This is a genomic window from Pseudoalteromonas sp. SG41-2, assembly GCF_014164535.1.
Taxonomy (GTDB): domain Bacteria; phylum Pseudomonadota; class Gammaproteobacteria; order Enterobacterales; family Alteromonadaceae; genus Pseudoalteromonas; species Pseudoalteromonas rhizosphaerae.
On record NZ_JACJFK010000018.1, the window covers coordinates 57672 to 104325 of the forward strand.

The window sequence follows — 46654 nt, forward strand, 5'->3', positions numbered from 1 at the left end:
ACGCAAATTCCTGATGTTGCTGAGCTTGGTCTACCGTCGACATTGACTGATGTGATCATGGCTAAACGTGGTTTAGTGCTGTTTGTCGGTGGTACTGGCACCGGTAAATCAACGTCGTTGGCTGCATTATTAGGTTACCGTAATCGTAATCAACGTGGGCATATCTTGACCATTGAAGACCCGATTGAGTTTGTCCATGAACATCGCAAAAGTATTATTACTCAGCGTGAAGTTGGCTTAGATACGGAAAGTTTTGAGGCGGCGTTAAAAAGCTCATTACGCCAAGCCCCCGATGTCATTTTAATTGGTGAAATACGCTCGCAAGAGACCATGGAATACGCACTTAGTTTTGCTGAAACCGGTCATTTATGTGTTGCTACATTACATGCCAATAACGCTAACCAAGCAATTGACCGTATTATGCATTTAGTGCCTAAAGAAAAGCACGATAAGCTAAAATATGATCTATCCTTAAACTTACGAGCTATCATAGCACAACAACTAGTGCCTACAGCCGATGGCAATGGTCGAGTAGCTGCTATCGAAATTTTATTGAATACCCCGATTATCGGCGAGCTTATCAAAAAAGGCGACATTGGCGGCATTAAAGAAGCCATGGCTAAAGCGAAAGATATGGGTATGCAAACCTTTGATCAAGCGTTATTTGAGCTCTATAAACAGCAACGTATCAACTATGCAGATGCTTTGCATCACGCTGACTCACCTAACGATTTACGTTTGATGATTAAGCTTCGAAATAATGAACAGCAAGGGGCTGGTTTTTTACAAGGCGCAACCATTGATGGGTTGGACCCTAAAAATCAGTAGGGTAAATAATTAACTCATTGATATTGCATTACCTAAAAGGTGAGTATTAGTCAGTAATATTCACCTTGTAGCATAATAAAAAGTAAATGCGTGTAGGATTTTAGTTAAACGGATTGTTAACTCGTTAGTTAGCCGTAAGCTTGTTCAAAGAAGCTTTCCAAAATAATAACAGCCGACATATTATCCACATTCCCTTTACCTAAGCTACGGTAACCACCTTGCTCAAATAATCGTGCTTTAGCATCTGCTGTGGTTAAACGTTCGTCTTGAGTCTCTACAGGCAGTCCATAGTGATTATGTAAGCGGTTGGCAAACTTTTTAGCTTTAAAGGTGACTTCTTGATTTGTGCCATCCATATTAAGCGGTAATCCAACCACCAGTAAATCAGGTTGCCACTCATCGACATGCTTTTTAATAAAATCCCAATTTGGAATACCATCTTTGGCTTTGATAGCGCTTAGGCTCGATGCGGTTCCTGTTAGTTCTTGGCCGATAGCAACACCAATGCTGGTGGTGCCAAAATCAAAGCCCATCACGGTGCGTTCACCTTTGGGCTTTAGTTGTTTTTTAGTCATGCTATCTCTGTGCTTTAAAATTGTGGTTGACCACGCTTATGCGTGGCCAGCTTCCGAACTTAATTGGCTAATATCAAAACCGAGCGTCGCGACTGCTTTTTCCCAGCGTTGCTCTATCGGTGTGTTAAAAATAATCTCAGGATCGGCTTTTATAATTAGCCATGAATTTTCGAGTAGCTCTTGTTCGAGCTGGCCTTGCTCCCAACCCGCATAGCCCAGTGTAATAATAAACTGTTCTGGTGCTTGGGCTGTGGTTAAACTTGCTAACACATCTTTGGATGTGGTTATCATGATTTCGCTGCTAAGTTCTTGGCTTGCGCTATAACCTGCTTTTGGAGAATGCAGTACAAAACCACGATCGGTTTTTACAGGTCCTCCAGCAAATACTGCAACACTTGCTGCGTGGGTGGATTTGTCGTTATCAATCTCTATTTTGTCGAGCAAGTCGCCGACAGTAATATTGATCGGCTGGTTGATCACCAGCCCCATAGCCCCGTCTTCATTGTGCTCACAAATATACGCGACAGCACGTTTAAAAAAAGGGTCTTGCATTGATGGCATTGCGATTAAAAAATGATTTTCTAATGATTGCATAACGATACCCCTTTATTGTTAGTAAATTTAAGTATGGCTCAGTTTTCTTTCTATGGCATCAAATAAGCGCCCAGTAATTGAAATATCATAGGCAGCTTCGATTTCTTTTACGCAGGTAGGCGCTGTAACATTAATTTCTGTTAGCTTATCACCAATGATATCAAGACCTACAAAAATAAGCCCTTTCGCTTTTAATGTTGGTGCAACGGCTTCGGCAATTCTACGATCTGAATCACTGATTGGGCGTGCTTCACCACGACCGCCAACAGCTAAATTACCACGTGTTTCACCATTTTGTGGAATGCGGGCTAGGCAATATGGGATCACTTCGCCATCGACCACCAATACGCGTTTATCACCTTGTTTGATCTCTGGGATATAGTTTTGTGCCATGGCAAAACGGCTACCGTGTTCGGTGAGTGTTTCGCAAATAACCCCAATGTTGGCATCATTTTCAGTCACACGGAAAATAGAGGCGCCACCCATACCATCTAAAGGTTTTAGAATGATGTCTTTATGTTCAGCCAAAAATGCGCGGATCTGGTGCTTACAACGGGTTACTAAAGTGTCAGGTGTATGCTCACTAAACCATGCGGTGAATAACTTTTCGTTCGCATCACGCAGGCTTTGTGGCTTATTAATAATAAGCGTGCCTTCAAGTTCGGCGCGTTCTAAAATATAGGTTGCGTAAATGTACTCAGTATCAAACGGTGGATCTTTACGCATTAAAATAACATCTAAATCAGCAAGTGCGATACTGGCTTTTTCTTCCAGCTCATACCAATGGTTTGTATCGTCGAACACGGTTGCTTTTGCGGCTGTGGCATACGCTTTGCCTTTACGCAATGAAAGATCATTCATTTCCATGTAGTAAATTTCATAGCCACGGCTTTGGGCTTGCATCATCATTGCAAAACCGGTGTCTTTTTTGATATTGAATCCGCTGATCGGATCTGAAATTATACCTAACTTAATTGCCATGTTCGTTGCCTTACTGAATCTGTTGCTATTGATATGAGGGTGGTTTTGCTAATTTCAATTAGCTAAATCGCCAAATTGTAGCTGTAGTGCACTTAAGACTGTCAAAGCGGCAGTTTCAGTGCGCAGCACGCGTGGGCCGATACGGATATCAACAAAATTTTGTTGTTTGGTCTGGGCAATTTCATCATCAGTGAAGCCACCTTCAGGACCAACTAAAAATCGCACGCCAGCGCTAGGTACTTTGATTGTTTTAATACTGTGATCTGCACGAGGATGTAGGGTAAGCTTAATTTCATCACTGCTTTGTGCAAGCCATTGGCTGATGTCTATCGGTGGATGAATCGTGGTGATCCGGTTACGACCAGATTGCTCTGCTGCAGCAATCGCTATTTTTTGCCATTGCTGGTGTTTTTTTGCAAGTCGCTCGGCGCTTAATTTAACGCCACAACGTTGACTGAAAATAGGGGTGATTTCAGTGATCCCTAATTCAACAGACTTTTGAATGGTAAAGTCCATTTTGTCACCACGAGAAATCCCTTGGCCTAGGTGAATGCTCAGCGGTGATTCAACATCTTTTTCATTAAATTCAAGCGGCATTGCAACGACTGATTTTTTTCCTACTTCAATGAGTTCGCAAAGATATTCGCCACCTTGGCCATTAAACAACGAAATATGCTCACCGACTTTCATCCGTAATACGCGACCTATGTGGCCTGCTGCATCATCTTCTAACTGAAGTGCAGTGGCAATTACAATAGGACTTGCTTGATAAATATGAGGAACTCTCATGATGACCTTCAACAAAAATAGCTAATATCGTTATGGTATGTAAGTCATCTCTTTGGTGCAAATACTTATTGTGAGTCAGTGATAATTAGTTAAGTTTTATTTTAACTAATTATTAAGCTTTTCACATAATGCGTCTAAATTTTGCGGTGTTTCGGCTATTTCGGTTTGACATGATAAGTGATTATTTTGTGCTAAGTCTGTGACTGGTTCAAACAGGTATCCATCATCAATCTCTTTAATTAAAAACCGTACAGAATGTAATGAATTGAATATAAATCGTTGTTTATCATCAGCTAATAAATAATCCGTTTGATTGTATAGTACACCGGCAATATCATGGTGTTCATGTAAATAACTCGCCAGTTCTGACACGCTAATTTCATTACTAAAGTCGCAGTAGCAATAATCTTTGATCAACTGGTCAAACATTAATTTAACCAAGTGACGGGTATTTGCACCAGCAACAACAAGGGTACTTGGACTGGTGCCGTGTGGCTGAGCAAAATAATGTTCAGTGAATTGCCGGCTGAATTCACTGTCGTTATCGATCAGTAGATAGTTATTTACTTCAAACGGCATAAGGCCCCACGTATTACGTCATTTTCAATATTAAATTGAAAACATACTTATTAGTAAATAGCCTATAGCGCTGAAAACAGCAAATTCAATGCAAGCTATTCCAATATTATCCTGATGATCAATTTCAAGCTCAGTATCAATGTTTGGCAAAGAGATGAACTTGATTATAGTCGTTAATAGATACAGTAATAACCACATAGTGCCGCAATGTAAAGCTAATGTGAATAAATTCTCAACCATTTTACCACTGTGAAAAGTGGCACTGGCAAGACCCGCATAGATAGCTAATGCAAGGCCAATGGATTTACCGGCATAACGAATGCCAATAGAGGTGTTTTCTAAATTAAAGTTACTTTGTAATGACGCCCCTTGATTGGCGCGAGCAAAGCGATATTCACGGAATTTACTGTCTAAGGCAAAAATAGTTTGCAGTAAAAAGAAGCTGACAAAAGCAATTAGTAAGCTGCTAAACCCTTGGGTATGAGACCAGCTGTATAGCCCTAATGTAATAATACAGTTAGCGATCAACATGCCTGAATCTACCAACGCGGCACAGACATTTTGTTTTAGTATGGCGGCTTCTTCATTAAAGCGGTGCAAAATCCACTTGCGGTGGATCAAGTGGCCTACTTTAATAAAAGTAAACAACAGTACTATCAGTATAATCATCTTAAGCGGGTTTGATTGGGCTGCACTGATACTAATTTCATCAAATAAAAATGCTACAGTCGCGATCACTACACTGATTTCTGACGCAAAACTAATTCCTAGAGCAAAATTGTCATGTTGAGCAAGTTCTTCTTTTAATGCTTGTTTAGCCTTGAGTTGACTTACTACCCGCAAACAAATAACAGCTAAACAAATAACCATAAAACAGATAGCAATCGCGAGTAAACTAGTGTTAGATAAAGATAAATATGACATTGAGAACCTAGGGTGGTTATTATTATGTTAACTATTCTAGTACGGTTACGACTGATATAAAAGAGAGTATTTGATGACACCAGGCGAACAACTCCCAACAGCACTGCATGGCTTAGGCAGCGAACGTTTTTTTCAGCTATATCCAGAGCTTCCTGCTAATGAATTAATTATTAATTTGTTAGGTTTGAGTGACTTTGCCTGGCGTTGCCTGCAATCTCAGCCGCAGTTAATTGAGATGTTGCTCAGTGATACTCAAATGAGTTTGCGAGATAGTCCTAACCCATTTCAAGACTTAAATCTTACCGAGGTTGATGAAGCGCAGTGCCATAAAATTTTACGCCGTTACCGGGAACGCTATTGGCTAAAAGTAGCGTGTTTAGATTTATGTTACAGCAATGATATAGCCGATAGTATTGGCTATATCTCGGCTTTAGCCGATCAGCTAATTGATAGTGCCAATAACTGGGCATTTGCCCAGGTTGCTCAGATTAATGGGCAACCATTCGATGAGCAACAACTGCCACTGGCGATGTTGGTATTAGGAATGGGTAAGTTAGGTGGCCAAGAACTTAACTATTCGTCAGATATCGATTTAATTTTTTCTTATCCGCGTAGTGTAAAAACTCAAGGTGGGCGGCGCTCTTTAGAAGCGCAAGTGTTTTACACTAAAGTGGCACAAAAGCTGATTGCCGCACTTAATCAAACAACGGTTGATGGACAAGTATTTAGGGTCGATATGCGGCTGCGACCTTTTGGTGAAAGTGGCCCCTTGGTGATGAGTTTTAATGCCATGGAAGATTACTACCAAGATCAAGGCCGTGAATGGGAACGCTACGCCATGCTCAAAGGGCGTTTAATTGGCCCGCAAACGCGCTACAGTGATGAATTCTATCAGTTATTAAAACCGTTTGTGTATCGTCGTTATATTGACTTTTCAGTGATCGAATCGTTGCGTAAAATGAAACAAATGATAGCTCAAGAAGTACGTCGTAAACGCTTGACTAACAATATAAAACTAGGTGCAGGAGGGATCCGTGAAGTGGAGTTTGTGGTGCAAGCACTGCAAATGGTAAGGGGCGGGCGAGAAGCTAATTTGCAAACACAATCCTTGCAAAAAGCACTGGCGGAGCTAGAAAACATTCAAGTTATTGGCGCAGATGAAGCAAAATTATTACGCCACAATTATTTGTTTTTAAGGCGAGTTGAGCAATATTTACAGATTTTTGCAGATCAACAAACGCAAACATTGCCAGATGATGGCCTGAACCAACAACGGCTAAATTACCTGTTAGAGCAGAGTGACTTCAGCGCATCTTTAGCGCAAATAAATGACATTATGGCTGGCATACACAGTGAATTTGAACAAGTTATTGGTTATGAAAGTGAGCCAGTCGATCCTTGCGAAAGTGCTTTTATAAGTGCTTGGGAACACACCGATATTAGTGTTTTAACCGACCCAAATGATGCATGGCAAATACCATTAGAAGATTTTAAAGCCCGCTTAACGAAAACTAAAATTGGTCATCGTGGCCGTGATATTCTCGATAAACTCATGCCATTAATGCTAAAGCAACTATCAGACAGTCAAGCAAGTGGTGACGTATTTAGTATGATCTGCCAAGTATTAAGCAAGGTTATTTCACGAACAGCCTATTTAGAGTTGCTGTTTGAAAACCAAGGCGCGTTAAAACAGCTTGTTTCGTTGTGTTGTCATAGTAAATGGATTGGTGAGCATATTTCGCGTTACCCGATTTTACTTGATGAGCTTATCGATCCTGCGGTGCTGTATAAGCCTACACCACTGACTGCATATAAAGACGAAATACGACAGTATTTTTTACGTATTGATAGCGCAGACTTAGAACAGCAAATGGAAGCACTGCGTCAGTTTAAACAAACCCATCAACTACGTATTGCTGCCGCTGATGCAACCGGTGTGTTAGATGTAATGAAAGTAAGCGATCATTTAACAGCATTAGCCGAAGCGATAGTTGAGCAAGCGGTGAACCTTGCTTGGCAGCAAATGGCGCAGCGTTTTGGTATTCCGCCTAATACTGATGAAGAGCACAAGGGCTTTGCCGTAATAGCTTATGGTAAAACCGGTGGTTTTGAAGTGGGTTATGATTCTGATCTCGATTTAGTCTTTGTACATAATAGTGATGGCTCAGAGCAAACTAATGGCACTAAAGCGATTGATTCACGGCAGTTTTATTTAAAATTAGCACAGCGACTAATGCATTTATTTAATACTCGAACGGCGTCGGGTATTTTATATGAACTAGATACGCGGTTACGCCCAGAAGGTGCCTCAGGGTTAATGGCAATCAATCTTGAGAGCTTTAACCACTATCAGCAAACGCAAGCTTGGACATGGGAACATCAAGCGCTAGTGCGTTCTCGGATGATTTTTGGGCAACCCGAATTACAGCAGCGCTTTGCGCAAATTCGCTTAGGCATTTTGTGCCAGCAGCGCGACCCGCAAAAGCTTAAAGACGATGTGATCACCATGCGTGAAAAAATGCGCACACATTTAGCGAAAGGCAACGATATTGAGTTTGATTTAAAACAAGATACTGGCGGCATTGCTGATATTGAGTTTCTGACTCAATATTTAGTGCTTGATAACGCTTATAGCTTGGAGCAACTAACTACTTACTCAGACAACGTAAGGATTTTAACCGATGCAGCAAGGCTTGGTTGTATTAGTGATGAGATCAAGCAAGGGCTTATTACAGCCTATATTGATTATCGCTCGCGTTATCATGTGTTGAGTCTAGATCAGCAGGGACGTTGTGTAACAAAAGCTGAATTTGCGAAAGACATCGCATTTGTTACACAAGCATGGCAGCAGATATTTGAGTTAAGCGCTTAACTTCTTAGGCGCTTACAGTTTTCGCGCACATATTCAGAGGGCAGCTCGGTGATCACGGCTGCTCGCTGTTTAAAACAAAAGAAGGTATAAACTTCGTTTTCAAAGTCATCATTTATCGCCCGGCCAACTTGATAAAGCGTTGAATTAAAATTGCTATCCACTCGAAAGTGTTCTTTGATCACATAGTCTTTACTTAAATACCAATACAGAACGATATCTTCATCGCGTGCGTAATCAGTTAATACTTTTTTTAAAGTCGAGCCATTTTCAAAGCGTCTCGGCATTAACTCACCAGTCCAATTTGGTGAGGATGGTTCAACAACTTTAGCGCGCTCGGTCAGCGCCGCATCTATATTTATATCCGGATTAGCTAATTTAAGTACGTATTTATCGCGTTCATTGCTTTTATTTACCTGGTTGCGTAACGATGAATAAAAACGTGATAAACCTTGCGCAGCCGCATTTTTAGTATCTTTCATGTCCATGACTGGGCCATGACCTAATAAAAAATAAATCGCTGCGGCAATTAAAATAGCAGCTAGTGATAAATGCTTAACCCAAAACCACATGGCTCATACTCTTGTATTTATATTTACTAATAAAAGCATATTACAGCGGCGTTGTCACTTGTAATAAGAGGGGGCGTTCTCATCCGGCCTAGTTTTAAAGCGTCGATGAACCCACATATATTGTTCTGGTGCGGCATTAATAGCTTCTTCAATGCGTTGATTTACACGAGTCACATCGGCGAGGTTATCGCCAGATGGAAAGTCTTCAAGCATAGGGCGTACTTCTAAATGATATTTTCCCTGTTCGTCACGTCGACTTATAAGACTGACGGTTTCACAGTGCTTACTGGCTGCAAATAGCAAAGTCCCAGTGGTAGTTGCGGTATCTTGAACTGCAAAAAAAGGTGCAAATTCACAGCGTTGGCGGCCATAATCTTGATCGGGTAAGTAATAACATAATTTTTTATTTTTTAAGGCTTTGAGTAGGCCTTTAACATCGCGTTTGCCAACCACAAATTCATTTGAGCGTAAACGACCATTGGTAATAAAATATTCCATTAGCGGATTATTATGGGGGCGGTAAAAACCAATACCTTGATAGTGTAATCCCATGACACGGCTTGCCATTTCAAGATGCAGTATGTGTGGGACTATCATTAGAATCCCTTTACCAGATTGTTGTATTTGCTCAAAGTATTCAAGCCCTTTAACCGAGCCGCAAACTTTTTTTACACGCCAATCAGGCCACCACCATGACATGGCTGTTTCAATCATACCTATACCGGTATTTTCTAAGTTAGAAAGTACTAATGCTTGTTGTTCGGCTGCGGGCATATCTGGAAAGCAGCGTTTAATATTGACTTCAGCAATATGGCGACGACTTTTCATAAAACGATGGACTAAGCGACCTAGCAGTCGGCCCAATGCAAGTTGTAATTTCTGCGGTAGCCAAGAAATTATATACAAAATAAATACGCCAAACCAAGTAAACCAATAACGAGGGCCCAAGAAAGACCATTTAAATGGGGAGTTGTTGACCACAGAAGTATCTCATATGCAAAAGAAGCTAGTTTAACTGGATGAATAAAAAAATACAAAAAAGCCAGCAAGTTGCTGGCTTTTAAATGAGTAATGTTAAGCTTATCTTTATTGGATTTCTTTTAAACCTTGGTTGATGGCTTGTAAATCATTACTTGTTAACGTGCCCGCTGCTTGTTTTAAGCGTAGCGTTGATACAACGTAGCGATAGCGTACATCAGCGAGGTTACGTTTGGCGTTAAATAAGTTTTGTGTACTGACCAGTACGTCAACAATAGTACGAGTACCCACTTCAAAACCAGCTTCAGTGGCTTTTAATGCACTTTCAGCAGAAACTACTGCTTGTTCAAGGGCTTTAAAGGTCGCAATATCTGATACTACTTGATTATAAGAGGTGATCACCGAGCGGGTTACGCCACGTAGACTAGCTTCAAGATCTTCACTTGCAGCAACATAAAAAGCACGTGCCTGCTCAGTCGCTGCAGTAGTAGCACCGCCTGAATATATTGGCACACTAAAGTTAATGCCAATATTTGTACTATCACCACGTGGACGGGCAGTGTTGCTATTGCTATCAGTTAGTGTATCACCGTAGCTGGCATCTAAAGTCAGCTTAGGGTAATGACCCGCTTGTGCTAAATCAATTTGATCTTTAGCGATATCAACCGTTACTTTAGAGACCTGCAGAGTTAAATTATTTTGTTCTGCAAGCTTAATATAATCGGGTGATTTTTTTGCTGGTTGAACTGTAGAGAAAGTCTCAGTGTTTAACATATCCAGCTTAGCGTGATATTTACCGGTGATTTCGCGAAGCTGCTCACGGGCAGTTTCAACGCCGTTTCTGGCAACGATTTCGCGGGCAACCGAGTTATCGAATTGTGCTTGCGCTTCATGCACATCGGTAATTGCCGTTAAGCCTACTGCATAACGCTGTTTGGTTTGCTCAAGTTGACGTTCAATAGCGCGTTTTTCAGATTGTACAAATTCTAAGTTATCAATCGAACTTAATACGTTGAAATAGCCATCAGCAACACGAACAATGAGATCTTGCTTGGCAAAGTCATATTGAGCAGCTGCTTGCAACGCTTGTTTGTCTGCAATACCGAGTGAATTCCATGCACCTAAATCAAACAGTGTCTGGCTTAGTTTAAGACCACGGCTGAATGTATCTGAATCGCTATCGACCTTGGTGTAACCTGCCGCATCAGTACCATTAAATGATGTGCTATCGGTTTTATCATACCCCATAGAAAAACCGATTTGTGGCAATAATGCGCTCATTGCACGGTCACTGTTATAAGCTTGTGCGTTTGCTTGGGCTTTTGCTTTTAAAACAGTAGGATCGTTAGCTGTGGCGATTTCATAAACTTGTAATAAGTCTTCAGCATTTGACGCTGTGGCAGTTAATGCGCAAGATATACCAATCAGCGCAGCAAGAATGTTTTTTTTCATTATTCGTTCAGTCCTTAGACAATTTACGTTCTAAAAGCATGGTAACCTGTTTTACTTAAGAACAAAAAAAAATTTGCGTAAAACAGCGTAAACAAGTGTAACAGAATATATACCCAAACCACCTCAATATGTCAGTTTCAGTTGGAATTAAAAGCGATTTAGGCAAGGCATTGATTGTAAGTTATAGTGGTTCTATTATTAAAATCAATAACGCAGTATAAATCGCTTTTAAACCAACCCCCTGGGCGTTTCACAGGAACTTACTCTCATCGTTGTTACTTCTTAAAAGGGACTGCCATTGTTGCAAAGTAACGCCTTGATATTAAGCCCCTGTGAAACGCTGGATTCTGCATCTTGAGGTGGTTTGGGTATAATCCCCGGACATGATAGTAAGTATCTAGGTTTAAATTCAAGTAATAGCATGTGTAATAGGAAACTTCATGGCTGATGAAAAGCTCACAAAATTTACCAAACAAGACGTTAAAATTGCTCCTATAGAAGTACTTTATAGCGGCTTTTTTAATATTAACTTATATCAGTTTGAACATGCATTATTTGCGGGGGGTCAATCAGAGACTATCCGTCGTGAGATACTCGAACGCGGTGACGCGGTTGCAGTTTTACCGTATGATCCCATAGCAGACAGTATTTTATTGATAGAACAAATACGTATTGGCGCGATAAGAACTAAACAGTCACCTTGGTTATTAGAATGTATAGCAGGCATGACCGATGGCAGTACTAATTATGAAGATGTCGCTAGGCGCGAAGCATTTGAAGAAGCGGGCTTAGTACTGAGCGAATTGGAGTTTATGCTATCGTACCTGTCAAGCCCAGGAGGGACTACTGAGCGGTTACATCTTTATCTTGCAAAAACGGATTTAAGCCAGCTGCAAAGTGACGTGTATGGACTTGCAACTGAAGGTGAAGATATTAAAACGCATATTCTCAGTTTTGATGATGCAATGGCGCGTTTAGCAACCGGTGAGATAGATAATGCTGCCTCGGTAATTTCATTGCAGTGGTTAGCGCTTAATCGCGAACGTATAATTAATCAGCGCAGCTAAAATAGTAATAGACTACCCTTAACCTCTAACTTTATGGCGGTAATGTGACAGCACTTGCAGTGAAACAACGATATATTCAGAGTCTTCCTAAATACTTGACGTTATGTGAGCATAACTACTTACGTGCTTTAAAATTGCTGCCCAATGAGCGCAAAGAAGGCAATACACGTCAAGTACAATTGGGTAATAACCAGTTTGTAATTAAGGTGGATGGCTGTGCTAAATACACGATGGATATTTCAATAACCCAATTAACCGGTATGTTAAAAGGGTTTAATCCGCTGTTTTTAACTGTGCGTTTATATCACGATGCAAAAGTTGCTGAAATAATTCACCATGATTACCATCAAAGGATCAAACCTTCATATGGTTACCCTAATCCGCAAATGCATCAAAAAGATGAAAAATATCAACTTAATGCGTTTTTGTATGATTGGTTAGTGGCGTGTGTTGAAAGTGGTCGAGCGGTACTTAACTGGGATATAAATGATGGCCTGGTTTGATGAGTCGGCGCAGTTCAATAATACTCAGCTGCGCTTAGCGCATATTACCGATTGTCACTTATTTGCAGACCCACAAGGGGAGTATTTTGCGGTCAATACCGCTGAGCACTTTTCTCGCGCGCTTGCTGATATGGCACACCAGTCATTAGACGCTGTGATCTTTGGTGGCGATTTAACCCAAGATCACAGTTTTGCATCATATTTGTTGTTTGCTCAGCTGATTGCCGACTCAGCGCTTACTTGCCCTGTTTTTTGGCTGCCTGGTAATCATGATGATATCAGTGCGATGCAGCGTATTTCTGGTGGTCAAATCAATAGTGCAAAACGGTTAATTGCCGATGGCTTTGAAGTGTTGTTAATTAGCTCTAAAGGGCCAACACCAGCAGGTTGGGTAAGCGAAGCCGATTTAAATGAACTCGCTGATTTATTAGCGACTTCACAGTCGCCGAGCGTGGCTTTTTGCCACCATAATCCATTACCTATTAATGGTTACCTAGACAAGCATATGCTCGAAAATGGCCCGCAACTACTTAATGTATTGCATAATAGCGCGCTAGTAAGGCAGTTATTTCATGGTCATGTTCACAATGACTATCAATTTAAATTCAGAAGTATTGAGATTTTTGCCACGCCAGCAAGCTCAGTGCAGTTTACTAAACACACCGATGACTGGCAGCAACACAATGCGGGGCCTGGTTATCGATTGTTGACAATATCAAAGCCAACAAACAGTGCAAATCTATTAATTAACTCGGAACTGATGTGGCCCAACGAGTAATTTATATTCATGGTTTTAATAGCAGCGAACATTCATTTAAAGCTGTCCGCTTTGGTGAGTATATGGCACACTATGACGTTGATTATTGTGTGCCACGGCTAAGCCATGAACCGTTTCATGCGATAATTCAAATTGAACAATTATTAACGCCAAATACTGTATTACTTGGCAGTTCTTTAGGTGGTTTTTACGCCACTTATTTATCGCAAAAATATCAGTTACCAGCAGTGGTTATAAACCCTGCGGTTAAGCCTTATTTATTGTTGAGTTCTTTGTTAGGGCCGAACTATAATCCCTATCAGGATAGCCATTACGAGCTCAACAATAGTCATATTAACGCGTTAAAATCACTGTCGATACCCAGCTTAGAGCGCCCATCATTACTGTATTTATTACAGCAAACGGGTGATGAAGTACTGGATTATCAGCAGGCCGTTAAATATTATTCACAATGCAAGCAACAGATAGAATTTGGTGGTGATCATAGCTTTGTTGGCTTTGAAGACTCCATTGCTAGTATTGTAGATTTTCTTAAAATCACGTAAACATAGCTAAGCGCATAAAAGATAAAAACTATGAGTCAGCAAAATTATAACGCCGAAGCCATTGAAGTATTAAATGGGTTAGAACCTGTTAAACGCCGTCCTGGTATGTACACCGACACCACCCGTCCTAATCACTTAGGACAAGAGGTTATTGATAACAGTGTCGATGAAGCCATGGCCGGACATGCCACTAGAATTGATGTCATTTTGCATGAAGATAATTCGCTAGAAGTTAGCGATGATGGCCGTGGTATGCCTATCGATATTCACCCAGAAGAAGGTATTCCTGGGGTCGAATTGATTTTTACCAAGCTGCATGCTGGTGGCAAGTTCTCTAATAAAAACTACCAATTTTCAGGTGGTTTGCACGGGGTAGGGATCTCCGTGGTTAATGCATTATCAACGCGCGTTGAAGTGGTTGTGCGCCGCGATGCACAACAATACATGATGGCGTTTGAAAGCGGTGATAAAGTTGAAGATCTTCATGTTATAGGCACCGTAGGTAAACGTAATACAGGTACAACTGTACGTTTTTGGCCTGATGTAAGCTACTTTGACTCAGCTAATTTCTCGTTGACTAAATTACATCATTTATTAAAAGCTAAAGCCGTACTTTGCCCTGGCTTACGTATTAAGTTTGTTAATAAACAAACCAAAGAAACCCAAGAGTGGTATTACGAAACAGGCCTTAAAGACTACTTAAACGAAGCTGTTAAAGGTTACGAAGTACTGCCAAAAGACCCATTTACCGGTGAGTTTTCAAGTTCAACGGAAGGTGCTGATTGGGCGGTTGTTTGGTTACCTGAAGGCGGTGAATCGATAGCTGAAAGTTACGTTAACTTAATACCAACTGCGCAAGGCGGTACTCACGTAAATGGTTTGCGACAAGGTTTACTTGAGGCTATGCGTGAGTTTTGTGAATTTAGAAACTTACTGCCGCGTGGCGTTAAGCTCACCCCCGATGACATTTGGGAACGGTGTAGCTACGTTTTATCAGTGAAAATGCAAGATCCACAATTTGCCGGTCAAACCAAAGAGAAATTATCTTCTCGTTCGTGCTCGGCATTTGTATCTGGGGTGGTAAAAGATGCATTCAGTTTATGGTTAAATGAGCACACCGATACTGCTGAGTTACTGTCAGAGTTATGTATTTCTAATGCACAGAAACGTCTTCGCGCAGCCAAAAAAGTGGTGCGTAAGCGTGTTACCGCAGGTCCCGCATTACCGGGCAAATTAACCGACTGTAGCGCTGCAGATAACGACCGTACAGAGCTATTTTTAGTAGAAGGTGACTCAGCTGGTGGCTCAGCTAAACAAGCACGTGATCGTGAGTTTCAGGCAATAATGCCACTACGTGGTAAAATTTTGAATACGTGGGAAATTGAGTCTGGGCAAATTTTAGCGTCACAAGAGGTGCATGATATTTCTGTGGCGCTGGGTATCGACCCTGACTCAACTGATATCTCTTCGTTGCGCTATAATAAAATTTGTATCTTAGCGGATGCTGACTCCGATGGACTGCATATTGCGACTTTGTTGTGTGCACTATTTGTTCGTCATTTCCCAACGTTGGTGAAAACGGGTCACGTATATGTAGCTATGCCACCGTTGTTTAGAATCGACATTGGTAAAGATGTTTATTATGCCCTTGATGAAGATGAAAAATCCGGCATCCTAGCGCGTATTGAAGCAGAGAAAAAACGCGGTAAAGTAAACGTTCAGCGTTTCAAAGGCTTGGGTGAAATGAACCCACTGCAACTACGCGAAACGACCATGGATCCTAATACTCGCCGCTTAGTCCAGCTAACCTTAGAGGATGAAGTGGAAACCATGGAAATGATGGATATGTTGCTGGCGAAAAAGCGCTCATCAGATCGTCGTCAATGGTTAGAAGACCACGGTAATCGTGCTCAAGTGTGATTTTTCAAGGGTGTAATGCCATGCAAGTACAGCAAGGGAGTTGTTTTAAACATTTAAACAGTTTAGTTTTATTAACGATTCTTGTTACTTGTTTGTACTTGTACTGCGCACCTTTAAAAGCACAGCAAAAAACCGCTTTTGATGAGCAATGGTTAACAACACAACTGCATACCGCCCACGAAAAAAGCATTCAGGATCCAGGCCAAGCCATTGAGTTTTTAGCGCTATTATTAGTAGAGCATACGAGTCGCTTAACAGTGTTACAACGCACAAGGTTACAACTCAATTTAGCTGAAAATTACTTGTTAAATGGTGAAATAACTAAATCCATTGAATTGGAACAGCAAATAGCGAAGCAGCTAAACTCACTAAGTAGTGATGCGCTGATAAGCTACTACTTAGTAAAATCGGATATTTACAATTTTACTGGGCAAACTGAAAAATCATTAGCAGTTTTAATGACAGCTAAAGAGCTAGTTGAACAACTTGATAATGATAAGCTAAAAAGTGATGTATATGGCGCTTTAGCTAATTTTTATGTGTATAACCATGATGATATTCGGGCATTAGATTACTTCTATAAAAGTTATGTAATTATTAAGCGTAGTGGAAGTTTACTTGATTTAGCCTACATAGAATCAACAATGGCAAAATCGTACGAATATTTGTTTGATTACAACAAAGCAATTGAAGTGCAAACTAAGGCATTAGATTATTTTTTAAAACATGACTTAGCGTTTGACAGTTTAGTGTCGTATTTTCATTTAGCTAAAGTTTATTTAAAGATGGGGCGCAGCCAAGAGGCGATTGCAAGTAGTCAGAAATTACTGACGTTGAGCAAAAAGTTAGCCAATGAAAAATTAGTGTACTACGGTTATATTATCTTAGCGGAAGCATATTTATTAGAACAAGATATGGCTCAAGCTAGCCATTATTTGTCATTGAGTAATCAATATTTTGACAGGCTTGAAGATGTAGTTACCATTGCTAACCACTTCTATACTCAAGCAGGTATTGAGTTAGCACTGAATTTGCCTGAGCAAGCCACGATAACCTTAACTAAAGCGCAGCAGTTGTCGAAGCAAATTCCGATAGAAAACAGTATCACATCACTATTGAAGTTAACCCGCTTGCTTACTCAGCTTGCGGTGCAGCAACAAGATTATCAGCAGGCGTACTTACATCAGCAAGATCTTATCGCTTTAAATGCTCAACATTATAATAAAGTGCGCGAGTTATCCCGTTCTCGCTATCAAGTTCAGTTTGATACTAAACAAGTAGAAATTGAACGACAGCTGCTTGAAAAAGATAAAGAACTTAGCGAATTTGCATTACAAGAAATTAAGCAACAGCAAGCATTACAAAAAACCATTATGCTAAGCGTACTATTATTATTTTTATTGCTGTTAATCTTTTCATGGCGACAATATCGTTTAATGCGCAAATTTAGTGTGCTAGCCAATACGGACGTTTTAACTGGTGTGGCTAATCGACGTAAAATAATAGAGTTTGCTCAGTTACAGTGGCAACAGTTAAAAAAAGATGATCACAATTTTTGTTTGATTGCTTTTGATTTAGACCACTTTAAAAACATTAATGATGATTTTGGCCACCCGGCAGGGGATTTAGTGTTACAAGCGATCACGAATACATCTCTGCGAGCGATCAGAGAGAATGATATTCTAGGGCGCATTGGTGGCGAAGAGTTTTTAGTGGTACTCAACAATACCACTTTAGCTGAAGCCACTGAAATTGCTTATCGAATTAAAACTGAGATTGAAAAAGAACGTATAATCAGTGATGGAAATGAGATCAAAGTCACTGCAAGTTTTGGTGTGGCGCAAAAGCAAGCGCAACTAGGCTCATTTAAAGATTTATTTAAAAAAGCAGACAAAGCGTTATATGCCGCAAAAGATCATGGCCGTAATAGGGTAGAAATCGATGAATAAATTACTAGTTTCTGTATTAACATTAGGCTTGCTAAGTACTCCCTTAGCAGCAAAAGAAATCCTTAAAGAACTCAGTGTTCCTGATGGCTTTACTGTAAACATATTTGCCAGTGATGTGGAAAATGCACGGCAATTAGCAGTATCTAAAAAAGGTATTGTGTATGTTGGCTCGCGAAACGCGGGAAATGTGTATGCACTGATTGATCACAATAGTGATGGGGTTGCTGATAAACAAATTTTGGTGGCCAGTGGTTTAACTATGCCTTCAGGTTTAGCGATCAAAGATGGCGACTTATATGTTGCTGAAGTACAACGTATTATTCGCTTCAAAAATATTGATACACAATTGAAAGCACCTAAATATGAAGTGGTTTACGACGCATTACCGACAGAGCGTCATCACGGTTGGAAGTTTTTACGCTTCTCACCAACCGGCGAGCTGATCATTCCTGTGGGTGTACCTTGTAATATTTGCGCTGAAGATGAGCGCTATGGGCGAATATTTTCATTGGATGTAAACACCAAACAAATGACCACGTTAGCACAAGGTGTGCGTAACTCTGTTGGCTTTGACTTTCATCCTAGCACCCAAGCTATGTGGTTTAGTGATAATGGCAGAGACATGATGGGTGATGATCTTCCACCGGATGAACTAAACCGCTTAACAACCGAAGGTGAACATTTTGGTTTTCCCTATGTGCATGCAGGTGCCATCTTAGATCCTGAATTTGGTAAAGGTAAAAATATTGCCGATTACAGTGCCCCAGCTTTAGCCTTGGGTGCGCATGTAGCCCCATTAGGGATTCATTTTTATCAAGGTAAACAATTTCCTGCTAATTATAAGCAACAATTATTTGTTGCTGAACACGGCTCTTGGAACCGTAGTAAAAAATCTGGATATAAAGTGGCAGTTGCCACTATTGAGCAAGGACGTGTGATAAAATACACGCCGTTTATTACGGGCTTTATGAAAAACGAAGAAACATTGGGTCGTCCGGTTGCTTTTGCAGAACTTGCCGATGGCAGCTTATTGATCTCCGATGATTATGCCAATGTGATCTACCGTGTAAGCTATAAAAAAAATTAGGTAGGCTTTGATGAGTGATACAGATACCTTGCTATTGCAAGGAATTGAGCAACAAACAATGGGGCGTTTTACCGAAGACGCCTATTTGAATTATTCCATGTATGTGATCATGGATAGGGCATTGCCACATATTGGCGATGGTCTAAAACCAGTACAACGTCGTATTATTTACGCCATGAGCGAACTGGGTTTATCGGCAACGGCTAAATATAAAAAGTCAGCCCGTACCGTTGGTGATGTACTCGGTAAGTACCATCCTCATGGTGATAGCGCTTGTTATGAAGCCATGGTGTTAATGGCACAACCGTTTTCTTATCGTTACCCATTAGTTGATGGGCAAGGAAACTGGGGTGCTGCAGATGATCCAAAGTCATTTGCGGCAATGCGTTATACCGAAGCGCGTTTATCTAAGTTCTCAGAAGTACTGTTAAAAGAACTTGGCCAAGGGACTGTCGATTGGACGCCAAACTTTGATGGCACAATGGACGAGCCACAAGTATTACCATCACGCTTACCACATATTTTACTCAATGGTATTACGGGTATTGCAGTAGGTATGGCAACTGACATTCCGCCACATAACGTACGCGAAGTAGCCAGTGCCTGTTGTTTGCTATTGGATAACCCTAAAGCTGAACTAGATCAATTGCTTGAGCATGTACAAGCTCCCGATTACCCAACTGAAGCTGAAATAATTACTTCAAAAGCGGATATTCGTAAAATTTATCAAACCGGCCGTGGTTCGATAAAAATGCGCGCTATTTATACAGAGGAGCACGGCGATATTGTCATTACTGCACTGCCACATCAATGTTCTGGTGGTAAAGTACTTGAGCAAATCGCAGCGCAAATGAATGCCAAAAAGCTGCCTATGGTGGCTGATTTACGTGACGAATCAGATCATGAAAATCCAACCCGGATTGTCATCATTCCGCGTTCTAATCGTATTAAAGTGGAGCCGTTAATGGCTCATTTATTTGCCACTACAGACTTGGAAAAAAATTACCGCGTTAATATCAATATGCTTGGCCTTGATGGCCGTCCGCAGGTAAAAGATTTACGAACCATTTTAACTGAGTGGCTGGTGTTCCGCCGTGAAACAGTGCGCCGTCGCCTGCAATACCGTTTAGATAAAGTATTGGCTCGTTTACATATTTTAGAAGGTTTATTGGCAGCCTTCTTAAATATTGACGAAGTGATCGAAATTATTCGTGCCGAAGACAAGCCAAAGCCGGTATTAATGGAACGCTTTGGTATTACAGACATCCAAGCCGAAGCAATCCTTGAATTAAAACTACGTCATTTAGCGAAACTTGAAGAGTTTAAAATTCGTGGGGAGCAAGATGAGCTTGCCAAAGAGCGCGATAAATTACAGCTGACTTTAGGCTCTGAACGTCGTATGTCGACGTTACTAAAAAAAGAGATTCAAGAAGCAGCAGAGCTGTATGGTGACGATCGCCGTTCACCGATTGTCGAACGTCTTGAAGCGAAAGCATTAAGCGAAAAAGATTTAATCCCATCAGAATCAGTAACCGTTGTGTTGTCTGAAAAAGGTTGGGCGCGTGTTGGTAAAGGCCATGATTTAGATGTTGAAGGGCTCAGTTATCGAGCTGGCGATGCATATAAAGCCTCTGCCCGTGGTAAGAGTAATCAACCTGCGGTGTTCTTAGATTCTGCTGGGCGTGCATTTGCCACTGATGCGCATGGGTTACCGTCGGCACGAAGCCAAGGTGAACCAATGACAGGGCGGTTTAACCTCACTGCAGGTGCTAATTTTGAGCATGTAGTGATGGGCGAAGACAAACAAGTACTGTTAATGGCATCAGATGCAGGTTATGGTTTTATTACTGATTTTGTAGATCTAGTAAGTAAAAACAAAAACGGTAAAGCCTTGGTTAGTGTGCCTAAAGGTGGGCAATTATTAGCGCCAATTAGGGTTAATGATGTTGCTAACGATTACTGTATGGCGATATCGAATGAAGGCCGGATGTTGTTATTCCCATTACGTGATTTACCAAAACTAGGTAAAGGTAAGGGTAACAAGATAATCTCTATCCCAAGTGCCAAAGTACAAGCGCGTGAAGAGTTTGTTAAAGTGCTGGCAGTGGTGCCTGAAGGTACCAGTGTTACCCTGCATGCAGGTAAGCGTAAGCTGACTCTTAAACCCAGTGATTTAGAGCATTATCATGGTGAGCGTGGTCGTCGAGGTAATAAATTACCGCGTGGTTTACAGCGTGTCGATGAAGCGGTTGTAGAGTTGACGGCGATTGATGATGACATTGAGCCGACAGAAACTGAGTAAGTATTTTTTTTATATCTATGAATAAAACGGCCTGCTATTGCAGGTCGTTTGTGTTTAAAGCAGAAAAGTAATTTAAGCTTACATGTGTTCGCTAAAAACTCGTTTAGCGGTAAAAATAACGCTATAATGCTGGCGTTATTATTTTTGGAGCGTTTTCTTTGTTAGCTATTATTCGTATTGTTATTATGGCATTGTTTATTTTATTAAGCTGTGTATTTGGTTTACTCCTTTGTTTAGTAAAACCTTTTCATATAAATAATGTACATATTATTTCAAGTTGGTTTGGCACAGTGGCTAAAATGCTTGGTGTAAACGTGGTTATTACACGCCATCCTGACGCGCAAAGTTGTGGCCCTGCAGTGTATGTTGCAAACCATCAAAATAATTACGATATTTTCACTTTACCGGCGGCGGTACCAAAAAACTGTGTCAGTTTAGGTAAAAAAAGTCTTAAGTGGATCCCATTTTTTGGACAGCTATATTGGCTTTCGGGCAATATTCTAATTGATCGGGGTAATCGCTCTAAAGCGGCTGGTACGATCACTAAATCGGCCGATAAAATCAAACAAAAAGGCCTGTCAGTGTGGATTTTCCCAGAGGGAACCCGCAGTTACGGACGTGGCTTATTACCATTTAAAACAGGTGCATTCCACACGGCTTTAAATGCGGATGTACCTGTAGTACCCGTATGTATGAGCACAACATATAAAACCATTAAGCTAAATCGCTGGGACAATGGTATAATCTACATAGACATGTTAGCGCCAGAACCACTTGATAAAACGATTGGAGCACGTGAACACGCAAAGCGTATTCATAGCAAAATGGCTGCTAGAATAACTGAATTAGATGCTCAAGTGAGAGAAAAGTAATGGAAAATTGGCGTGAAATTAGTGAAGACATTGTAACTTCGTTATTAGAAGATGGTTCTGATCCTGAGATCTTATACGAAGTAGAACATCACTTTGTTTGCGAAGACTTTGTCAAGCTTGAGCAAGCTGCACTCGCTGCGTTTAAACTAGGCTATGACGTTGAAGAGCCTGCAGAGCTTGAGCTTGAAGACGGCAGTAAGATTTGGGGCTTTGACATCGTTGTTGAAGCTGAGTTAGATGTTGACGTAATAATGGAAGATGTTGATAAACTAGCACAACTTGCGATCGACACCGACGTAGAATACGACGGCTGGGGCACTTACTTCCAAGAGTAATGTGTTAGCCACTAGGTCCTAATCACTAGGACCTAGTGTAATCCATAACTATTATTGACTCGCCAACTCGCCAACTCGCCAATTCATCATTTCCTAGTGCTTATTTCGTATTCGTTACTTTTGTTATAGACATTTGTAGTGGATCGTTGATAATCAGTAATTATTATTTTTTGAAATGAATTAATCACTTTATATGCTTATTACCCTTCCAATTTCTGAACTCGTACCAGGAATGTTTGTTGACAGTGTTAGCAAGCAGTTTGAGGGGGTTGATAGTATAAAAATCAAAACTCGCGGCCTAGTTCGCGATAAATCGATCATTAAGCGCTTGGTATCCGAAGGAGTTCAAGAGCTGCTGATAGATTTTACGCAAAGTGATGTGAGTGTTCCTGCCAAATATCAGCTCAAACCTGAAGTCGCTGCTGCAACGGCCAATAACCCTAATAAATTAAAGATAAAAAAGGTTATTTCAGTTGAGCAAGAGTTTGCTAAAGCGAGTGTGAGCTATGAGCAACATAATCGTAATTTACAAAGTTTATATGGCGACGTTACCTCAGGCTTAAAGATGAATATCGCACTGCTTGATGGTATAGCTAAAGATATTGTGGCATCGGTATTTCGTAATCATAATGCAATGACTATTTTAACCCGCATTAAAGATAAGCATATGTACAACTGGCGACATATGACTAACTGCGCTATTTTTGTCACTGTATTTGCCAAGTACTTAGGTTACAAAGAAAGTGTTGTGCAAGAGCTTGCCATGGGTGCCTTGCTGCACGATTTGGGACAAGCTAAATTACCACAAGGGATTTTTTCTAAACCTGAAAAAGTAAATAAACTTGAGATGCAAGCGATTAAAAAGCATGTAGCGCAAAGTTTAGGCTTGGTAAAAGGCGAAAAAGGCATTACCCCATTAATGCTTGATATGATAGTTAATCACCATGAGCGCTTAGATGGCAGTGGCTATCCTCGAGGTCTTCTGGGTGAAAAACTTAGTCGACCAGCACGAATTATGGCGATAGTTGATGTGTATGACGCCATGACAGCGGACAGGCCCCATCAATTAGGTGATGAACCGGTCAACGCACTGCGCTATTTACTTGCTAATAAACACATGTTTGATGGCGAGCTAGTACAGCGGTTTATTAAGTGTTTAGGTGTACATCCAGTCGGCACGATTGTTAAATTAACTAATGAACGGTTGGCATTAGTAACCGAAGGTAATCATCAGAACCCCATTCAACCTAAAGTTAAAGTTTTCTATAATGCTAAGCATAGTCATCATATTACGGCAAAAGATGTTGATTTAACTTCACCAGATCATGACTTAAAGATTTTAGCGAGTATCAAACCATTAGATTATCAGCTTAATTTGGCTCGTTTGTTAAAAGAGCATCTGTTGGTTTAAGCGGTTTTTTGGTTATTGCTTTGTTACAGTGTTTTTTAGTTGATTGCTTAGCCGATAATAGCGCACCACTGAAGCAACTCACCATTAATAATAGCCACAATAAAGTCCCATTCTCTGAATGTAACGCACTGCAGCAGCACACTAGTGCGACTAAAGCACAAACAATAGCACCTAACCAATAATGGTTAACAGGGTTATCGCATTCACCAGCTCTAGTGCAGGCACAAAAATTAGCTTTGCAAAAGCAATATACACTTACCCCACAAAAAGCCAACGCAGCAATAATTAATCCTATTTCCACCGCTTCATCTCCTTTGCTAGTCCTGTTTGGCAGTCTAATAGTGCATATTAAACAAGTCAATCTAAATGATAATTAATTGCAAATTGGTTTTTCGCAGCAGCTTATCCGATGAGTTTTAAAAAACTGTTGCTTTGCTGTTAAAAAATGGTTTTTATGGGGTTTTTTAACGCTTTGTTACAGTTTTTTATTTAAAAGTAAGGTACTGTGCAAAGGTTTTGAAGTAACTTACTCCTAATAATTAGAGACAACACATGGGAACCCAAGCATTTTGTTTGGTTAAGGAAACACAATGAAATTTACAAAAACTTTAATTGCAGCATCACTTGCTGTTATGTCTGCAGATACGTTTGCAGCGGCTTTCCAGCTTGCAGAGCAAAATGCCTCTGGCTTAGGGCGTGCATATGCTGGTGAAGCAGCAGTGGCTGATGATGCCTCTGTAGTTGCGCGTAATCCAGCTCTTATGTCTGTATTTAAAGAGCAGCAGCTAAGTATTGCAGGTATTGCTGTCATTCCAGATGTCAGCCTTCGTGGCACTGAAGCTAGTAATCAATCAGTTAACCCTGGTCAACTAAACGACAGCAGTATTGCGCCAGCCGCTTTTGTTCCTGCAGGTTATTTTGTAATGCCTATCGATGACAAGTTTGCTGTTGGTTTTGGTGCGTTTTCAAATTTTGGTTTATCAACTGAATTTGAAGCAGATTACCCTGCAGGCCAGCTTGCAGGTGAAACAGAGATTGTTACTGTAAATATGAACGTAAGTGGTTCATACAAAATCAATGAGCAATTTAGTGTTGGCCTTGGCTTAAACTATGTTTATGCAGATGCGAAAATCATTCGTAACTTTGGTGCCAATCCATTAGGTTTACCAGCACAAACTCAAGCAGTACATTTAGAAGGCGATGATACTGGCTTTGGTTGGAACTTAGGAGCTAGCTATCAGATTGATGAAAATAGTCGCTTTGGTTTTAACTATCGTAGCGAGACAGATATCACATTTGATGGCGAGTTTTCTAACCAATTACCTGCACAAATCGGTGGCCTAGCTGGCGTAAGTGTACCTGGAAGTGTTGAAATCACTCTCCCTGCGATTGCTGAGTTCTCTGGTACACACCAGTTAGATGAGAAAACAGGCTTACACTACAGTGTATTATGGACTGGTTGGGATAGTTTCCAAAAGCTAGAAGCTTATGTTCCAGGCAAAGATACACCTGTATTCTCTAAAGATGAGCACTTCTCAAACTCAATGCGTTACTCAATCGGTGGCGATTATCAGTTTAACGATGCTGTACTATTACGTGCTGGTATTGCTTATGATGAATCACCAGCCGATCAAAAACACCTGTCAATTTCTATCCCTGATACTGACCGTTTTTGGTACTCGTTTGGTGTTAACTACACCATGAGCGAACAAGCAAACCTAGATATTGGTATGAGTATTCTCCGTGGTAAAACACAAAACTTTACTGAATCTGATGGCTTAGGTCAGCAGTGGGGCTTTGAATCAAAAGGCCATGCATACTTATTTGGTGCGCAGTATAACTACACGTTTTAATTTGTAGGCGCGGGTTTATCCCGCGCAAATAAAAAGCCGCGTTATTTATTAACGCGGCTTTTTTTGTGTCTAGCTGTGCGGGGTTCCCCGCATCTAGTTACAAGTTTTCGATCTTGGCTTTTTGCTCAAGTAGTTTTGCTTTCGCATCTGAGAACTCTGCAAGTTTCTCATTTTCTTTAGCAAGGACTGCTTCAGGTGCATTGTTAACAAACTTTTCGTTTGCTAGTTTATTTTGCACTTGAGCTAGGCCTTTTTCGGCTTTTTCAAGCTGCTTAGCAATACGTGCAAGTTCGGCGTCAACATCGATTAGACCTGCCATTGGGATCATGATCTCAAGGTTACCAACATAAGATGTTGCACATGCAGGTGCGTCATCTTTGTTATCAAGCAGCGTAAATTCTTCAATTTTAGCAAGTGATGCTAAGAAAGATTTATTTTCTTCAATACGACGTACATCATCCGCAGATGCATTTGCTAGTAATACTGATAACGGCTTGCTTGGGCTAATATCCATTTCACCACGAATGTTACGAATGGCTAAAATGAATTGCTTAACCCACTCTAAATCATCCATTGCTTTTGCATCAACGTTAGCTTCATTGTAAACAGGGAAGGCTTGTACCATGATACTAGTGTTCGCTGTTTCAAGACCTGCCAGTGGCGCAACACGTTGCCAAATCGTTTCGGTAATGTATGGCATCATTGGGTGCATTAAGCGCAGTAGGCTTTCAAGCACAGTGATCAGTGTATGACGCGTACCACGTTGTTGTGCTTCATTGCCTTTGAATAATACAGGCTTTGTCAGCTCTAAGTACCAATCGCAAAATTGGTTCCAAGTGAACTCATAAAGCGTATTTGCTGCAAGGTCAAAACGGTAGTTATCTAAGTGCTCAGTATAGGTTTTAACAGTTGCTTCAAATTGGCCTAAGATCCAACGATCAGCAAGTGAATACTCTTTAACTGCATCATTTGTAAAGCCACAATCTTGCTCTTCGGTGTTCATTAGTACATAACGGCTGGCGTTCCACAACTTATTACAGAAGTTGCGGTAACCTTCAAGGCGGTTCATATCCCAGTTGATGTCACGACCAGTCGATGCCATTGCCGCTAAAGTAAAGCGCAGTGCATCTGTACCGTGGGCTTCAATGCCGTTATCAAAGGTTTTACGAGTATCTTTTTCGATTTTCTTAGCGACTTTTTCTTGCATCAGGTTACTGGTGCGTTTTGTTACTAAGCTTTCAAGGTCGATACCGTCAATCATATCGATTGGATCAAGTACGTTACCTTTAGATTTTGACATTTTATCGCCATTTTCATCGCGAATAAGACCCGTAACGTAAACCGTTTTAAAGGGCACTTGTGGATTGCCGTTATCATCTTTGATGAAATGCATGGTCATCATGATCATGCGCGCTACCCAGAAGAAGATAATATCAAAACCAGTTACCAATACGTCAGACGGGTGGAAAGTTTTCAAATCATCTGTGTTCGCAGGCCAGCCTTGGGTTGAAAAAGTCCAAAGTGCTGATGAGAACCAGGTATCGAGTACATCTTCGTCTTGGCTAAGTGTTACGCTATCAGCAATGTTGTTTTCACGACGTACTTCTGCTTCATCACGGCCAACAAAAACGTTGCCTTCGCTGTCGTACCAAGCTGGAATGCGGTGACCCCACCACAACTGGCGCGAAATACACCAATCTTGTACGTCGTTCATCCACGAGAAATACATGTTCTCGTATTGCTTAGGTACAAATTGAATATCGCCATTTTTTACTGCGTCTTTTGCAGGCTCAGCCAGTGGTGCAACACGTACATACCATTGGTCAGTAAGTAGCGGTTCAATAACCACACCAGAGCGGTCGCCGTAAGGTACGGTTAGAGCGTGATCTTCAATTTTTTCAAGTAAGCCTAATTGTTCAAATTCAGCCACAATTGCTTTACGTGCATCGAAGCGGTCAAGACCATGCAGGCGCTCAGGAATTGGTGCATCAAACTCAAGCTCTTTACCATCAAAGGTGTAGGTTTCGCCTTGGCTTAGAATTGCGGCATCTTTATCGAAGATATTGATCAACGGCATTTGATGACGCTTACCAACTTCGTTATCGTTAAAGTCGTGTGCTGGCGTGATTTTTACACAACCAGTGCCTTTGTCTTTATCGGCATGTTCATCAGCAACAATTTTAATTCGACGATTAACAATCGGCAGTAAAATCTCTTTACCGATCAAGTCTTGATAGCGTTCGTCATCTGGGTTTACTGCAACGCCTGAGTCACCAAGCATGGTCTCTGGGCGAGTCGTTGCCACTACAATGTAGTTTTTACCGTCTTGGGTTGTAACACCATCAGCCAATGGGTAACGTAGGTGCCACATGTGGCCTTGTTTGTCTTTGTTTTCAACTTCAAGATCAGAGATAGCCGTGTGTAGCTTTGGATCCCAGTTTACTAGGCGCTTACCACGATAAATTAAATCTTCTTTGTGTAAGCGTACAAACACTTCTTTAACTGCTTCTGATAAGCCGTCATCCATAGTGAAACGTTCACGATCCCAGTCAACCGATGCGCCAAGGCGACGAAGTTGTTTTGTGATAGTCCCGCCAGATTGTTCTTTCCACTGCCAAATTTTGTCGATGAAAGCTTCACGGCCTAAGTCGTGGCGTGTTTTACCTTCTTCAGCAGAGAGTTTACGTTCAACCAGCATTTGCGTAGCAATACCTGCGTGGTCAGTACCTACTTGCCATAATGTGTTATTACCTTGCATACGTTTAAAACGCGTTAAGGTATCCATAATGGTGTCTTGGAAAGCGTGGCCCATGTGTAAGCTACCAGTGACATTGGGTGGCGGGATCATAATTGAATATGCATCGCCTTTACCTGATGGTTTGAAGTAGCCTTTTTGTTCCCAGTCTTGGTATAACGACTGTTCAATATCTTGCGGATTGTAGGTTTTATCCATTACACAGAACCTTAAATAAGTACTTAAATGAGTTAGTTAGCTATTTATACAAAAGGTATGTTAGCTATTAATATCTTGCGTGGTGATATTAGCACCGAGTTGGCGTAGCTTTTTAAAGCGCTCACGGGCAGCTTGTTTAGCAGTGGCTTCAACGGGCACAAAATCAAAAACTTGGTTAAACCGACGAATAAAGTCCGGCAATTGTGCAGCCAAGTTAATTAAAACTTTACGATTACCGACTGGCGGGGTAGTACCTATTTCAACGGGCGCACCACCTTTTGGACCTTCACCTTGGAGATTGTGAGGCACAAAACTGTCGGGGTCGAATGACCAAATAGTTTCATCAATGGCATGGGCAATTTCAAGATCATCAACGTAAATAAAGATACGATGACCAAGACGATACTGTTCAGCAGCAATATCAGCCGCTAAGCTAAAGTGATCATCAGCCTTGGCTAATGACTCATCTTGTTGCTTTAGAACGAAAAACTGGGCGTTCATGCTCATTGTATCGGGGCTTCCCACAGTATTGAAAATAATACTTAAATCAAAGCAGGGATTTTGCCATATAACGCGTTTTGCTTCAATTAATACGCTAATTTATACGTTAATAAGTGGGGAATAAATAAGGCGCTAAAAAGCGCCTTATTTAAATTTACAATGTATTGTTAAACGCGGGGTTTAATCTTGGCTGGTTTCGCTTACACCGGCACGGTTGAGTAAATATTGCGTAAGCATTGGCACCGGTCGACCTGTTGCGCCTTTGTTTTTACCACTGCGCCAAGCAGTGCCTGCGATATCTAAATGGGCCCAGTTATACTTTTTAGTAAACTTAGATAAGAAGCATGCTGCTGTTATCGTTCCCGCAGAGCGGCCGCCTAAGTTAGTAAAATCAGCAAATGGACTTTCTAGTTGATCTTGATAATCATCCCACAGTGGTAACTGCCACGCACGGTCGCCACTTTGCTCAGATGCTTTTAACAAGTCATGTGCCAGTGGGTTGTGGTTAGATAATAACCCCGTTGCATGAGCGCCAAGGGCAACAATACAAGCGCCAGTTAAAGTAGCGACATCAATCACGGTTTCAGGTTCAAAGCGCTCGACATAAGTGAGTGCATCACATAATACTAGGCGGCCTTCAGCGTCGGTATTTAGTACTTCAACTGTTTGCCCTGACATAGTGGTCAAAATATCACCCGGACGATAAGCATTCGAGCTTGGCATGTTTTCACAACCTGCGAGTACACCAATTACGTTAATCGGTAATTGCATTTGCACCAAAGCACGCATTGCGCCAATAACACCGGCTGCACCGCCCATGTCGTATTTCATTTCATCCATGGCTTCGCCTGGTTTGAGTGAAATACCACCTGAGTCAAAGGTTAAACCTTTACCAACTAGCACGATTGGGGCTTGATCTTTCGCGCCGCCTTGGTAGTTAATTACCGACATAATAGATTCGTTATCACTACCACGACCAACTGCTAAGTATGAATTCATACCTAACTCTGCCATTTTATCTTCGCCAATTATATCAACCGTAACGTTGTCAAAGTTAGCTGCAAGTTCTTGCGCTTGTTCACCTAAATATGCAGGATTACATATGTTTGGTGGCATGTTCGCTACGTCTTTACATAACTTACTACCTGCAGCAATCGCTAGGCCATGTTCAATGGCGCTTTCACCAATGGTAAGTTCGCGGCGAGTTGGTACGTTAAACACAATTTTACGCAGCGGGCGACGCGGGTCACTTTTTTTGCTTTTTAATTGGTTAAATGTGTACAAGCAGTCTTGGGTGGTTTCGACCGCTTGGCGGACTTTCCAGTAGGTGTCGCGACTTTTAACATGTTGCTCAGTTAAAAAGCATACCGCTTCCATCGACCCAGTTTCATTTAAGGTATTGATAGTTTTTGAAATAATTTGTTTGTATTGTTTGTCGTCTAGCTCGCGCTCTTTACCACAGCCGACCAATAGTATGCGTTCACTTAACACATTGGGTACATGATGCAATAACAGCACTTGTCCCGGCTTGCCTTCAAGGTCGCCGCGACGCAATAAATTAGAGATATAACCATCACTGATTTTATCGAGTTGTTCACCAATGGGGGATAAACGACGTGGCTCATAAACGCCAACTACAATACATGCGCTACGTTGCTTTTCAGGACTACCACTTTTTACGCTAAATTCCATTGTCACTCCTAATTTTGAGTCATTTAACCCTTAAATAAGGGTAATAAAATAAAAATCCAGATACTAGCTTAATATTAGCTTATAAACGCTGACTCATTATGTGTATTTGAACTTTATACTTTTGTAGCCATCAATACCACTAATGCGACAATATATCGAGTTGCTAGGTATGATATTTAATGTTGATGACATATAATAAAACCCTAAGTTTACTCAAATTTTCTTACTCTTGAAGTAAAACATCATGTTTAACAGGGGCGATCATTGCTAATTTTCCGTTATTTGACCACTGAAGTTTTAAAGTCTCAGGTCGCCGTATTTTTAACTTTGATGACAATTTTTTTGTCGCAAAAGTTTGTTGTTATTCTTGGCGATGCCTCTGAAGGCGGCATTCCTGCTAAGTTAGTGCTGTCAATGATTGCACTAAAGTTACCGCAATTGGCATCATTAATATTACCGCTAAGTATCTTTTTAGGGATTATTCTCGCCTATAGTCGCATTTATGCCGACAGTGAAATGACCGTTCTCAAAGCCTGTGGTGTTAGTGAATGGTACGTAGTGCGTGTAACCTTAGTTTCTAGTGTGGTATTGGCGCTATTGGCAGGAGTACTGACTTTATATATAGCCCCATGGGCGAGTGAGCAAGAATATCAATTGAAAGAACAAGCCAAAGCGGATGCCGGGTTATCAGCGCTGCGGGCTGGGCGCTTTCAACAAACAGGTAACGAAAAAGCGGTGGTGTTTATTCATAACATCGAAAAAGGCGGCAAAGAACTACACAAAGTATTTGTAGCGCAACTACCAGACAGCGAAAAAGATAATCTCGCACGGTTAGTATATGCGCAGCGGGGTGTAGTGATCGAGCAAGAAAGCGGTGAGCAGCAATTGGTACTCAGTGACGGTAAGCGTTACGAAACCGACGGCAAAACCCCTGCGCTAAATTTAACCGAATTTGATGGCTATAGCGTACAAATTCGTGAGCAAGAAATAGAACATCAACGCCGTAAACTTGAAGCTGTGCCGACCATAGATCTGTTTGCGATGAAAACGACAGACGCGATTGCTCAGTGGCAGTGGCGTCTTGCTATACCGCTTTCTATTCCACTACTTACTTTATTAGCAGTACCATTGAGTGTCGTTAATCCGCGCCAAGGTAAGTTTGCTAAATTAGTGCCTGCCATCAGCTTGTATTTAGGTTATTTCATCTTATTGAATGCTGCAAAGTTTGCGATTGAGGATGGTAAAATTCCGCCTTCAATTGGCCTGTGGTGGATCCATTTAAGCGCTTTATTTATTGGCGGCTTTTTGATTATCAAAGGGCGACCGCTCGGCGCATGGTTAAAAGCAGTATTAACTAAGCGGGAGTTAGGCGCATGATGAAAACGCTTGATTGGTATTTAGGCCGCAGTGTTTTACAAACCACCGGTTTTGCTTTGATGGTCTTAGTTGGGATCAGTACCCTGATTAAATTTATTGAGCAGCTTAAATCAGTCGGTCGCGGAAGCTACGATATTGGAACTGCTTTGCTATATACCTTATATAGCATGCCAGATGATCTTGTGGTGTTCTTCCCAATGGCCGCTTTAATTGGTGGCTTAACGGGGCTTGGGGCACTTGCATCAAATAGTGAACTGGTGGTGATGCAAGCCGCCGGTATGTCGCGTTTGCAAATTATTCTCTCAGTAATGAAAACCGCAATATTTATGGCGCTTTGTATGATGGCATTAGGCGAGTGGGGCGCACCAGCGACACAACTTAAAGCGAAAGAAATGCGTAATCAAGCAATACATGGTGGTGATGTATTTAACGCTCAGCAAGGTGTATGGGCCAAAGATGGCAATAACTTTATTAATATAGAAGATGTTGACCAAAACGGCGTATTACATGGCGTGAACATGTATCATTTTGATAGTTCACTACAACTTACACAAATTACCAAAGCCCGCGAAGCGGTAGGCCGTAAAGACGGTTGGTTACTTCGAGATGTAAATAAAGTGCAACTCAGTGAAGAGTTGATCAGCACACAGCAGCAAAAAGAAGAGTTTTACGAATCACAACTTACAGCTGAAAAGCTGGGTGTCGTATCGGTAAAACCAGAGTCTCTGTCATTTACAGGGTTGTGGTCATATTTAGGTTATTTGAAACAAAATGAGCAAGATACTAGCACCTACGAGCTTGCTTTATGGCGTAAGATTATGCAGCCAGTATCGATAGCGGTGATGTTATTAGTGGCGCTGTCGTTTATATTTGGCCCACTGCGTACGGTGACGATGGGCGCGCGGATTGTAATGGGCGTAGTAACCGGTATTGCATTTCACCTAACCAATGAAATATTTGGTCCTGTGGTGATGGTGTATCAAATCCCTGCGATAATCGGGGCGACTTTACCAAGCATAATATTTATAGGTTTTGCGACTTACTTGCTTAATAAGCGAAATTGATAACGGGGAGCTAGCAGCCTAGCTCCTTATTGCTAATCTAAAGAACGATAAATTCGTTTGTTTTCTTCTTTTGTTAGCGCAACAACCTCGGTTTTAGACAGGTAATCTTGCAGCGCTCGTTTGTTTTTAAAATCAACTAATACCACTAAATTACCTAAGCCAAGTAATGCGGTTACGCTGCGAATAACGGCTTGTGGCCAACTAATTAGCTTACCATCGCGAGTTTGTACTTTTAAACGCCATGCGCGCATACCAATCGTTTGGCCACTCTTAGTCCAAAAATAGACAAAAAATATAATATTTACACCAACGAATAATGCACTGCGAATACCGTACAGCAATGGAGAGTCCTGAATTAAGGCGGCCGGATCTTCTGTCTGCATAATTAGATCTAAGCCAATTAACCCCTGAATGGCTGCAAAGTAAAGTATGGCAGTAAGCATAGATAGCGAAATCACAACTAAAGAGTCGTAAATTAAAGAGGCAAAGCGACGCCAAAAGCTCGCACGCGGAAATTCAGCAGACATAAACAAACTCACAAAGTTAATATGCGCGCTAGTTTAGCAAATAGCGAGACAAATACTAGCCGCACAGTTAGTAGCTTTTATGAGTGAATGTTAATGGTTGCTCAATTGTTAAGCGGTTGATCGTGGTTTTGTAAAAAACGCTTGCTGCTCCTCTTATTGTTTGTATAATGCATGGCATAGAGACAAAGACAGCTTGATAAGTCCTAGCTCTAAAGTGGTTTTTCTTTATCTTCTCATGTTAGAAGGTTAAAGAAAAATGATGCCAGCGTGATGAAATTGGTATACATGGGGGATTCAAAATCCCCTGCCGCAAGGCGTGCCGGTTCAAGTCCGGCCGCTGGTACCACTTTTAATAACCCTGACCACATTGGTCGGGGTTTTTTTATGCCTGAAATAAAGTGGTCAGTTGTTAGTTTATAGCCATATGATGTGGCAAACGATTAATACCGTATAATCTGCATTAATCGTTTGATTTTTAGTTAATTACTTCTGTATATACAGACGCTATCGCATAGTTTTAAGAATTGAATACTTTGTGTTACTGATTGGGCTATTTTTCCATCTGAGTATTTGTCTTGGTTGCTATGAGACCTTAAAAACCAATAGCCGGCTTTTTCCTTTTTGAAAAGTTTGTAGTTGATCACATCAACTTCTTCAGAATTATCGATACAACTGCTTATTGTTTCATCTTGACTACAAGGAGTTACGAAGCTCATGCTATTGTCTTCTTCAAACTGCCAACGGCCATTAGGGCCAAAAATACCACCGCTATAAACAATGGCTGTACCGTTATCGTGAGGCTCTATAACGGCATGTTTGTTGTTATTTAACAAGTTTAAATCGTTAACATAGAAGGTTTTCATATAATCTTCTTGAGTCGCATTATAGGTAGTATCTGCTTGGGCTAGATTAGCGTAAGAGTAGCTTGATTGTTTTTTGCTGGAGTAAAAATCGTCTACAGTAGCAATGCGATTATCGTAGAGTTTTACATAGCGTACATTTCTAGTTTCAATACCTATGGTGAATTCTAAAGTATCGCCCAAGTTGCTGAACGTAATATCATAAGTAGACTCTTCACCAGTAAGTGCGTCTTTCACTGAGTAATGTCCTGAAGTTTCTGAATCAACCGTGATAGGTGCATTGATTATTTTAAAGGAACTTCCATCAGCTAATTGCACACTTGAATACAATGGAGATAAGCCGAATAACACATCACCCGCTGAAAATTCAGGAACTGGCGCCTCTGCAACACCTCTAAATACTTTATAGGTTTTGCGATCAACAAGCTCTTTTTCAAGCTCAGGCCAATTAGCCGTATCTTGAGATGTTTGAGGGATAAAATGATAGGTGACTTCAAAAACAGCAAAATCATCTAAGCTTGCAATGAGTTCGGCTTGTTTTAATTGAACAGAAAAACTGATTTGTTGATATGAGCCATCAGTATTTTGAAACGTTTTTGTATAGTCTTGCCCAAATATACTATTACCTTTCTCTTCAGGCTCAATAAATTGATATATACCGTCAGTTAGAATTACATTCTCGTGAAATCCAGCCAACTGAGTGTAACCTTCTGCTTTAATCGCTACATTGGCAAAGAAAGTATATTTGACGCCTTCTTCATTACCTAGTTGGCTTAGTCTAAGTGTTTGCTCTTGGCGTTGATCGCTATAAGTATCAAAACTAAGCGCTTTTTTCTCGCCTTTAATCAGGGTAAGCCAAGTGAATTCGGTTTCACTTATGTACTTTTTAGCTAGGATAGAATTAGCTTTCTTAGCTAAAATCTCGAGAGGTATAAACTTTGAACGCATGCAATTTGCAATGCATTCAAACTCTTGAGTATGCAGTTCAACATCATCTGGGTTATTCCAGTTAAACATAAAGTTGTCACTGTCAATTTTTGCAAAACCTGTTTGGTCAGCTGAAAAATGAAATAGTGAGCTAGAGTCAGCTGTAGTCCACGTGCCGATTAATTCTTTATCTGCAAGTGTAATTGCTTCGCCAGGAAAGTTAACGGCATCATAGTGAACGTCAATACTTAGGTTAAACTGGTTCGACTCTTTACCATCACTAATTGATAGGTCGACTTGATGTTCAGCTATGTCAAAAAAAGTAGGCGAAGCACTGAGCGTTAGTGTATTTTCACTTAGTTCATAGCTTAGCCAATCAGGTTTGTTTATTACAGAGACAGTTACTGTGTCGTTGTCTTTATCGCTTACAGTAAGTGCATGTTCTAAACTAGATCCCGCAGCGAGTTCAAAACTGAACTCACCCGCTATAGTAGGTTTGTTATTTGCTGCTTTTTGTTGTTCTTCAGAGCTACTTCCCCCACCACAGGCAGAAAGTAGTAAGGTTAAAAGGCAGACAGCTGTTGTTTTTAGTTTCATCACTAATTTTCCTTAATATTTTATGCGATTATATCAGATGGTTAACTTGAATGGACCAAACGTAGGTAAAGTTAAGAAGGAAATGCTTTAAGTCATTAAGCGCTTTGTTGAAGATTCTTCTATTGAAGTTTTGCTACTAAAGCTAGTTATATGAATGCCTAGTTAAATGAATACAAAGGCTTAAACAAATGATAAAAAAGTTAGGCAATCCTAATTAAATCATAGCAAAGCAAGTCGACACTGTTTTTCAACGTTTTTATAAACGTGAAGCGGACCAAATTGGTCGGTTTTTTATGCCTGAAATAAAGTGCTAAGCCATAAGCTTTGGCGAGAGCTTGAAGAAGGGTAGTAATGACGCTGCTTGGTGAATTATTAAATGACATTCAACTGGATTGAATGCCATTTAATAGAAAAACTATTTTTAATCAGCTTAGTCGATTAGACTCACTTTGCATTGGTAGGTATTATCACCCACTGAAAAACTGCCTTTGCCATTCCATTGGTTATCAACGCCAAAGCTTGCCGTAAAAGGTGACTGGTAACTACCAATTGCAGGTGGTGGAAAAGACACCACTGCTTGACCTGTTAGCGCGCCAACTTTAGTTACATCATTATAGCCAGTTGCATGCATATGGCCCGATGCGCTAGCGGTGAAATGAGGTGAATGCTGCGTTCCTTCTTGGATGCTGCCATTCGCTCGACCATTTAATGAACCTGTTTTTGGATCTACAGCAAACTGAATTTCCATAGAGCCACCACCAACAACACCAGATTGAAATTGTAATTTAACGAGATATAAGCTTTCATCAGACATTTTCTTGTTCCTTTTGTAGATTGCATTCGCACTGTTATATGGATACTAAGTAACCGAGTGAAATTGTAGAATGACCACCACAAAAGACATATTACAGCGTATTACATGAAGTTGAGTTTGAGGGCGTACAGGTTTTTTTATCGTTGTTTTTTAGAATAGGGGCTGCTTTTACAAAGTATTCGCTGATTAAACTAAATGTTCTTTTTAGTATTTCTTTTCGAAGCTAGCTACACTGGCAATAGTATTGTTGCGACTGCACCTTGGTGTTTTTCTTTATTCGCTAAGCTCAAACTACCATGATGCTGCTCTATCACGTTGCGACAAAAGCTTAGACCAATCCCTTGACCTTGTTGTTTAGTGGTGTAAAACGGCACGAATATGTTATCGGGGTTGGCAAGGCCTTGGCCGTTATCATCAATGGTGATGCAGCTTACTTTTCCTTGCTTATGCACACCTAATGTTACTTTAACGGGCGGGGTGCTTGCTTCGATGGCATTTTTTATTAGATTGATCATGACTTGATGAATAAACGTGCGGTCGGCCTTAAAAGTTGCGGCGTCTGTTACGCAGCTAAATGCAACGTCAGGGTATATTGCGCACACTTGTTTTAAAAATGTGTCGGTGTCTATTGCTACTATATTAAGTGCCAGTGGTTTATTTATATCGCCATAGCGCGTGACAAATTCATTAAGATAATTACAGCGCTCACTTATAACATTAAGTGCTTGTATTTGTCGTGGCTCGGTGAGCTTCACGGCGAGATTTTCAGCCATTGCAGTAACTGGTGTGAGTGAGTTGCGAATTTCGTGACCGAGTACGCGAATAATTTGCTGCCATGCTTGCAGTTGGCTTTCGCGAAGGGCTGAGGTGATGTCGATCATAACAATAAGTTGATGACAGCTGCCTTGCTCTATAAATTCACTGTGGCGTATTTGCCATTGCTGGGCTGTAATAACATCGCTAAATTGCCAATGTGCGTCTTGCTTTGTAAGCCCTAATTGTTCAGCGCTTGCATAGCGTAAGGTTTGCCATTGAGTCTGTTTAAATTCGCTAAACGCATTATTGGCATAACTGAGCTTATTATATTGATCGAGCACCATGATCGGCACATTAAAATGCTCAATTAATTGGTACACCAAAAAAATATGCTGATCGTATCGCGACTTCTTTTTAAATAACTCTTCACTTAACTCAATCAAGCTTTGTTGTAATTGGTGAATACTCCCCGCCTGATAGCTGGGCTTAACGAGCTGGTTATAATCTTCGTTTAAAATGGCATCTAGGTGGGCGTAATTGCGGTTAAAGCTGTTGATCACTTTTTTATAGGTACGAATAAACAGCTTAAGATAAATAGCTAAAAATAGGATTGAGATAACGGCAGAAGTAACAACAGATAAAGCAAAATATTGGCCAATAAAATAGCACCCCAACGCTGCTAAAGTGCTACTAAAAAATGCAAAGCCAATTAAACTGCGTTCCAGCGATGAGTGATAAAGACAACTAAGTGTCATACTGCTTTTCATACGGTAATCCTGTATTTTTCAAGGCGACGATACATAGAAGATTTACCTAAACCTAATAATTTAGCGGCGTTAGGAATATGGCCTTGGGTCTGCTTGAGGGCTAAATCAATTAATTGGCGCTCTGCGTGCTCTAGTGTCATTAGTGGTAATGTGTTATTGATTTGACTGCTGTGCAGGTTTAAGTCATCGGCGGTCAATGTGTCGGTTGTTGCTAACAATATTGCCCGTTCAATCACATGGCTTAGCTCGCGTACATTGCCCGGCCAAGTATAGTGGTTTAATTCCTGTTTAGCGCATTCACTCAATGTAAGTATGGTGCTTGAGTATTTTTTAGCATGTAAATTTATAAAGTGCTCGCACAAAGGCACTATATCTTCAATGCGTTCGCGTAGTGGCGGTATTACAAACTCCAAAGTGTTTATCCGATAGTATAAATCTTCTCTAAACTGGCCTTGTTTTATCAGTGTGGCAATATCGCCATTGGTGGCACTGATCAAGCGTACATTGGTTTTTTTAGTGTGACTCGCGCCAACCATCTCAAACTCTTGGCTTTCGAGTACCCGTAATAATTTTGCTTGTTGTGGTAGTGGTATATTGGCTATTTCGTCTAAAAATAAACTGCCGTTATCGGCCAGTTCAAAGCGGCCAATGCGCTCATTTTTAGCATCAGTAAACGCACCTTTTTTATGACCAAACATTTCGCTTTCAAATAACGATTCAACAATAGCCCCCATATTCACTGCAATAAACGGTTGTGTATGGCGCGTTGACTGCTGATGAAGCCATTGTGCTAATTGGCTCTTACCCGTACCATTTTCACCGGTTAGTAAAATGTTAGCATCGGTTTTAGCCACCTTAGCTAACTGACTTATCAGTTGTTGCATAGCGTGTGACTGATACACAAATGCAGGCGAGGCACGATCGTTAAGCTGTTGCAGCAACTTTTGATTTTGTTTGTTTAACTTTTTAAGTGTGAGTTGCTGATCGAGCAATTTTAATAAGCGCTGGTTTTGCCATGGCTTTTCAATAAAGTCACACGCACCGTGTTGCATAGCGCGAACCGCTAGATCTACGCTCGACCACGCAGTCATTGCGATGACAGGGATATCTAACTGTTGTTTATGTAAGTGCTGTAAAAACGCCAAACCTTCGTCACCTGATGTGGTGTCGCGGGTAAAATTCATATCGAGCAAAATAAGGTCAATCGCTTGGCTATCTTTAACTACTGCTTGCGCGCTAAAAGGTGAGTCGCATTCGAGCACTTGGTAGCCGTTATCTTCTAAAATAAAGCGCGCGCTTAGGCGGATTTCGGGGCTATCTTCAATGATCAAAATAGTGGCAGGCATAAACTTCCAAATAGGTGAATAAGCACAGGTTGATTGTAGCGTATAGCGATTTCTATGCCAGTGATTTTATTTTTGTATTTCAGCTTGTTAGCTATTTAAAGGTGATTTCAGTAGGTGTTCCAGTCCGATTACGGACTGCTTGCGTCCGATTTTGGGTTAGCCTGTCTGTCGAAGTGAAAGCCTTTAACTAGGGCCAGTCTCAAATTGATACTGAGGAGTCCGGTATCGCCGCTCAATAAGAATTTTTAAATAGTACATACTTGTAATTGTTTGTATTTATTGATTTTTAATGTTGGCACGTGTTTCGCTATAGCTTAGATATACAAAGCATAATGCGGTGCAATATGGACATAGTAAAAACAAAAGTAGTCAAGCAGTTATCGCTTTGGCATAAGCTAATTTTATTACTGGCTGTTATTTTAATTGTGGCAGTGATTTATCAGCGCAGCAGTCAAGTAGGTGTGTCAGTATCGCGCAGTAATATTATTATTAGTGATGTACGCCAAGGCGCGCTTGCGATTACGGTTACAGGTTATGGTGAACTTAAATCTGCGCAGCAGCAATTGCTTACGGCAAAAACGTTGGCCACTGTGCAGGCTATTTTATTAAAACCAGGCGCAATAGTGACCAGTGACTCAGTGATTGTGCAGTTAGCCAATCCAGCGCTTGAGCAACAGCTCGAAAATGCGCAGCAAGAACTTAATAAACTCAATGCTAACTTACGCCAGTTAAGATTAAACAATACTCGCGAGTTATTAAACGAGCGCTCTCATGTGGCGCAAAGCCATGCCGCTTACGAAAATGCCAAACTAAAATTAAAAGCTGAAACCAGTTTGGTTGAACAGGGCATAGTCTCAACGCTTAATTATCAGCGTAGCGTGTTAGACGAGCAACAACTTCGCCAGCAATTAGCAATAGCTAAGCAACGTTCAGAGCAACTAAAAGCCGTGCACATAGAATCTGAAAACATTCAGCTTGAGCAAATTAAACAGCAACAAGGGTTAGTAGTTATGGCACAAACACAATTGGCCAATCTATCTGTAGTAGCGGGAATGGATGGGGTATTACAGCGTTTACCGATTGAGCTTGGGCAAAGCGTAAATGCAGGGCAAGAAGTTGCGCTTATCGGCTCGGTTGATTCGTTAATTGCAATTATTCAAGTACCACAAAATCAAGTAGATGATATTCGGTTAGGGCAGCTCGCAGAAGTAGATACACGCCGCGGTGTTGTTATGGCAAAGGTGTCACGCATCAGCCCTGTGGTGAGTAATAATACAGTAGAGGTAGAGTTATCGTTGCCTAAAGAGCTCCCTGAAAATGTTCGGCCGCAATTAACCGTCGATGCCAATATTAAGGTCGCACAGCTAAAAGATGTTACTTATATCGAGCGCCCAGCAAACGTAAAACCGCACAGTGTAAGAGATCTGTATCAGGTAAACTCACAGCAGCAAAGCGCACACTTGGTTGATATCAAATTTGGTCGCGAGGCTGGGCGCTTTATCGAAATACTAAGCGGCGCACAGTTAGATCAGCAATTGATTATTTCAGATTTAACCAACCTTACTCGCAGCAATAGCGAAATTCTAATTAACTAATGAACAGGATAAAAATAATGACAGAGCAAAAAATAACGAACACCCAAGCCGATGTCGTATTAGCAATGAAAGGAATTAGTAAGGTATTTGAAACCCAAGAGTTACAAACCTATGCACTGCGTAGTATTGATTTGTGTATTTATCGCGGTGAATACTTGTCGATATCGGGGCCATCTGGCTGTGGTAAATCAACATTACTTTCATTATTGGGTTTACTTGATATGCCAACCAGCGGTGAATATTTAATTGACGGTAAAGACGTCTCTGCACTTTCGCTGAATCAGGCTGCTGAAACTCGCAATGCAAAAATAGGATTTATTTTTCAATCATTTAATTTAATTGATGAGTTAAGTGTGTTCGACAACGTGGCATTACCACTGCGTTATCACCACTATAAACCAAACAAGCAAATAATTGCTGAAAAAGTAAAAGCGTGCCTTGAAAAAGTAGGGCTTGGGCATCGTATGAGTCATAAACCTAACCAATTATCTGGTGGACAGCAGCAACGCGTGGCGATAGCCCGAGCGCTGGTGACTGAACCGGCAATATTATTAGTTGATGAGCCAACGGGTAATTTAGACTCAAAATCGGGAGATCAAGTTATGCATGTATTAAGTGAGCTACATGCAGCCGGCACCACTATTTGCATGGTGACACATGACCCGCGTTACTGTGATATGGCTACAAGGCAACTAAAGCTATTGGATGGTGAGATGCTAGGGGCTGTGGGTATAAAAGATCAGCTAAGTGCTTAAATAACCTGTTTAGTGAGAGTAAAATGGAATATCCAAAAATAATAAAACGTCAATGGCTATTAAGGGATAACTTAACGGAGTGCCATAATGACTTATAATTTAAAAAATGCATTACTTAATATAACTAATCATAAAGTTTACAGTTTAAGTGTTGTAGCGACGTTAAGTATTGTTTTAGCTGCATTAATTACTGTATTAACACTTGCCTATATTATGCTGTTAAAACCATTGCCATACCCTGAGCAAATGCGGTTAGTAAAAGCTGAATATGCTCAAATAGACCAAACCGGGGCGCTTAATACCCGCGCTTTTAATTACCCTGCACTGATTGATTTATATAAAAATCATAAATTATTTGAGCAAGCTGCGTTGGTGTATTACGGTGAACAACGCCTTGATGATGTAGCGGGCTTACCCATAGTAAACACCTCATTTGTTACCCCTCAGTGGTTTGAAATGTTTGCAATTAAGCTACATTTAGGACGAGGTTTTACGCAAACTGAAGCTCTTGATAGTTTTAACCCCGTTGCCGTTATAAGTTATCGAACATGGCAAAATGACTTTGCCAGTAAAGAAAACATAATAGGTCAAACACTTAGTGTGGGCGCTCAGCAATTCAAAATTATAGGTGTGGCTGCAGCCAACTTTAAATCGCCTGCACTTATCAAAACAGGGCAGGTCACTGACGTATGGTTGCCGTGGGATTATAATTTAACCTCTGCAGAGGCTAAACCATTTTGGTGGAACCGTTACTCGCGCAGCCATTTTGTGGCTAAATTACCAAGCGATGTAAGCATTGAGCAGGCGAGTAAAAGGTTATCGCAGTATGTGGATGATGTATGGCAACAGCATATTACGACCGAAGCATTCTTTGCAGGTTGGCATATCGAACTTGAGCTAAACACCTTGCAAACAGTAATATTAAAAGAGACACCGCAGAATATTTATTGGCTCATTTTAGCTGTAACGGGGTTGGTTATTATTGCCTGTGTAAACATTAGTAACGTGTTTATTGTAAGAACTGCAGCGCGTAAACACACATTAGCACTGAGTGCGGCGCTGGGCGCAACACGGTTTACTTTGTTTAAACAGTTTTGGCTGGAGGTTGCCTTACTAATAGCCTTAGCAAGTATAATAGGCCTTGCGTTAGCGGCGATTTTTTTAGCAACCTTAAGCGATTTTGCCATGGCAATATTACCGCGCGCCAATGAGCTTTCTATTAATGCAGTATCATTCCTTATCACACTGGTTAGCGGCTTAATATTAACGACGCTGTTCGCTTTTTTATGTACGCGAATAGTAAATTACCAACAACTGATAAGTAGTTTAAAGTCAGCAGGAAAAGGGACGACAGTGCAGGTGGGCAAGCGCGTATGGCAAGGCTTGGTCGCTTTTCAAGTAGCTGTAGCGTGTACATTATTGTTTATTAACTTTTTAGTTTTTAGCGTTAATAAAAGTAATATTGACGAGGCTTTCACACTGCCACTTGAGCAATTAACGAGTTTAAAGGTTAATGTAGCAAGCCATGTGGCGGCTGATAGAGACAAAGCAAATCAGCTATTAGAGCAAGTAGCTAACGAGCTTGCTTTACTGCCAGAGGTTAGGCAAGTAAGTCGTTCATCATCACCTATAAACGATAATTTAATTACTTGGTCATTGGTTGAGGTAGCAAGCAATCAAAACGTATTACCTTATGGTAAATCAGTTGATGAGCAGTATTTTTCATTACTTAAACAACCCGTATTACAAGGACGTGGTTTTACAAACGAGGATACTAAAAGTAATGCGAATGTTATTATTATTAATGATGTACTAGCAGAAAAATTATCAAATGATGGTAATGCATTGGGTATGCATTTGAGTTTTGATATAACTTCAGGGCGCGAAAATGATTTAGTAATAATAGGCATAGTTAAAACAATGCTTATACCGGGGAAAACGTCGCTTGAGCCTAAAGCTTATTTGACTCGTGCTGGTTATAATTCATTTATTATCGAGTTTAAAAATGCTCAGCACTTAACAAAAAATACGCTTAACACCTTATTACAATCTATTGATTCAGGCTTATCAGTTCATCAATTAGCGCCATTAAATGCACAGCGCGATACAGCACTGTTTCGTCAATATGTAGTATCGGCGACAACGCTGATGATCATTGCTGCCACTATTGCCTTAACCAGTATTGGTTTGATAGGTATTATGCGCTACTCAGTGTTATTAAGGCGTGCTGAAATTGGTATTCATTTGTGTGTTGGCGCAAAGCCACTGGCATTGTTTTTGTTAGTATTTAAGCAAAATGGCAGCGCAATCGTAACGGGTATAATACTCAGTATTGCGTTATTGCTGGCTTTACAACAACCACTACAACTGATTGCGGATGGAGTACCGCAAATTATGCAGCTTGGTATGTTATTCATGACTTTATTGTTTGTAATTAGCCTTGGCGCACTGGCGTGTTATTTACCTTTAAGTGCCCAGCTAAAGCGCCCTGCAATTTACGGTGTACAAGGATCACAACAGTAAAGTGTGTAGTTTAGGAGGGACTGATTGAGTAAAAGGCTTAAATCAGCTCCTTCAACTAGCTCTTTTAAAAACACTTTATAAAATTTGGCACGTTGATAAGTTAATAATAATTATAAAGATGGTACGGGCTGAATGTTATTATCTGCAGTCTATACAACTAAAAATGCTACAACAGGGATTTCAGTCAATGATTGCAAAGTTAGATAATGCAAATGAGGCAGTCGCAAAGCAAATTTACACCACCTTTCAACGCTCTTATAAAATAGAAGCTGAATTAATAGGTACGCAGAATTTTCCGCCTTTATCGCGCACTGTTAATGACATACACAATTCGCAAACGCTTTTTTATGGATTTTATGACGATACTCAGCTTGCAGGGGTTATTGAACTGGTAATTATCAATGAGCGATTAGAAATTAATAGCTTAACGGTTGACCCAAAGCATTTTAGAAAAGGCATCGCCGATAAGTTAATCCGCTATGCGTTAACTAACTTTATTGAAACAGCATCAACAGCGATAGTTGAAACCGCAGTAGTTAACGAGCCCGCTATTAAGTTATATAAAAAGCATGACTTTGTTGAGTTTAAAAGATGGACGCCCGAACACGGTATTGAAAAGCTGGCCATGCTTCGAACTGGCATTGTTTGATTCAAAAGCCACAGTGTAAAAAACGTTGTAAATTCAATTTCTTTTCAATTATTAGTTTAACTAGCAAATACTTATCGAAAGGTAACCAACGGTTGTTATTTTGTTATGCCAATCACTTAAGTTTTACTGTTTACGCTTAACCAACCATATTTAAACATGATTTTTGAAATACAAATTTTATGTTTTAGATCACTAAATACTTAGTAACGATAGGTTACTGTATGTGGAGTATTTAATACGTACAAGGGTAGAGGTTACCTCTTCAAGCTCTCAAAACATAAGAGGTAGGTTGAGACGTTTCATTTTTCGAGAGGCATTATGAATTTAAAAAACACGACAACTCATTACAATACGCTCTCCATTGCTTTGCATTGGCTTATGTTCATATTGATAGTCGCTGTTTACGCAAGTATTGAACTGCGCGAATTATTCGACAAAGGGACTACAACCCGAGATGCCTTTAAAATGTGGCATTTTATGCTTGGTTTATCGGTTTTAGCTTTAGTAAGCGTTAGGCTAATTGCTCGCGTAGTGGGTGGCTCGGCTCCTGATATAAAACCAGAACCAGCTAAGTGGCAAAATAACCTGGCCAAACTAGTGCATGTTATTTTGTATGGTTTCATGTTTGCTATGCCTATTGCTGGATGGTTAATTTTGAGCACGGCAGGCAAACCAATTCCGTTTTTTGGTCTAGAGCTGCCGCCATTGGCCAGTAAAGATTTAGACTTGGCTAAAACCATCAAAGAGCTGCATGAAACCGCAGGGGAAGTTGGTTATTACTTGATTGGATTACATGCCGCCGCCGCCTTATTCCACCATTATGTTTTATCTGATAATACGGTTGCAAGAATGCGTTTGCCGAAAAAATAACAGCGAATAAAAATTTTAAAAAAGGGAGATTCAGTCTCCCTTTTTTAATTTTGCTACTTTCTGTTTGACTTAACGCTATTGCCACTTTGACGAAGTTCGGCTAAAAGTGATCACAGGAAATTGAAATTGACTAAATATAATAGCTAATTAAGTGCTCAAACTGTTGTTTGCGCACATATTCAAGGATATGTGCCAGGGCAAGATCACGAACTTTACCTTGACTTAAAAGTATGATCTTATACTCCTTTTTAAGGAGCCCCCATGCCTGATATTCAACTATTTAAATATTTCGAATCAATTGACGACCCTCGCCAGCAG

The 46654-nt window shown here is 40.7% G+C and carries 39 protein-coding genes and 1 tRNA gene (1 of these 40 running past the window's edge); 22 read left to right on the forward strand and 18 right to left on the reverse strand.

The features are described from left to right. Nucleotides 1-828, forward strand: the 3' portion of a protein-coding gene (locus H5186_RS15000; protein ID WP_182718458.1) for a PilT/PilU family type 4a pilus ATPase. The gene continues 303 nt to the left of window position 1, outside the view; the window shows 828 of its 1131 coding nt (coding positions 304-1131); its start codon lies beyond the left edge, outside the window; its stop codon occupies nt 826-828. 128 nt (nt 829-956) lie between these two features. Here the strand turns inward: H5186_RS15000 and ruvX are convergent, their stop codons facing one another. The 6 genes from ruvX to H5186_RS15030 all read right to left on the reverse strand — a co-directional run bounded on the left by ruvX (nt 957) and on the right by H5186_RS15030 (nt 5270). Beyond that, nucleotides 957-1403, reverse strand: a complete 447-nt coding sequence (ruvX, locus tag H5186_RS15005; RefSeq protein ID WP_145234938.1) for a Holliday junction resolvase RuvX — start codon at nt 1401-1403, stop codon at nt 957-959. A gap of 36 nt (nt 1404-1439) precedes the next feature. Continuing rightward, complete coding sequence (locus H5186_RS15010; protein ID WP_145234940.1) at nt 1440-1997, reverse strand: YqgE/AlgH family protein; 558 nt, start codon at nt 1995-1997, stop codon at nt 1440-1442. Nucleotides 1998-2024: 27 nt separating this feature from the next. After that, nucleotides 2025-2978: a glutathione synthase gene (gene gshB / locus H5186_RS15015; RefSeq protein ID WP_145234942.1), complete on the reverse strand. Its 954-nt coding sequence runs from the start codon at nt 2976-2978 to the stop codon at nt 2025-2027. 54 nt (nt 2979-3032) lie between these two features. Continuing rightward, a complete protein-coding gene (gene rsmE / locus H5186_RS15020) occupies nt 3033-3767 on the reverse strand; it encodes a 16S rRNA (uracil(1498)-N(3))-methyltransferase (RefSeq protein ID WP_182718457.1) in 735 nt (244 codons plus the stop codon). 105 nt (nt 3768-3872) lie between these two features. Then, on the reverse strand, nt 3873-4346 hold the full coding sequence (locus H5186_RS15025) for a hypothetical protein (protein WP_145234946.1): 474 nt from the start codon (nt 4344-4346) through the stop codon (nt 3873-3875). Between the two features lie 30 nt (nt 4347-4376). Further along, nucleotides 4377-5270: a hypothetical protein gene (locus H5186_RS15030; RefSeq protein WP_149981269.1), complete on the reverse strand. Its 894-nt coding sequence runs from the start codon at nt 5268-5270 to the stop codon at nt 4377-4379. A 73-nt stretch (nt 5271-5343) separates the two neighbouring features. Here H5186_RS15030 and glnE point away from each other — a divergent pair, with 73 nt between their 5' ends. Then, the gene (gene glnE / locus H5186_RS15035) at nt 5344-8142 is read left to right on the forward strand and encodes a bifunctional [glutamate--ammonia ligase]-adenylyl-L-tyrosine phosphorylase/[glutamate--ammonia-ligase] adenylyltransferase (protein WP_182739969.1); all 2799 of its coding nucleotides are present in this window, start codon (nt 5344-5346) and stop codon (nt 8140-8142) included. Here glnE and H5186_RS15040 read toward each other — a convergent pair. From H5186_RS15040 to tolC, 3 genes are all read right to left on the reverse strand, one after another. Beyond that, complete coding sequence (locus H5186_RS15040; protein WP_145234952.1) at nt 8139-8711, reverse strand: TcpQ domain-containing protein; 573 nt, start codon at nt 8709-8711, stop codon at nt 8139-8141. The genes glnE and H5186_RS15040 overlap by 4 nt on opposite strands. A gap of 54 nt (nt 8712-8765) precedes the next feature. Then, complete coding sequence (lpxL, locus tag H5186_RS15045; RefSeq protein ID WP_182718454.1) at nt 8766-9692, reverse strand: LpxL/LpxP family Kdo(2)-lipid IV(A) lauroyl/palmitoleoyl acyltransferase; 927 nt, start codon at nt 9690-9692, stop codon at nt 8766-8768. 105 nt (nt 9693-9797) lie between these two features. Next, the gene (gene tolC, locus H5186_RS15050) at nt 9798-11141 is read right to left on the reverse strand and encodes an outer membrane channel protein TolC (RefSeq protein ID WP_149981266.1); all 1344 of its coding nucleotides are present in this window, start codon (nt 11139-11141) and stop codon (nt 9798-9800) included. A gap of 440 nt (nt 11142-11581) precedes the next feature. On the opposite strand from tolC, the gene H5186_RS15055 reads away from it, so the two are divergent. The 11 genes from H5186_RS15055 to H5186_RS15105 all read left to right on the forward strand — a co-directional run bounded on the left by H5186_RS15055 (nt 11582) and on the right by H5186_RS15105 (nt 23910). Further along, nucleotides 11582-12208 carry an NUDIX domain-containing protein gene (locus H5186_RS15055; RefSeq protein ID WP_149981265.1) on the forward strand — a complete coding sequence of 209 codons (627 nt, stop codon included), beginning with the start codon at nt 11582-11584 and terminating at the stop codon, nt 12206-12208. A gap of 44 nt (nt 12209-12252) precedes the next feature. Continuing rightward, on the forward strand, nt 12253-12711 hold the full coding sequence (locus tag H5186_RS15060; RefSeq protein ID WP_145234962.1) for a DUF1249 domain-containing protein: 459 nt from the start codon (nt 12253-12255) through the stop codon (nt 12709-12711). Next, nucleotides 12698-13489: a metallophosphoesterase gene (locus H5186_RS15065; protein WP_182718489.1), complete on the forward strand. Its 792-nt coding sequence runs from the start codon at nt 12698-12700 to the stop codon at nt 13487-13489. Before H5186_RS15060 ends, H5186_RS15065 begins: the two co-directional genes overlap by 14 nt. Then, nucleotides 13474-14034, forward strand: coding sequence for a YqiA/YcfP family alpha/beta fold hydrolase (locus tag H5186_RS15070; RefSeq protein WP_145234964.1), 561 nt, complete (start codon nt 13474-13476; stop codon nt 14032-14034). The genes H5186_RS15065 and H5186_RS15070 overlap by 16 nt, the downstream gene beginning before the upstream one ends. A gap of 30 nt (nt 14035-14064) precedes the next feature. Next, nucleotides 14065-15954 carry a DNA topoisomerase IV subunit B gene (parE, locus tag H5186_RS15075; protein WP_182718451.1) on the forward strand — a complete coding sequence of 630 codons (1890 nt, stop codon included), beginning with the start codon at nt 14065-14067 and terminating at the stop codon, nt 15952-15954. A 20-nt stretch (nt 15955-15974) separates the two neighbouring features. After that, nucleotides 15975-17903 carry a GGDEF domain-containing protein gene (locus H5186_RS15080; protein ID WP_182794629.1) on the forward strand — a complete coding sequence of 643 codons (1929 nt, stop codon included), beginning with the start codon at nt 15975-15977 and terminating at the stop codon, nt 17901-17903. Further along, on the forward strand, nt 17896-18990 hold the full coding sequence (locus H5186_RS15085) for a sorbosone dehydrogenase family protein (RefSeq protein WP_149981262.1): 1095 nt from the start codon (nt 17896-17898) through the stop codon (nt 18988-18990). Before H5186_RS15080 ends, H5186_RS15085 begins: the two co-directional genes overlap by 8 nt. Before the next feature lie 10 nt (nt 18991-19000). Continuing rightward, nucleotides 19001-21292 (forward strand): DNA topoisomerase IV subunit A, encoded by a 2292-nt coding sequence (parC, locus tag H5186_RS15090; protein WP_182794630.1) that lies wholly within the window; start codon nt 19001-19003, stop codon nt 21290-21292. Between the two features lie 158 nt (nt 21293-21450). Continuing rightward, complete coding sequence (locus tag H5186_RS15095) at nt 21451-22164, forward strand: 1-acylglycerol-3-phosphate O-acyltransferase (protein WP_149981260.1); 714 nt, start codon at nt 21451-21453, stop codon at nt 22162-22164. Next, on the forward strand, nt 22164-22499 hold the full coding sequence (gene rraB, locus H5186_RS15100) for a ribonuclease E inhibitor RraB (protein WP_064667208.1): 336 nt from the start codon (nt 22164-22166) through the stop codon (nt 22497-22499). The genes H5186_RS15095 and rraB overlap by 1 nt, the downstream gene beginning before the upstream one ends. Before the next feature lie 193 nt (nt 22500-22692). Further along, nucleotides 22693-23910 carry an HD-GYP domain-containing protein gene (locus tag H5186_RS15105; RefSeq protein ID WP_182761178.1) on the forward strand — a complete coding sequence of 406 codons (1218 nt, stop codon included), beginning with the start codon at nt 22693-22695 and terminating at the stop codon, nt 23908-23910. On the opposite strand, the gene H5186_RS23100 is transcribed toward H5186_RS15105, so the two are convergent. After that, nucleotides 23870-24211 carry a hypothetical protein gene (locus H5186_RS23100; protein WP_149981258.1) on the reverse strand — a complete coding sequence of 114 codons (342 nt, stop codon included), beginning with the start codon at nt 24209-24211 and terminating at the stop codon, nt 23870-23872. The two genes, H5186_RS15105 and H5186_RS23100, sit on opposite strands and share 41 nt — an antisense overlap. 289 nt (nt 24212-24500) lie before the next feature. Between H5186_RS23100 and H5186_RS15110 the strand changes: the two genes are divergently transcribed. Beyond that, nucleotides 24501-25763, forward strand: a complete 1263-nt coding sequence (locus H5186_RS15110) for an outer membrane protein transport protein (RefSeq protein ID WP_145234979.1) — start codon at nt 24501-24503, stop codon at nt 25761-25763. A 97-nt stretch (nt 25764-25860) separates the two neighbouring features. On the opposite strand, the gene H5186_RS15115 is transcribed toward H5186_RS15110, so the two are convergent. The 3 genes from H5186_RS15115 to pepA all read right to left on the reverse strand — a co-directional run bounded on the left by H5186_RS15115 (nt 25861) and on the right by pepA (nt 30909). Continuing rightward, a complete protein-coding gene (locus tag H5186_RS15115) occupies nt 25861-28716 on the reverse strand; it encodes a valine--tRNA ligase (protein WP_182794631.1) in 2856 nt (951 codons plus the stop codon). 60 nt (nt 28717-28776) lie between these two features. Continuing rightward, complete coding sequence (locus H5186_RS15120; RefSeq protein WP_145234983.1) at nt 28777-29223, reverse strand: DNA polymerase III subunit chi; 447 nt, start codon at nt 29221-29223, stop codon at nt 28777-28779. Between the two features lie 174 nt (nt 29224-29397). Next, nucleotides 29398-30909 (reverse strand): leucyl aminopeptidase, encoded by a 1512-nt coding sequence (pepA, locus tag H5186_RS15125; RefSeq protein ID WP_145234985.1) that lies wholly within the window; start codon nt 30907-30909, stop codon nt 29398-29400. A gap of 264 nt (nt 30910-31173) precedes the next feature. On the opposite strand from pepA, the gene lptF reads away from it, so the two are divergent. Together lptF and lptG are read left to right on the forward strand one after the other, a co-directional pair. Beyond that, entirely contained in the window at nt 31174-32286 is a 1113-nt protein-coding gene (lptF, locus tag H5186_RS15130) for an LPS export ABC transporter permease LptF (protein WP_149981256.1), read from the forward strand. Then, on the forward strand, nt 32283-33350 hold the full coding sequence (gene lptG, locus H5186_RS15135) for an LPS export ABC transporter permease LptG (RefSeq protein WP_182719465.1): 1068 nt from the start codon (nt 32283-32285) through the stop codon (nt 33348-33350). Before lptF ends, lptG begins: the two co-directional genes overlap by 4 nt. A gap of 32 nt (nt 33351-33382) precedes the next feature. Here the strand turns inward: lptG and H5186_RS15140 are convergent, their stop codons facing one another. Continuing rightward, nucleotides 33383-33877: an RDD family protein gene (locus tag H5186_RS15140; RefSeq protein ID WP_182719466.1), complete on the reverse strand. Its 495-nt coding sequence runs from the start codon at nt 33875-33877 to the stop codon at nt 33383-33385. A 261-nt stretch (nt 33878-34138) separates the two neighbouring features. On the opposite strand from H5186_RS15140, the gene H5186_RS15145 reads away from it, so the two are divergent. Beyond that, nucleotides 34139-34223: transfer RNA gene (locus H5186_RS15145), tRNA-Leu, on the forward strand. Between the two features lie 133 nt (nt 34224-34356). Here the strand turns inward: H5186_RS15145 and H5186_RS15150 are convergent. From H5186_RS15150 to H5186_RS15165, 4 genes are all read right to left on the reverse strand, one after another. Further along, nucleotides 34357-36261: a hypothetical protein gene (locus tag H5186_RS15150; protein WP_182719467.1), complete on the reverse strand. Its 1905-nt coding sequence runs from the start codon at nt 36259-36261 to the stop codon at nt 34357-34359. A 430-nt stretch (nt 36262-36691) separates the two neighbouring features. Next, nucleotides 36692-37075, reverse strand: a complete 384-nt coding sequence (locus H5186_RS15155) for a DUF1842 domain-containing protein (protein WP_182719468.1) — start codon at nt 37073-37075, stop codon at nt 36692-36694. 227 nt (nt 37076-37302) lie between these two features. Beyond that, a complete protein-coding gene (locus H5186_RS15160) occupies nt 37303-38598 on the reverse strand; it encodes a PAS domain-containing sensor histidine kinase (protein WP_259400345.1) in 1296 nt (431 codons plus the stop codon). Then, nucleotides 38595-39944, reverse strand: coding sequence for a sigma-54 dependent transcriptional regulator (locus H5186_RS15165; RefSeq protein WP_182768243.1), 1350 nt, complete (start codon nt 39942-39944; stop codon nt 38595-38597). The genes H5186_RS15160 and H5186_RS15165 overlap by 4 nt, the downstream gene beginning before the upstream one ends. Nucleotides 39945-40288: 344 nt before the next feature. Between H5186_RS15165 and H5186_RS15170 the strand changes: the two genes are divergently transcribed. The 5 genes from H5186_RS15170 (at nt 40289) to H5186_RS15190 (ending at nt 46336) form a co-directional block, all read left to right on the forward strand. After that, nucleotides 40289-41539, forward strand: coding sequence for an HlyD family secretion protein (locus tag H5186_RS15170; protein ID WP_182794632.1), 1251 nt, complete (start codon nt 40289-40291; stop codon nt 41537-41539). 17 nt (nt 41540-41556) lie between these two features. Then, on the forward strand, nt 41557-42294 hold the full coding sequence (locus H5186_RS15175; RefSeq protein WP_182794633.1) for an ABC transporter ATP-binding protein: 738 nt from the start codon (nt 41557-41559) through the stop codon (nt 42292-42294). Between the two features lie 87 nt (nt 42295-42381). Next, nucleotides 42382-44817, forward strand: coding sequence for an ABC transporter permease (locus H5186_RS15180; protein WP_182794634.1), 2436 nt, complete (start codon nt 42382-42384; stop codon nt 44815-44817). Nucleotides 44818-45004: 187 nt separating this feature from the next. Then, nucleotides 45005-45466 carry a GNAT family N-acetyltransferase gene (locus H5186_RS15185; protein WP_182761168.1) on the forward strand — a complete coding sequence of 154 codons (462 nt, stop codon included), beginning with the start codon at nt 45005-45007 and terminating at the stop codon, nt 45464-45466. Nucleotides 45467-45784: 318 nt separating this feature from the next. Beyond that, on the forward strand, nt 45785-46336 hold the full coding sequence (locus H5186_RS15190) for a cytochrome b (RefSeq protein ID WP_145235009.1): 552 nt from the start codon (nt 45785-45787) through the stop codon (nt 46334-46336). Nucleotides 46337-46654: the final 318 nt, after the last annotated feature.

Coding starts and splice junctions, on each gene's coding strand:
- ruvX (WP_145234938.1), bottom strand. CDS start 1,403: ATGACTAAAAAACAACTAAAGCCCAAAGGTGAACGCACCGTGATGGGC.
- H5186_RS15010 (WP_145234940.1), bottom strand. CDS start 1,997: ATGCAATCATTAGAAAATCATTTTTTAATCGCAATGCCATCAATGCAA.
- gshB (WP_145234942.1), bottom strand. CDS start 2,978: ATGGCAATTAAGTTAGGTATAATTTCAGATCCGATCAGCGGATTCAAT.
- rsmE (WP_182718457.1), bottom strand. CDS start 3,767: ATGAGAGTTCCTCATATTTATCAAGCAAGTCCTATTGTAATTGCCACT.
- H5186_RS15025 (WP_145234946.1), bottom strand. CDS start 4,346: ATGCCGTTTGAAGTAAATAACTATCTACTGATCGATAACGACAGTGAA.
- H5186_RS15030 (WP_149981269.1), bottom strand. CDS start 5,270: ATGTCATATTTATCTTTATCTAACACTAGTTTACTCGCGATTGCTATC.
- glnE (WP_182739969.1), top strand. CDS start 5,344: ATGACACCAGGCGAACAACTCCCAACAGCACTGCATGGCTTAGGCAGC.
- H5186_RS15040 (WP_145234952.1), bottom strand. CDS start 8,711: ATGTGGTTTTGGGTTAAGCATTTATCACTAGCTGCTATTTTAATTGCC.
- tolC (WP_149981266.1), bottom strand. CDS start 11,141: ATGAAAAAAAACATTCTTGCTGCGCTGATTGGTATATCTTGCGCATTA.
- H5186_RS15055 (WP_149981265.1), top strand. CDS start 11,582: ATGGCTGATGAAAAGCTCACAAAATTTACCAAACAAGACGTTAAAATT.
- H5186_RS15065 (WP_182718489.1), top strand. CDS start 12,698: ATGGCCTGGTTTGATGAGTCGGCGCAGTTCAATAATACTCAGCTGCGC.
- parE (WP_182718451.1), top strand. CDS start 14,065: ATGAGTCAGCAAAATTATAACGCCGAAGCCATTGAAGTATTAAATGGG.
- H5186_RS15080 (WP_182794629.1), top strand. CDS start 15,975: ATGCAAGTACAGCAAGGGAGTTGTTTTAAACATTTAAACAGTTTAGTT.
- H5186_RS15085 (WP_149981262.1), top strand. CDS start 17,896: ATGAATAAATTACTAGTTTCTGTATTAACATTAGGCTTGCTAAGTACT.
- parC (WP_182794630.1), top strand. CDS start 19,001: ATGAGTGATACAGATACCTTGCTATTGCAAGGAATTGAGCAACAAACA.
- rraB (WP_064667208.1), top strand. CDS start 22,164: ATGGAAAATTGGCGTGAAATTAGTGAAGACATTGTAACTTCGTTATTA.
- H5186_RS15105 (WP_182761178.1), top strand. CDS start 22,693: ATGCTTATTACCCTTCCAATTTCTGAACTCGTACCAGGAATGTTTGTT.
- H5186_RS15110 (WP_145234979.1), top strand. CDS start 24,501: ATGAAATTTACAAAAACTTTAATTGCAGCATCACTTGCTGTTATGTCT.
- H5186_RS15115 (WP_182794631.1), bottom strand. CDS start 28,716: ATGGATAAAACCTACAATCCGCAAGATATTGAACAGTCGTTATACCAA.
- H5186_RS15120 (WP_145234983.1), bottom strand. CDS start 29,223: ATGAGCATGAACGCCCAGTTTTTCGTTCTAAAGCAACAAGATGAGTCA.
- pepA (WP_145234985.1), bottom strand. CDS start 30,909: ATGGAATTTAGCGTAAAAAGTGGTAGTCCTGAAAAGCAACGTAGCGCA.
- lptG (WP_182719465.1), top strand. CDS start 32,283: ATGATGAAAACGCTTGATTGGTATTTAGGCCGCAGTGTTTTACAAACC.
- H5186_RS15140 (WP_182719466.1), bottom strand. CDS start 33,877: ATGTCTGCTGAATTTCCGCGTGCGAGCTTTTGGCGTCGCTTTGCCTCT.
- H5186_RS15150 (WP_182719467.1), bottom strand. CDS start 36,261: ATGAAACTAAAAACAACAGCTGTCTGCCTTTTAACCTTACTACTTTCT.
- H5186_RS15155 (WP_182719468.1), bottom strand. CDS start 37,075: ATGTCTGATGAAAGCTTATATCTCGTTAAATTACAATTTCAATCTGGT.
- H5186_RS15160 (WP_259400345.1), bottom strand. CDS start 38,598: ATGAAAAGCAGTATGACACTTAGTTGTCTTTATCACTCATCGCTGGAA.
- H5186_RS15165 (WP_182768243.1), bottom strand. CDS start 39,944: ATGCCTGCCACTATTTTGATCATTGAAGATAGCCCCGAAATCCGCCTA.
- H5186_RS15170 (WP_182794632.1), top strand. CDS start 40,289: ATGGACATAGTAAAAACAAAAGTAGTCAAGCAGTTATCGCTTTGGCAT.
- H5186_RS15175 (WP_182794633.1), top strand. CDS start 41,557: ATGACAGAGCAAAAAATAACGAACACCCAAGCCGATGTCGTATTAGCA.
- H5186_RS15180 (WP_182794634.1), top strand. CDS start 42,382: ATGACTTATAATTTAAAAAATGCATTACTTAATATAACTAATCATAAA.
- H5186_RS15185 (WP_182761168.1), top strand. CDS start 45,005: ATGATTGCAAAGTTAGATAATGCAAATGAGGCAGTCGCAAAGCAAATT.
- H5186_RS15190 (WP_145235009.1), top strand. CDS start 45,785: ATGAATTTAAAAAACACGACAACTCATTACAATACGCTCTCCATTGCT.